62 protein-coding genes (1 of these 62 running past the window's edge) are annotated in these 57,671 nt (G+C 47.1%); 56 read left to right on the top strand and 6 right to left on the bottom strand.

All coding sequences use genetic code 11. The features are described 5' to 3' along the window. The 32 genes from V7126_RS09905 to V7126_RS09750 all read left to right on the top strand — a co-directional run. Positions 1 to 863, top strand: the 3' portion of a protein-coding gene (locus V7126_RS09905; RefSeq protein WP_046130089.1) for a sensor histidine kinase. 295 nt of this gene lie to the left of the window's left edge; the window shows 863 of its 1,158 coding nt (coding positions 296–1,158); its start codon lies beyond the left edge, outside the window; it ends in the stop codon at positions 861 to 863. Between the two features lie 82 nt (positions 864 to 945). Beyond that, the gene (degU, locus tag V7126_RS09900) at positions 946 to 1,635 is read left to right on the top strand and encodes a two-component system response regulator DegU (protein ID WP_046130088.1); all 690 of its coding nucleotides are present in this window, start codon (positions 946 to 948) and stop codon (positions 1,633 to 1,635) included. Between the two features lie 120 nt (positions 1,636 to 1,755). Beyond that, on the top strand, positions 1,756 to 2,598 hold the full coding sequence (locus V7126_RS09895) for a DegV family protein (protein ID WP_175075792.1): 843 nt from the start codon (positions 1,756 to 1,758) through the stop codon (positions 2,596 to 2,598). A 118-nt stretch (positions 2,599 to 2,716) separates the two neighbouring features. Then, positions 2,717 to 4,126 (top strand): DEAD/DEAH box helicase, encoded by a 1,410-nt coding sequence (locus V7126_RS09890; RefSeq protein ID WP_046130086.1) that lies wholly within the window; start codon positions 2,717 to 2,719, stop codon positions 4,124 to 4,126. 55 nt (positions 4,127 to 4,181) lie between these two features. Next, positions 4,182 to 4,484 (top strand): late competence development ComFB family protein, encoded by a 303-nt coding sequence (locus V7126_RS09885; protein WP_046130085.1) that lies wholly within the window; start codon positions 4,182 to 4,184, stop codon positions 4,482 to 4,484. Beyond that, positions 4,436 to 5,161, top strand: coding sequence for a ComF family protein (locus V7126_RS09880; protein WP_254416533.1), 726 nt, complete (start codon positions 4,436 to 4,438; stop codon positions 5,159 to 5,161). Before V7126_RS09885 ends, V7126_RS09880 begins: the two co-directional genes overlap by 49 nt. Before the next feature lie 57 nt (positions 5,162 to 5,218). Next, a complete protein-coding gene (locus V7126_RS09875; protein ID WP_046130084.1) occupies positions 5,219 to 5,638 on the top strand; it encodes a TIGR03826 family flagellar region protein in 420 nt (139 codons plus the stop codon). A gap of 79 nt (positions 5,639 to 5,717) precedes the next feature. After that, on the top strand, positions 5,718 to 5,984 hold the full coding sequence (flgM, locus tag V7126_RS09870) for a flagellar biosynthesis anti-sigma factor FlgM (protein WP_046130083.1): 267 nt from the start codon (positions 5,718 to 5,720) through the stop codon (positions 5,982 to 5,984). Positions 5,985 to 6,005: 21 nt separating this feature from the next. Then, positions 6,006 to 6,482 (top strand): flagellar protein FlgN, encoded by a 477-nt coding sequence (locus V7126_RS09865; RefSeq protein ID WP_046130082.1) that lies wholly within the window; start codon positions 6,006 to 6,008, stop codon positions 6,480 to 6,482. A gap of 17 nt (positions 6,483 to 6,499) precedes the next feature. After that, on the top strand, positions 6,500 to 8,023 hold the full coding sequence (flgK, locus tag V7126_RS09860; protein WP_046130081.1) for a flagellar hook-associated protein FlgK: 1,524 nt from the start codon (positions 6,500 to 6,502) through the stop codon (positions 8,021 to 8,023). A gap of 9 nt (positions 8,024 to 8,032) precedes the next feature. Beyond that, complete coding sequence (gene flgL, locus V7126_RS09855; protein WP_046130164.1) at positions 8,033 to 8,950, top strand: flagellar hook-associated protein FlgL; 918 nt, start codon at positions 8,033 to 8,035, stop codon at positions 8,948 to 8,950. Between the two features lie 44 nt (positions 8,951 to 8,994). Next, positions 8,995 to 9,561 (top strand): DUF6470 family protein, encoded by a 567-nt coding sequence (locus tag V7126_RS09850; protein WP_216899237.1) that lies wholly within the window; start codon positions 8,995 to 8,997, stop codon positions 9,559 to 9,561. A 21-nt stretch (positions 9,562 to 9,582) separates the two neighbouring features. Then, positions 9,583 to 10,014: a flagellar assembly protein FliW gene (gene fliW / locus V7126_RS09845; RefSeq protein ID WP_046130079.1), complete on the top strand. Its 432-nt coding sequence runs from the start codon at positions 9,583 to 9,585 to the stop codon at positions 10,012 to 10,014. Next, positions 10,008 to 10,232: a carbon storage regulator CsrA gene (gene csrA / locus V7126_RS09840; protein ID WP_216899239.1), complete on the top strand. Its 225-nt coding sequence runs from the start codon at positions 10,008 to 10,010 to the stop codon at positions 10,230 to 10,232. The genes fliW and csrA overlap by 7 nt, the downstream gene beginning before the upstream one ends. 130 nt (positions 10,233 to 10,362) lie before the next feature. Then, a complete protein-coding gene (hag, locus tag V7126_RS09835; RefSeq protein WP_046130077.1) occupies positions 10,363 to 11,250 on the top strand; it encodes a flagellin Hag in 888 nt (295 codons plus the stop codon). A 277-nt stretch (positions 11,251 to 11,527) separates the two neighbouring features. Continuing rightward, entirely contained in the window at positions 11,528 to 12,415 is an 888-nt protein-coding gene (hag, locus tag V7126_RS09830) for a flagellin Hag (protein ID WP_065894693.1), read from the top strand. A gap of 186 nt (positions 12,416 to 12,601) precedes the next feature. Then, a complete protein-coding gene (flaG, locus tag V7126_RS09825; RefSeq protein WP_046129455.1) occupies positions 12,602 to 12,940 on the top strand; it encodes a flagellar protein FlaG in 339 nt (112 codons plus the stop codon). 16 nt (positions 12,941 to 12,956) lie between these two features. Further along, on the top strand, positions 12,957 to 14,441 hold the full coding sequence (locus tag V7126_RS09820; protein WP_046129456.1) for a flagellar hook-associated protein 2: 1,485 nt from the start codon (positions 12,957 to 12,959) through the stop codon (positions 14,439 to 14,441). Positions 14,442 to 14,462: 21 nt separating this feature from the next. After that, a complete protein-coding gene (gene fliS, locus V7126_RS09815) occupies positions 14,463 to 14,864 on the top strand; it encodes a flagellar export chaperone FliS (protein ID WP_046129457.1) in 402 nt (133 codons plus the stop codon). Continuing rightward, on the top strand, positions 14,864 to 15,205 hold the full coding sequence (locus tag V7126_RS09810; protein ID WP_046129458.1) for a flagellar protein FliT: 342 nt from the start codon (positions 14,864 to 14,866) through the stop codon (positions 15,203 to 15,205). Before fliS ends, V7126_RS09810 begins: the two co-directional genes overlap by 1 nt. A 9-nt stretch (positions 15,206 to 15,214) precedes the next feature. Continuing rightward, positions 15,215 to 15,592 carry a hypothetical protein gene (locus V7126_RS09805; protein ID WP_046129459.1) on the top strand — a complete coding sequence of 126 codons (378 nt, stop codon included), beginning with the start codon at positions 15,215 to 15,217 and terminating at the stop codon, positions 15,590 to 15,592. A 293-nt stretch (positions 15,593 to 15,885) separates the two neighbouring features. Further along, positions 15,886 to 16,446 carry a ribosome hibernation-promoting factor, HPF/YfiA family gene (gene hpf / locus V7126_RS09800; protein WP_335497560.1) on the top strand — a complete coding sequence of 187 codons (561 nt, stop codon included), beginning with the start codon at positions 15,886 to 15,888 and terminating at the stop codon, positions 16,444 to 16,446. Between the two features lie 167 nt (positions 16,447 to 16,613). Continuing rightward, a complete protein-coding gene (gene secA / locus V7126_RS09795; protein ID WP_046129461.1) occupies positions 16,614 to 19,139 on the top strand; it encodes a preprotein translocase subunit SecA in 2,526 nt (841 codons plus the stop codon). A 61-nt stretch (positions 19,140 to 19,200) separates the two neighbouring features. Next, a protein-coding gene (prfB, locus tag V7126_RS09790; protein WP_099047125.1) for a peptide chain release factor 2 occupies positions 19,201 to 20,302 on the top strand; the annotation gives its coding sequence in 2 pieces (ribosomal slippage) (positions 19,201 to 19,272 and positions 19,274 to 20,302; 1,101 coding nt in all). 213 nt (positions 20,303 to 20,515) lie between these two features. Then, positions 20,516 to 21,370: a YitT family protein gene (locus V7126_RS09785; RefSeq protein WP_046129463.1), complete on the top strand. Its 855-nt coding sequence runs from the start codon at positions 20,516 to 20,518 to the stop codon at positions 21,368 to 21,370. Between the two features lie 46 nt (positions 21,371 to 21,416). Beyond that, the gene (cccB, locus tag V7126_RS09780) at positions 21,417 to 21,740 is read left to right on the top strand and encodes a cytochrome c551 (protein ID WP_046129464.1); all 324 of its coding nucleotides are present in this window, start codon (positions 21,417 to 21,419) and stop codon (positions 21,738 to 21,740) included. A 335-nt stretch (positions 21,741 to 22,075) separates the two neighbouring features. Beyond that, complete coding sequence (gene ftsE / locus V7126_RS09775) at positions 22,076 to 22,762, top strand: cell division ATP-binding protein FtsE (protein WP_046129465.1); 687 nt, start codon at positions 22,076 to 22,078, stop codon at positions 22,760 to 22,762. Continuing rightward, positions 22,755 to 23,645 carry a permease-like cell division protein FtsX gene (gene ftsX, locus V7126_RS09770; RefSeq protein WP_046129466.1) on the top strand — a complete coding sequence of 297 codons (891 nt, stop codon included), beginning with the start codon at positions 22,755 to 22,757 and terminating at the stop codon, positions 23,643 to 23,645. The genes ftsE and ftsX overlap by 8 nt, the downstream gene beginning before the upstream one ends. 87 nt (positions 23,646 to 23,732) lie before the next feature. Next, complete coding sequence (locus tag V7126_RS09765) at positions 23,733 to 25,001, top strand: murein hydrolase activator EnvC family protein (RefSeq protein WP_216899244.1); 1,269 nt, start codon at positions 23,733 to 23,735, stop codon at positions 24,999 to 25,001. A gap of 158 nt (positions 25,002 to 25,159) precedes the next feature. Continuing rightward, the gene (locus tag V7126_RS09760) at positions 25,160 to 26,218 is read left to right on the top strand and encodes a tartrate dehydrogenase (RefSeq protein WP_175075788.1); all 1,059 of its coding nucleotides are present in this window, start codon (positions 25,160 to 25,162) and stop codon (positions 26,216 to 26,218) included. A gap of 128 nt (positions 26,219 to 26,346) precedes the next feature. Next, on the top strand, positions 26,347 to 27,768 hold the full coding sequence (gene ctpB, locus V7126_RS09755) for a carboxy-terminal processing protease CtpB (protein ID WP_216899247.1): 1,422 nt from the start codon (positions 26,347 to 26,349) through the stop codon (positions 27,766 to 27,768). Positions 27,769 to 28,121: 353 nt separating this feature from the next. After that, entirely contained in the window at positions 28,122 to 28,475 is a 354-nt protein-coding gene (locus V7126_RS09750; protein ID WP_046129470.1) for a swarming motility protein SwrAA, read from the top strand. Positions 28,476 to 28,541: 66 nt separating this feature from the next. Here V7126_RS09750 and V7126_RS09745 read toward each other — a convergent pair whose 3' ends face one another. Further along, entirely contained in the window at positions 28,542 to 28,694 is a 153-nt protein-coding gene (locus V7126_RS09745) for a hypothetical protein (RefSeq protein WP_216899249.1), read from the bottom strand. A 117-nt stretch (positions 28,695 to 28,811) separates the two neighbouring features. On the opposite strand from V7126_RS09745, the gene V7126_RS09740 reads away from it, so the two are divergent. The 5 genes from V7126_RS09740 to uvrA all read left to right on the top strand — a co-directional run bounded on the left by V7126_RS09740 (position 28,812) and on the right by uvrA (position 35,771). Beyond that, entirely contained in the window at positions 28,812 to 29,981 is a 1,170-nt protein-coding gene (locus V7126_RS09740) for a PDZ domain-containing protein (RefSeq protein ID WP_046129499.1), read from the top strand. A gap of 88 nt (positions 29,982 to 30,069) precedes the next feature. Next, positions 30,070 to 30,363: a DUF5316 domain-containing protein gene (locus V7126_RS09735; RefSeq protein WP_046129471.1), complete on the top strand. Its 294-nt coding sequence runs from the start codon at positions 30,070 to 30,072 to the stop codon at positions 30,361 to 30,363. A 124-nt stretch (positions 30,364 to 30,487) separates the two neighbouring features. Next, positions 30,488 to 30,721, top strand: coding sequence for a CsbA family protein (locus V7126_RS09730; protein ID WP_046129472.1), 234 nt, complete (start codon positions 30,488 to 30,490; stop codon positions 30,719 to 30,721). Between the two features lie 183 nt (positions 30,722 to 30,904). Next, positions 30,905 to 32,890, top strand: a complete 1,986-nt coding sequence (gene uvrB, locus V7126_RS09725; protein ID WP_046129473.1) for an excinuclease ABC subunit UvrB — start codon at positions 30,905 to 30,907, stop codon at positions 32,888 to 32,890. 7 nt (positions 32,891 to 32,897) lie between these two features. After that, positions 32,898 to 35,771 carry an excinuclease ABC subunit UvrA gene (gene uvrA / locus V7126_RS09720; protein ID WP_046129474.1) on the top strand — a complete coding sequence of 958 codons (2,874 nt, stop codon included), beginning with the start codon at positions 32,898 to 32,900 and terminating at the stop codon, positions 35,769 to 35,771. Between the two features lie 91 nt (positions 35,772 to 35,862). On the opposite strand, the gene V7126_RS09715 is transcribed toward uvrA, so the two are convergent. Further along, on the bottom strand, positions 35,863 to 36,093 hold the full coding sequence (locus tag V7126_RS09715) for a hypothetical protein (RefSeq protein WP_046129475.1): 231 nt from the start codon (positions 36,091 to 36,093) through the stop codon (positions 35,863 to 35,865). 220 nt (positions 36,094 to 36,313) lie between these two features. Here V7126_RS09715 and V7126_RS09710 point away from each other — a divergent pair, with 220 nt between their 5' ends. The 5 genes from V7126_RS09710 (at position 36,314) to V7126_RS09690 (ending at position 42,450) form a co-directional block, all read left to right on the top strand. After that, positions 36,314 to 36,640 (top strand): membrane protein, encoded by a 327-nt coding sequence (locus tag V7126_RS09710; protein WP_046129476.1) that lies wholly within the window; start codon positions 36,314 to 36,316, stop codon positions 36,638 to 36,640. A 24-nt stretch (positions 36,641 to 36,664) separates the two neighbouring features. Continuing rightward, entirely contained in the window at positions 36,665 to 37,759 is a 1,095-nt protein-coding gene (locus V7126_RS09705) for a DUF4097 family beta strand repeat-containing protein (RefSeq protein WP_046129477.1), read from the top strand. 4 nt (positions 37,760 to 37,763) lie between these two features. After that, entirely contained in the window at positions 37,764 to 37,961 is a 198-nt protein-coding gene (locus tag V7126_RS09700; RefSeq protein ID WP_046129478.1) for a PspC domain-containing protein, read from the top strand. Beyond that, entirely contained in the window at positions 37,962 to 38,324 is a 363-nt protein-coding gene (locus V7126_RS09695; protein WP_046129479.1) for a phage holin family protein, read from the top strand. It abuts the gene before it with no gap. A gap of 85 nt (positions 38,325 to 38,409) precedes the next feature. Next, entirely contained in the window at positions 38,410 to 42,450 is a 4,041-nt protein-coding gene (locus V7126_RS09690) for a metallophosphoesterase (RefSeq protein WP_175075785.1), read from the top strand. A gap of 17 nt (positions 42,451 to 42,467) precedes the next feature. Here V7126_RS09690 and V7126_RS09685 read toward each other — a convergent pair whose 3' ends face one another. Together V7126_RS09685 and V7126_RS09680 are read right to left on the bottom strand one after the other, a co-directional pair. Further along, positions 42,468 to 44,039 carry an MFS transporter gene (locus tag V7126_RS09685; protein WP_175075832.1) on the bottom strand — a complete coding sequence of 524 codons (1,572 nt, stop codon included), beginning with the start codon at positions 44,037 to 44,039 and terminating at the stop codon, positions 42,468 to 42,470. Positions 44,040 to 44,179: 140 nt separating this feature from the next. Further along, positions 44,180 to 44,662 (bottom strand): MarR family transcriptional regulator, encoded by a 483-nt coding sequence (locus tag V7126_RS09680; RefSeq protein ID WP_175075784.1) that lies wholly within the window; start codon positions 44,660 to 44,662, stop codon positions 44,180 to 44,182. 196 nt (positions 44,663 to 44,858) lie between these two features. Between V7126_RS09680 and hprK the strand changes: the two genes are divergently transcribed. Genes hprK through V7126_RS09655 form a run of 5 tightly spaced genes read left to right on the top strand, consistent with a single transcriptional unit; the run spans position 44,859 to position 48,740 of the window. Then, on the top strand, positions 44,859 to 45,791 hold the full coding sequence (hprK, locus tag V7126_RS09675; RefSeq protein ID WP_046129483.1) for an HPr(Ser) kinase/phosphatase: 933 nt from the start codon (positions 44,859 to 44,861) through the stop codon (positions 45,789 to 45,791). 11 nt (positions 45,792 to 45,802) lie between these two features. After that, positions 45,803 to 46,615: a prolipoprotein diacylglyceryl transferase gene (gene lgt / locus V7126_RS09670; RefSeq protein ID WP_046129484.1), complete on the top strand. Its 813-nt coding sequence runs from the start codon at positions 45,803 to 45,805 to the stop codon at positions 46,613 to 46,615. A 24-nt stretch (positions 46,616 to 46,639) separates the two neighbouring features. Then, positions 46,640 to 47,581 carry a nucleoside recognition domain-containing protein gene (locus tag V7126_RS09665; RefSeq protein WP_046129485.1) on the top strand — a complete coding sequence of 314 codons (942 nt, stop codon included), beginning with the start codon at positions 46,640 to 46,642 and terminating at the stop codon, positions 47,579 to 47,581. After that, the gene (gene ppaX, locus V7126_RS09660; RefSeq protein ID WP_046129486.1) at positions 47,578 to 48,225 is read left to right on the top strand and encodes a pyrophosphatase PpaX; all 648 of its coding nucleotides are present in this window, start codon (positions 47,578 to 47,580) and stop codon (positions 48,223 to 48,225) included. The genes V7126_RS09665 and ppaX overlap by 4 nt, the downstream gene beginning before the upstream one ends. Further along, the gene (locus V7126_RS09655) at positions 48,222 to 48,740 is read left to right on the top strand and encodes an acyltransferase (protein ID WP_046129487.1); all 519 of its coding nucleotides are present in this window, start codon (positions 48,222 to 48,224) and stop codon (positions 48,738 to 48,740) included. Before ppaX ends, V7126_RS09655 begins: the two co-directional genes overlap by 4 nt. Before the next feature lie 20 nt (positions 48,741 to 48,760). On the opposite strand, the gene V7126_RS09650 is transcribed toward V7126_RS09655, so the two are convergent. Continuing rightward, positions 48,761 to 49,426, bottom strand: a complete 666-nt coding sequence (locus V7126_RS09650) for a pectate lyase (protein WP_046129488.1) — start codon at positions 49,424 to 49,426, stop codon at positions 48,761 to 48,763. A 318-nt stretch (positions 49,427 to 49,744) separates the two neighbouring features. On the opposite strand from V7126_RS09650, the gene V7126_RS09645 reads away from it, so the two are divergent. Further along, positions 49,745 to 49,930 carry a hypothetical protein gene (locus V7126_RS09645; protein WP_157759346.1) on the top strand — a complete coding sequence of 62 codons (186 nt, stop codon included), beginning with the start codon at positions 49,745 to 49,747 and terminating at the stop codon, positions 49,928 to 49,930. 221 nt (positions 49,931 to 50,151) lie between these two features. Here V7126_RS09645 and V7126_RS09640 read toward each other — a convergent pair whose 3' ends face one another. Then, the gene (locus tag V7126_RS09640; RefSeq protein WP_046129490.1) at positions 50,152 to 50,883 is read right to left on the bottom strand and encodes a C39 family peptidase; all 732 of its coding nucleotides are present in this window, start codon (positions 50,881 to 50,883) and stop codon (positions 50,152 to 50,154) included. A 208-nt stretch (positions 50,884 to 51,091) separates the two neighbouring features. On the opposite strand from V7126_RS09640, the gene V7126_RS09635 reads away from it, so the two are divergent. Genes V7126_RS09635 through hisIE form a run of 8 tightly spaced genes read left to right on the top strand, consistent with a single transcriptional unit; the run spans position 51,092 to position 57,516 of the window. Next, complete coding sequence (locus V7126_RS09635) at positions 51,092 to 52,267, top strand: ATP phosphoribosyltransferase regulatory subunit (protein ID WP_046129491.1); 1,176 nt, start codon at positions 51,092 to 51,094, stop codon at positions 52,265 to 52,267. Then, positions 52,260 to 52,892: an ATP phosphoribosyltransferase gene (gene hisG / locus V7126_RS09630; protein WP_046129492.1), complete on the top strand. Its 633-nt coding sequence runs from the start codon at positions 52,260 to 52,262 to the stop codon at positions 52,890 to 52,892. Before V7126_RS09635 ends, hisG begins: the two co-directional genes overlap by 8 nt. 5 nt (positions 52,893 to 52,897) lie before the next feature. Beyond that, complete coding sequence (hisD, locus tag V7126_RS09625) at positions 52,898 to 54,178, top strand: histidinol dehydrogenase (protein ID WP_046129493.1); 1,281 nt, start codon at positions 52,898 to 52,900, stop codon at positions 54,176 to 54,178. Next, positions 54,178 to 54,762: an imidazoleglycerol-phosphate dehydratase HisB gene (hisB, locus tag V7126_RS09620; protein ID WP_046129494.1), complete on the top strand. Its 585-nt coding sequence runs from the start codon at positions 54,178 to 54,180 to the stop codon at positions 54,760 to 54,762. Before hisD ends, hisB begins: the two co-directional genes overlap by 1 nt. Next, positions 54,763 to 55,401, top strand: coding sequence for an imidazole glycerol phosphate synthase subunit HisH (hisH, locus tag V7126_RS09615; RefSeq protein WP_046129495.1), 639 nt, complete (start codon positions 54,763 to 54,765; stop codon positions 55,399 to 55,401). After that, a complete protein-coding gene (gene hisA, locus V7126_RS09610; RefSeq protein ID WP_046129496.1) occupies positions 55,398 to 56,135 on the top strand; it encodes a 1-(5-phosphoribosyl)-5-[(5-phosphoribosylamino)methylideneamino]imidazole-4-carboxamide isomerase in 738 nt (245 codons plus the stop codon). Before hisH ends, hisA begins: the two co-directional genes overlap by 4 nt. Continuing rightward, the gene (gene hisF, locus V7126_RS09605; protein WP_046129497.1) at positions 56,132 to 56,890 is read left to right on the top strand and encodes an imidazole glycerol phosphate synthase subunit HisF; all 759 of its coding nucleotides are present in this window, start codon (positions 56,132 to 56,134) and stop codon (positions 56,888 to 56,890) included. Before hisA ends, hisF begins: the two co-directional genes overlap by 4 nt. Then, complete coding sequence (gene hisIE, locus V7126_RS09600; protein WP_175075782.1) at positions 56,887 to 57,516, top strand: bifunctional phosphoribosyl-AMP cyclohydrolase/phosphoribosyl-ATP diphosphatase HisIE; 630 nt, start codon at positions 56,887 to 56,889, stop codon at positions 57,514 to 57,516. The genes hisF and hisIE overlap by 4 nt, the downstream gene beginning before the upstream one ends. The last annotated feature ends 155 nt before the right edge of the window (positions 57,517 to 57,671 follow it).

Here is a 57,671-nt window from a genome sequence, read left to right as displayed (position 1 = left end):
AACTTCAAGTTGAGCTTACGATGATTCAGCAGCGCGAAAAGCAGCTGAGGGAGAAGCGCGACGATCTGGAAAGGCGTCTCCTCGGTCTTCAGGAAATCATTGAGCGTTCCGAAGGTCTTGTCAGCCAGATAACTGTCGTTTTAAACTATTTAAACCAAGATCTTCGCCAGGTCGGCGTTTTATTGGAAGACGCGCAGGCAAAACAGGATTTCGGCTTGCGGATCATCGAAGCGCAAGAGGAAGAAAGAAAAAGGGTCTCGCGCGAAATTCATGACGGTCCGGCGCAAATGCTGGCAAACGTGATGATGAGATCTGAATTGATCGAACGGATTTTCAGAGACAAGGGGACCGAAGAAGGCTTTCAGGAAATTAAAAACCTCCGGCAAAACGTTCGCAATGCCCTTTATGAAGTCAGACGGATTATTTATGACTTAAGGCCGATGGCTTTAGACGATTTGGGCCTGATTCCGACGCTCAGAAAATACTTGAACACGATCGAAGATTATCATGGCAAAGCGAAAATCCATTTTCATTGCATCGGGGAATCGGAAGACAGGCGGATTGCACCGCGATTTGAAGTGGCGCTTTTCCGGCTGGCTCAGGAAGCTGTCACGAATGCCCTAAAACATTCCGAATCAACCGAAATTCATGTTAAAGTAGAAGTGACGAAAGATTTTGTTACGCTGATTATAAAAGATAACGGAAACGGCTTTGATTTAAAAGAAGCGCAAAAGAAGAAAAACAAATCGTTCGGTCTGCTTGGAATGAAGGAAAGAGTCGATTTGCTTGAAGGTACGATGACGATCGACTCGAAAATAGGTCTCGGGACATTTATTTTAATTAAAGTTCCGCTGTCATTGTAAAGATAATTGTAAAATAGAGACAAAAGACATATTGACCATAAAAGCGCTGTGTAGAACAATGAAAAATGGGGAGGCGTAGCTTGTGACTAAAGTAAATATTGTAATTATTGATGACCATCAGTTATTCCGTGAAGGAGTAAAACGGATTTTGGATTTCGAACCTACCTTTGAGGTAGTGGCTGAAGGAGACGACGGTGACGAAGCGGCTCGCATTGTCGAGCACTATCATCCGGATGTAGTCATCATGGACATCAATATGCCGAATGTAAACGGAGTTGAAGCGACAAAACAACTTGTCGATATGTATCCGGAATCAAAGGTCATAATTTTATCGATCCATGATGATGAAAACTATGTGACACATGCGTTAAAAACCGGAGCACGCGGCTATCTGCTTAAAGAGATGGATGCCGATACACTGATTGAAGCCGTAAAGGTAGTGGCTGAAGGCGGTTCTTACCTTCACCCTAAGGTTACGCACAATCTTGTCAACGAATTTCGCCGTCTGGCAACAAGCGGCGTGTCATCTCACGCTCAGCACGAAGTGTATCCAGAAATCCGCAGACCTTTGCACATTCTCACAAGGCGGGAATGCGAAGTATTGCAAATGCTCGCGGACGGAAAGAGCAACCGCGGCATAGGAGAATCTTTATTTATCAGTGAAAAAACGGTTAAAAACCACGTCAGCAACATCCTGCAGAAAATGAACGTAAACGACAGAACTCAAGCAGTCGTTGTGGCCATCAAAAATGGCTGGGTAGAAATGAGATAAAAGTGGACTTGCCATCGGCAGGTCTTTTCTTTTTTTAGAAAATCAAACTTTATAATGAAAAACAACTGTTTTTCTTTTAAAATAGGAAAAAAAGTATCTTTCATAAGGAAGGTTTATTTTATGAGAACAGCAGTAGTAACTGACAGTACAGCCTACATACCGAAAGAACTGCGGGATAATCACAATATACACATGATACCGCTCAATGTGATTTTCGGAGAGGCTTCATACAAGGAAGAGGTCGACATGAGCTGGAAGGATTATTATAAAGAAGTTAAAGCTCATGAAGATCTCCCGACGACTTCCCAGCCGGCCTACGGCGAATTGATCGCACTGTATGAAAAGCTTGGCGAAACATATGATGCGGTAATCAGCATCCATCTTTCCAGCGGAATCAGCGGCACGTACAACAGCGCCGTGTCGGCGGATGGAATGCTGGAAAACGTCAAAGTGTATCCGTTTGATTCGGAAATCAGCTGCATGGCTCAAGGTTTTTATGCGATCGAAGCGGCTGAGATGGCGGAAAAAGGAGCACCGCCTGAAGAAATCCTCAGTCATTTGGATCATATGAAAACCTCGATGAGGGCTTACTTCATGGTTGACGACCTATCCCATCTGCAAAGAGGGGGCAGGCTGAGCGGAGCCCAGGCTTTTATCGGAAGCCTTTTAAAAGTGAAGCCGATTTTACACTTTGAGAATAAGCTGATCGTTCCATTTGAAAAAATCCGGACGAGAAAAAAAGCCTTAAACCGCCTGTTTGAACTCTTTGATGAGGATGCCGGAAAAGGCAAGCCTATGAGGGCGGTCGTCATCCATGCGAACCGGGAGAAAGAAGCCGATCAGATTATTGAAGAGCTGTCTCAAAAATATCCGCACGTCGAATTATACAAAAGCTATTTTGGTCCTGTGGTCGGCACGCATCTCGGCGAGGGGGCAATGGGCATTGCCTGGTATATAGTATAAACGCCAATCTCCGTTTGACAAAACGGAGATTTTTTGATTTTCCAAGGTGAAAACTCTGCAACTTTTTGATTTTGCCAGTTTTACAAAAAAACGGGCATGCAAGATACTAAATGTTAGATTGGAGGTGATCGTTATCGCTGGAAAGCAGCCCGCATCTGAATACTCCCGCAATTTACAGTCTTTGCTTGAATCCCGCCATCTTCTCAAAAGTGAACTTCCCTTTCCCGATGATGTGATTGATTGGCACATCCAAAAAGGCTTGATCAAAGCAGAAAAACCGATTGAAGAAACGACCAAAGGCTTTGTCTGCAAGCGGTGCGGCCAGGATCATCAGGCGCTTTTCGCCCGGTACCCTTGTTATGCATGCAATCAACAATGTGTCTACTGCCGTTCGTGCGTCATGATGGGCAGAGTAAGCGAATGTACACCCCTATTGACTTGGAAAGGCGGTGATCAATCTAAATGGCCGCCCGTCCGCATGGTTTGGGAGGGAATTCTTTCGGCGGGCCAGGAAAAAGCGGCAAGATCGATTATTGAAGCGATTCGAAAAAAAGAAGAGCTTTTAATTTGGGCGGTTTGCGGATCAGGCAAAACGGAAATTTTGTTTCAGGGAATCGAATTTGCTTTAAACCATGGCTTGAGAGTATGTATAGCCACTCCGAGAACGGATGTGGTGCTGGAGCTTGCCCCGCGCGTAAAGAAAGCTTTTGAAGGCGCAGAAATTGCCGCTTTATACGGAGGGAGTCCCGATAGAGGGATGCTTTCGCCTCTTATGATATCGACCACCCATCAGCTTTTCCGATATAAAGAAGCGTTCGATGTGATGGTCGTTGATGAGGTTGATGCGTTCCCGTACAGTTATGATCAAACATTGCAGTACGCCGTAGAAAAAGCAGGGAAACGGCAAAGCGCCCGAATTTATTTAACAGCCACCCCTTCCCGGGAAATGAAAAAACGAGCTGAAAGCGGGCGGCTCAAGGCCGCTCACATCCCGGCCCGGTATCATCGGAGTCCAATGCCTGAACCGTCATTTACGTGGTGCGGAAACTGGAAAAAGAGTCTCAAATGCCACATTATTCCTTTAGCCGTCAAAAGATGGCTTTTCAAACATAAAGAGCAAAAACAGCCGGTCTTTTTATTTGTTCCGTCTATTCCGGCGCTCAAATCTGTGGTTACCCTGTTAAAGAAGGAACATTTTCAAATCGAAGGCGTTTATGCCGATGACCCGGATAGAAATGAAAAGGTAAAACGGTTTAGGGATGGGACGCTTGATATCCTCGTCACGACGACCATTTTGGAAAGAGGCGTGACGGTCCAAAAAGCACAAGTCGGAGTGCTGGGCGCTGAATCGGCCGTTTTTGACGAAAGCGCGCTTGTCCAAATATCGGGAAGAGCCGGGAGGCACCCTCAATATACAACGGGTGACGTCCGTTTTTTTCACTTCGGCAAGACGGCGAACATGGTCGCAGCTCGCCGTCATATTCGCCGAATGAATAAAATGGCTTTACTGGAAAATTTGGTTGACTAGTCCGATAATCATGGTACAGTATACTCATAAGATGTGTATAAGGAGCGGTGCCTGAATGTTAGTCAATGCAAAGGAATCTGTTTTGGAAGAATTGTTTGATCAATATATTGATCAGCTCAATATGAGCTGCTTGTGTCAGAGATGCAGAGAAGATGTGCTCGCACTAGCCTTGAATGCGGTCAAACCGCAATATGTCACAGATCGTACGAAACTGGCATACATAAAGGCAGAGCTCGTTGACAAACAAAAAAATACATCGATGCTAGTCACTCTCGCAGAAGCGGCAAGAAGAGTCAATGAAAATCCGCATTGCGAACACAGAAAGAAAGGAAGGAAGGGTGTAAGCTGCTTTGTTTAATTTGTGAAGCTCCTCTTTCACATTCTCTTTCATGGCGTTCTTTTTTCTTTGCTCATGATGAGGAAAAAATATGCGGAGAATGTAAAGAGGGCTTTATCAAAATAAAAGGGACCGTTTGCCGTAAATGCGGGCGTCTGCAAGACGGCGAAAAGCTGTGCACCGACTGTCTGAAATGGGAAGCAAATCCGAAAACCCGCGGCCTCCTTGAGCAAAACCGCTCTGTATATCTTTACAATCCTTTCATGAAAGAAGTGCTCGCCCGTTTTAAGTTTAGAGGCGACGCTGAAATCGTCCACGCTTTTGCCCCTTCTTTCATCCGCACCTTTCAAGCGTGCTGCCGACATTCAGATGCCGTTATTGTCCCGATACCTCTCAGCGAAGAACGTAAAAAGGAAAGAGGCTTTAATCAGGCGGAAAGGCTTGCTTCCTTATTAAAAAGGCCTGTCATACATCCGTTGATCAGAACAGAAAATGAGAAACAGTCAAAAAAAAGCAGGACAGAGCGCCTTAAACAAAAAAACGTTTTTAAAACGGACAAGGGTTTTGTAAAAGGAATGAAAATTCTCCTGATCGATGACCTGTATACGACAGGGGCTACCATTCATCAAGCTGCCCAATGTCTGAAAGCGGACGGGGGAGCAGATTCGGTATCATCTTTCACTTTGATTCGAAGCTAAATCATTTATTTTCCCTGCCGATATAAATGATAGAATTTAAGGATAGGAGTCAAAATTATGAATCAATTGGCGAATTGTCCAAAGTGCAACGCATTGTTTATGAAAAACAGCTTTCAAACCATATGTAACTCTTGTCTGAAAGAAGAAGAACGTTCATTTGAGACAGTATACAAATTCCTGAAAAAGCAGGAAAACCGGCAGGCTACGATGATTCAAATCGTGGAAAAAACGGGAGTAGAGGAAGAGCTCATTCTGAAATTTATCAGACAGAAGCGAATCCACATCTCTAATTTTCCGAACCTGGGCTACCCGTGCGACAGATGCGGAACGATGATTCGGGAAGGCCGGTACTGTGCCGCCTGTGAACAAGACATAGAATCGCAGATGAGCCAATTAGACCAGATGGAGCGCCTCGAAAAAGAAAAGCAGAATAGTTCCAAAGGCACATACTATACCTTTCAGCCTAAAAACAACTGATTCCCTAAACTAACTCGAAGCTCAGACGATAAAATGAGTATGATCATAGACGACTATGACGGAAAGTGAGAGGAATCCCATGAAGATCAACCAATACGGAACACAATCTGTTAATCCTTACCATAAATCTTTTGATAAAAAAGCAACGCCTTCTCAAATAAATCCTCAGCAGGAGGATAAAGTTGAAATTTCGGCAAAAGCCAAAGAGCTGCAAAAAGGACCTGATTTAATGATGGAACGCCAGGAAAAAATCGCCCGGCTAAAAGCGGCAGTCGAAAATGGCACATACCAAATCGACCGTACGGGAATAGCCGAAAAAATGGTTAATTTCTATAAACAGCAATAAAGTAAGGAGGAAGACGAATCGGTGAAACGGGTGATACAAGAGCTTGAACGCCTTTGTGTTCTGCATGAACATTTACTGACGCTGTCCGAACGAAAAACGGAGGCACTGAAGAAGAACGAAATAAAAGAACTTTCTGAGATTTTGACAAAGGAACAAAAATACGTGCAGGCGATCGAACAAACCGAAGAGGCGCGGATTGAAGCAACAAAAGAATGCCTCGGAAGGGCGGACACCACGATCAGCACATGCATCAGCGAGGCTGAAGGCAGCGACAAAACGGTGTTGGAGCAGCTGTTTGAAAGGCTGTTACAGCTCGTCACCCGTTTAAAAGATGTGAACGGTTTGAATAAACAGCTGACCATTCAGTCGCTTCAATTCATAACGCTCACATTGGACATGCTTCTTCCGAAAGAAGGAAACGCAAACTACGGAAAAACGCAGGAGCCGAGCCAACCCAGGGGCTCAAGCAGGCTGTCCCTATTTGATTCAAAGGCTTAGAACGGAGGGAAAGAAAGATGACGATACCAACTTTTATGGGACTTGAAACCGCAAGACGAGGGCTGGCCGCCCAGCAGGCGGCTTTAAGCGTAACATCAAACAACATATCAAACGCCAATACCGAAGGATACACAAGGCAGCGTGTCGCTTTTCAAGAGACCACTCCTTATCCGGTCGTATCAAGAAACGCTGTCGGACTTGCCGGACAAATGGGGACAGGCGTTGAAGTCGGCGCGGTTGAAAGGGTCAGAGACAGTTTTCTCGACTACCAATATCGGACGCAAAACACCAGTTACGGCTATTACGATTCAAAGGCCGGCGCTTTAGCGCAAATGGAAAGCATCATGAACGAATTAAAAGACAGCGGTTTAAACAACGTGCTCAATTCTTTTTGGAAATCGATCCAGGAATTGACGAGCAATGCGAACGAGTCGAGCGCGCGTTCTGTCGTTGCTCAAAAGGGCCAAGCTGTGGCAGATACGTTTAACGAATTATACAAATCGCTGACAACCGTTCAAAAGGACTTGGGGGATCAGATCGAACAAAGCACGATCACCATTAATTCGCTCCTTTCCCAGCTGAACAGCCTGAACGAGCAAATCGCCAATGTCGAACCGAACGGCTATCTTCCGAATGATTTGTACGATAAGCGGGATCTGCTGCTCGATCAGCTTTCTTCAATGGCAAATATCAAAGTCAGCTACAATAAATCAGGCGGCAATTCGCTTGCGACCGCAGAGGGAACCGTTTCCGTCGACATTATCGGCAGCGACGGACAGTCTCTCGGCAAGGTTCTTGACGGAACAACCTTTACAACCAAGGAAGTGAAAGTCAATTATGACAATGATACAGGTCTGGTGACAAGCGTATCAATCGGCGGAACGGACATTAATGCAGACGCTTTTACAAGCAAAGGATCGCTGTTAGGCTTAATTGAATCCTTCGGCTACATGTCCGGCGGCAAAGAAAAAGGGACCTACCCTGAAATGCTCGCGAACCTGGATGAAATGGCGCTGGCCCTTGCAAAGGCGTTCAATGAAGTCCATCAAAACGGAGTGACATCCTCCGGTCAACCGGGCGGCCTTTTCTTTGAATTTACCGGTGGTGAGGCTGAGCCTGCAAAAGGAGCGGCAGCGAAAATAAAAGTAGCCGATGATATCATGAATTCCAATGGCCAAAATATTGCCTCATCGCTTAACGGAGAAACGAGCGATAACTCAAACGCGACAAATCTGGCAGCGGTTTTCACGAAAAAAATCGACATCGGCGGAAAGTCGACAACCGTTTTGGATTACTATGCGGGCATTATCGGCGAAATGGGCGTGAAAGCCCAGGAAGCGAACAGGCTTCTTTCCAATTCGGAGACGCAGCTCAATTCAGCAGAATTGAACCGGCAGTCGACGAGCGCCGTTTCGTTAGACGAAGAAATGTCCAACATGATTCAATTCCAGCATGCTTATAATGCTGCGGCAAGAATGATCACAGTGCAGGACGAAATCCTTGATAAGATCATCAACGGCATGGGTGTCGTAGGAAGGTAGGGATAAATGATGCGTGTAACCCAAGGTATGATCGCAAAAAATTCATTGCGTTATATCAATTCAAGCTACGGGAAACTGGATAAATTGCAATCGCAGATTTCATCGGGAAAAAAGATCACAAAAGCGTCGGACGATCCGATTGTCGCGATGAAAAGCCTGAAATACAATACGCAGCTCTCACAGGTGGAGCAATATAAAAGCAACGTTTCACAGGCTTACACATGGCTTGAGAATTCAGAAGATAACATCACAGAAGGTATAGACGTGATGGGGAAAGTTAGAGATTTGGTCGTTCAAGTGAAAAATGGTACGAATGGCGGAGCAGAGCTGGAGGCAACAGGGGTCGAAATCGGCCAATTAAAAGAACAGCTGATTCAAATCGCCAATACGCAGGTCAATGGACGCTACATTTTTAGCGGATCGAACTCAGATGTCGCACCGATCGTCAAAAATCCTGATGGTTCGTACACGTATAATTTTGAAAACTACACAAGCTCTTCCGACGTGAACTTTAACGTTTCCAGCAATGCGACATTGAAGGTGAACGCAAATCCGATTTCAGCCTTTGGCGGAACGTCAGGCAGCGGGCAAAATGTCTTTGAAATGCTGAATTCTCTTGAAACGGCTTTGAAATCGGGTTCACTTGACGGCATTGACTCTGACGCTGTTTTATCCGATATTGACCAGTTCACCAACACGATGAGCTCAGAACGGTCAGATATTGGAGCGCGCTACAATCGGCTTGAATTGATCGACTCCCGGTTAAAGTTGCAGGAAGAGACAGCCACAAAAGTGTTATCAGACAACGAAGATGTCGAGCTTGAAGAAGTGATCACCGATTTTATTACACAGCAGAGCGTTCACAGAGCTGCGCTTTCTGTCAACGCAAAAATCGTACAGCCGACATTGATTGACTTTTTAAACTAAAAGCGACTCTTTAAGAGTTGCTTTTTTTCAAGGAGGTAACCGTTATGCAGATGCCAAGGCTGATTATGGAAAGCGTCCAAGGAAGAATCGGTTTGACTACAACGCCGGCGGTCCAGAGCATCGAACAGCCGCACGCCGATTTGGAAATCGAGCAGCCCCCCGCTGACCTTGAGATTTCAGTGACGCCTTCAAAGCTAACGATTGACCAGACGAAAGCATGGGAAGACTTGGATCGGAAGCATATTTTTAAAAGGATAGAAGAGGCTGCACAGCAAGGCTATCAGGACTGGCTTGACGGGATGGCGCGAACCGCTGAAGAAGGCGATGAAATGATGAGGATCGAAAACAAAGGCGATCCAATCGCCGAACAGTCAAGAAGAAACTATGAGCCTGAGCAGGTTCAGATCGGTGTCCATTTTACTCCTTCGTTTGATAGAGTGAAAATCGCATATGAGCCGTCCCAACTCAATATTGAAATAACGCCGCATAAGGCGATCATCAATGCGACGCCTCACAAACCGGTCGTTGATTATACGCCTGGCAAAGTGAAGGTTGACATGCTGCAATATCCGGAGTTAAAAATAGATGTGGAATATCCAAACCAAAAGTAAATCAGCAAAGGATCGTGACCAATGATCATTAAAACAAAATACCATGGAGAAACGCAAATTCAAGAAGAGCAAATCATTATGTTTGCAAACGGCCTGCCGGGATTTTCTGATGAGAAGAAGTTCGTCATCCTGCCGCTTTCGGAAGACTCCCCGTTCGTCGTTCTCCAGTCGGCGGAAACGGCCGAACTTGCTTTCATCGTGGCAAGTCCGTTTGTGTTCTTCAAGGACTACGGCTTTGATCTTGATGAAACGACGGTTGAATTTCTTGAAATTGAAGCGGCCGAAGATGTTGAAGTGATGGCGATTTTAACGATAGAAGAGCCATTTGAAAAATCAACGGCAAATTTGATGGCGCCAATCGTCGTAAACCGCAAAAAAATGCTCGGCAAACAAGTGATTTTGCACGACTCCTCTTATCAAACAAAGCATCTGATAGGAGGGGAATCATGCTAGTCTTATCTCGCAAACTCAATGAAGCGATTCAGATCGGCGATGATATTGAAGTGAAAATCATCGCGATTGACGGAGACCAAGTGAAAATCGGCATCGACGCGCCAAGGCATATCGATATCCACCGCAAGGAAATTTATTTGTCGATTCAGGAAGAAAACAGCCGGGCGGCTTCACTTTCGAACGATCTTCTGGCGAAACTATCCTCACAAAAAAAGTGAGGATTTTTTTATTTTTGTTATAAACAATTTCAGGGTTTCTCCGATATAAAGTATGTAGCAGGAAGGACAGCCTGAATGCTTCAAAACATGCACATGGACGTGCAATCAAATTTCAAGGAGGAAATACAAAATGAGAATCAACCACAACATTGCGGCGCTTAACACGCTGAACCGCCTGTCTTCAAACAACAGCGCAAGCCAAAAGAACATGGAGAAACTTTCTTCAGGTCTTCGCATCAACCGTGCCGGAGATGACGCAGCAGGTCTAGCAATCTCCGAAAAAATGAGAGGACAAATCCGCGGATTAGAAATGGCTTCTAAAAACGCACAAGACGGTATCTCTCTTATCCAAACAGCTGAAGGTGCATTGACTGAAACCCATGCGATCCTTCAACGTATGCGCGAGCTTGTTGTACAAGCTGGAAACACTGGTACTCAGGACAAAGCAACAGATTTGCAGGCTATTCAAGATGAAATTACAGCTTTGACAGAAGAAGTAAATGGCATTTCTGATCGTACAGAATTCAACGGAAAGAAACTGCTGAATGGTGACTTCAAAAGTGGCACAGCAGATTTAGTCTTCCAAATTGGAGCGAACGCAGGTCAACAAATCAAAGTAAATATTAACGATATGGGTGCTGATGCACTTGGTGCAGTAGATGCTACTAATACTCTAGTGACTGGTCAAGCGGTTACAAATATTAATGTAACGGAATTCGCTAACGCTACTCCTGCTTTAACTTTTGACCAACAGCTTAAAATCGTTGATGATGCAATTAATACTGTTTCATCACAACGTGCAAAACTCGGTGCGGTTCAAAACCGTCTAGAGCACACAATCAACAACCTTGGTGCTTCTTCTGAGAACTTGACAGCTGCTGAGTCTCGTATCCGCGACGTAGACATGGCGAAAGAAATGAGCGAATTCACGAAGAACAACATTCTTTCTCAAGCTTCTCAAGCGATGCTTGCTCAAGCGAACCAACAGCCGCAAAACGTGCTTCAATTGCTTCGCTAATTGCATAAAAAAACTTAAGCTTGTCGGAAAAACCGTTTATTTGGTTTTCGACAGGCTTTTTTTGTTATATAAATCGGTTTTAAAGAAAAAAATTTATAAATCCTAATTAGATTTACTTGCCTGAAAATTTCGGATATAGAAAAATGTGCATTTTCATCTAAACAATCCCTCTTCGAGTCCGATATTAAAAATGTAACAGGCTGGAAGGACACCCGGCTTGTTTCAATAAAAAGCACATAGACGTGCGCTCAAACATATTTCAAGGAGGAAATACAAAATGAGAATTAACCACAACATTGCAGCGCTTAACACGCTGAACCGCCTGTCTTCAAACAACAGTGCAAGCCAAAAAAACATGGAGAAGCTTTCTTCTGGTCTTCGCATCAACCGTGCCGGAGATGACGCAGCAGGTCTAGCAATCTCTGAAAAAATGAGAGGACAAATCCGCGGTTTAGAAATGGCTTCTAAAAACGCACAAGACGGCATTTCTCTTATCCAAACAGCTGAGGGTGCATTGACTGAAACTCATGCGATCCTTCAACGTATGCGTGAACTTACTGTTCAAGCAGGAAACACTGGTACTCAGGACAAAGCAACAGATTTGCAGGCTATTCAAGATGAAATTTCTGCATTGACAGAAGAAATTGACGGCATTTCTAATCGTACTGAGTTCAACGGCAAGAAATTGCTGGACGGCACTTTCAAAGATACCGGTGATGCAGCAACTACAAAAAGCTTAGTCTTCCAAATTGGAGCTAATGCTACTCAACAAATCTCTGTAAATATTGGAAATATGTCAGCTGACGCATTAGGTACTAGTGATACTTTAAACATTTCATCATTAGATGTAACTAAGTTTGCTGACACTGCATCTGACGCAGCTGGTGGTTTTAATGAACAATTAAAAATCGTTGACGATGCGATTAACCAAGTATCTACTCAACGTGCTAAGCTCGGTGCAGTTCAAAACCGTCTAGAGCACACAATCAACAACCTAAGCGCTTCTGGTGAAAACCTAACAGCTGCTGAGTCTCGTATCCGTGACGTAGACATGGCGAAAGAAATGAGCGAGTTCACGAAGAACAACATTCTTTCCCAAGCTTCTCAAGCGATGCTTGCTCAAGCGAACCAACAGCCGCAAAACGTGCTTCAATTGCTTCGCTAATTGCATAAAAAGATCCTGGCTTTTGCTAGGGTCTTTTTTATTTATAATGTCATGACAGGAATCCGATCAGTGGATTGCTGTTTTTTTATTTTGAATTTAAAAAGAGTTTTTTCCATAAATTTATTAAAATCTATCACTCGCTTAGCCGATATAAATTTTAGATCATAGCATAGGGGATGGTAAAAATTGTCGATCGGAAGACTGACATCTTTGGAACCTATTATTGATGCTTACAAGACGCAGATGATGAGCAAACAGCCGGAAGTTGGGGAAAAGGTGCAGCAGCATTCTTCAGAATTTTCATTTCCTCAGCTTGAAAAAACGGTACAGGGCGCCAATAAGCTTTTGGAGCCGTCGCAAGTTCATCTTCAGTTTGAGCTTCACGAAAAGCTGGGCGAGTACTATGTGAAGGTTGTGGACGATAAGACGGATGAAGTGGTTCGGGAAATCCCGCCTAAGCAGTGGCTCGATTTTTATGCGGACATGGCTGAATTTATGGGGTTAATAGTCGATAAATCAACATAGAAGAGGAGTGTTTCATATGGTAACGAGAATTTCAGGTTTGGCTTCTGGTATGGATATTGACGAGATCGTCAGCAAGTTGATGAAAACGGAGCAAGCTCCGCTTGATAAGCTGAAGCAAAAGAAACAGACGCTCGAGTGGCAGCGGGACAGCTATCGTGAAATCAATACGAAAATTAAAGACTTGCAGGAATTAACTTATACCATGCTTCGTCCGAGTACATACGGGGCGAAGAAAGTGACGAGTTCTGATGAGTCGGCAGTTACGGCGACAGGCACCACCAATGCAGCTTCAAGTACGATCCAGGTAAACAGACTTGCGACAGCCGCTACCTATAAATCTTCCAATCTTTCCGGCTACACCGGCAGCGATCAAACGCTGGCCTTTCAGGTGACAGCCCCTGGAGCAGCAGAAGCGAAAAAGATTGAAATCAAGGTGGCAAGCACGGACACATTAGATGACATCGTTTCAAAAATTAACAGCTCCGGTTTAGGTGTAACAGCGATTAAAGACAAGATTTACAACGGGTCGGAATATGTGGAAACGATCGCATTGACATCAAAAGCCACCGGTGCAGGCGGCAGCATTCAAGCTGCTGATGCAGCGACAGCAAGCTTCATGACAGATCAGCTCGGTTTTGCGCTTGACAGCGGCAACAAGCTGGTCGCCAGCCAGGAAGGGCAAAATGCAGAAGTTGTCATCAACGGATTGCAAATGGAGAAAACGTCCAACAATTTTACCGTCAATAATGTGACGTATACGCTAAAAAATACGACAAAAAGTGCAGTCTCATTAGACGTTTCTACTGACGTTGACACTATATTTAATCAAATCAAAGATTTTGTCACAAAGTACAATGATCTCGTCGATACGATCAACGGCAAGCTGACTGAGGAGAAATACCGCGATTATACACCGCTGACAGATGAACAAAGGGAAGCGATGTCAGATAAGCAAGTTGAGCTTTGGGAAGAAAAAGCGAAAAGCGGTCTGTTAAGAAACGATACTATTCTAAGCGGCGCAGCAAACCAAATGCGGACTGATTTTTATTCAAACGTTTCCGTAAATGGAGAATCGCTGCAGCTTACCCAGTTCGGCATTAAGACTTCAAGTTCATACAATCAGCGCGGTCATTTAGAGATAGATGAAGCTAAGCTGAAAGCGAAAATCAAAGAAGATCCTGATGCTGTGGCAAACCTCTTTATGGCGGGAACAAGCAGCAAGGATGAAAGCTATAACGAAAAAGGCATCGTGAGACGACTTCAGTCTGTATTGACAGATACGAAAAAAAAGATTGAAGACAAAGCCGGAAACGCTAACATGTCAACCAACGATTACTCGATCGGGAAAAATTTAAAACAAGTCGCAACCGATATTTCCACGTGGACGGATCGTCTGGCGCAAATTGAAAACCGCTACTATGCGAAATTCACCGCGATGGATAAAGCGATTCAAAAATTGAACGAACAAGCGACGTACATTACGCAAATGCTTGGACAATAATCGGAATCTGGAGGATCAAGAATGGCTTTAAACAATCCGTATGCAGCTTATCAGCAAAATTCGATTAACATGAAAAGCCCCGGGGAATTGACGCTCATGTTATACGACGGCTGCCTGAAGTTTATGAAGCTGGCCAAACAGGCGATCGAACAAGGGGATATGGAAATGAAAAATACGAACCTTGTGAAAGCGCAAAACATCATCCAGGAGCTGAATGTAACGCTAAATCGGGAAGTGGAGCTGGCCGGATCAATGGGTGCGATGTATGAGTATATCTACCGCCGTTTAATCGAAGCGAATATTAACAATGACAAAGACATTGTGACAGAAGTCGAAGGGTATGTGAAAGACTTCCGCGATGCGTGGAAGCAGGCGATTCAAATCGAGCGGCAAGGCCGGTTCGGAACAGGCGGGCACGTATAATGGGCAAAGCAGAGCTGTTGTATAACGAAACGAAAAACATGCTCGCGAAGGTGAAGGATGCCCCTGAAAGCGATGAGCTGCTTCAGGCAATTGAAGATTTTCTCCAGAAACGCGATGGCTTGATCAAAGAGATCAAGCCGCCGCTTTCTCATGAAGAAAAGCTTGAAATGAAGAAGGTGCTTGAGCTGGAACCGCTGGTTGCCGCCGAATTGAAAAGGCTGCAGCAGGATATCAAAAAAGAGCTGCTTCAGGCGAAGAAAAAACGGACCCTTCATCAGACGTACAGAAATCCGTACAACAATATAACGATTGACGGCACGTACTACGACAAGCGCAAATAGGTGATAGCTTTGACGAGCACCTCTGATTATATGCTTTTATCAACTTATTATCAGCTGCTTTTTACAGTTGAGGAAGGGCTTTGCTACCTGATCGAGGCGGACCGGAATTTTGAAAAAACAGAAGGCGAACGGATTTTTAACGACCTCATCTATGCGTTTTTTCACATCGACTCGTCGCACGCTCTTCTTCTTTCCATTATGAAGACGAGCTGTGCCGAGTCTTCGATCCGTTCCTTTGACAAAGTCTTCCGCGGGTTTGACAGCCTGATTTATTATACTTTTCCTTCTGCTGAATTTCAGGACTACTTGCAAAACCGGTTTCTGCCTCTTTATCGACATTGGATGGCCGGGATTCATCGATGTATGGAGCCGTTTGTCATTCATTAATTTCGGAAATCGAAAAAGATAAATTTGAAACAATTTTAAGGGCATGTTCATCATGCCCTGTTTTCTCAATAAATCATGCAAGCTTTCCTTAAGCAAACCCGTTCTGATTTCTTCAGGTCATGAATATATTTAGGATTTAATAAAGGGATTTCGGCTGCCCATCTATACATAAATGGACAAACTTCGTCAAAATTCACGGATTTTTCACATAATTTTTACGTTTCGGCAGGAATGAAGAAGGGAAAAGGCGAAATATATTTACATATCCTTAATATAAAGGAGGCGTTCTTTTGATGGAGTTCAACGTCAGAGGAGAAAACATTGAGGTGACAGCAGCATTAAGGGAACACGTCGAGAAGAAAATTGGAAAGCTGAGACGTCATTTTGAAAATGATGTCGATGCGATCGTCAACGTCAATCTGAAGTTCTACAATGATCAGGAATCAAAGGTTGAAGTGACCATTCCAATGACAGACCTCTCCCTCCGTGCCGAGGTTCATCACGAAGATATGTACAATGCAATCGATCTCGCAGCAAACAAACTCGAACGTCAAATTCGCAAGCATAAAACGAAAGTGAACCGGAAGTTTCGCGAAAAAGGTTTACCGAAGGATTTGTTTGCGGAAGGGAACGGCATCGGCACAGCTTTGCAGGAAGAAATCGACGAAGAACAGCCTCAGGTTGTCCGTCAAAAACGGTTTAATTTAAAGCCGATGGATAACGAAGAAGCGATTTTACAGATGAATATGCTTGGGCACAGCTTCTTTGTATTCACGAACGCCGAAACCAATCTGACCAATGTGGTTTATCGCAGGAATGACGGAAAGTACGGTTTGATCGAACCCACTGAATAATAAAAGAATGCATGCATCCCCCTCGGATTTTCCGAAGAGGGGGTTTTTTCCGTCTCCGGGCGGTAAATTGTTTGGAAATGACAAAAGGTGTGATATGATATTGCATATATGAAAATTACTGTTTGCCTGGCTAATAAACAAGGAAATTTACAGAGGAGCGTTATTCTATGCTTGGAATTTTAAATAAAGTATTTGATCCGAATAAACGCACGCTCAGCCGCTATGAAAAGAAAGCGAATGAGATTGATGCGCTCAAGGCTGAGATGGAAAAGCTTTCAGATGAAGCATTGAGAAATAAAACGATCGAGTTTAAAGAGCGTCTTGAAAAAGGCGAAACGCTTGATGATCTGCTGGCAGAAGCGTTTGCCGTCGTCAGGGAAGCATCGCGGCGGGTTACCGGCATGTTTCCGTTCAAAGTTCAGCTGATGGGGGGCATGGCCCTGCACGATGGAAATATCGCTGAAATGAAAACGGGGGAAGGTAAAACATTGACATCCACGATGCCCGTTTATTTAAACGCGCTTTCCGGAAAAGGCGTTCACGTCGTGACTGTCAACGAATACCTGGCAAGCCGCGATGCCGAAGAAATGGGTCAGATCTTTCAATTTCTCGGTTTGACTGTCGGCTTGAATTTGAACAGCCTGTCAAAAGACGAGAAGCGTGAGGCGTATGCGGCCGATATTACGTATTCTACGAACAATGAGCTTGGTTTCGACTATTTAAGGGACAACATGGTTCTTTATAAAGAGGAAATGGTGCAGCGTCCGCTTCACTTTGCGGTTATCGATGAGGTGGACTCCATCTTAATCGATGAAGCAAGAACGCCGCTGATCATTTCCGGACAAGCCGCGAAGTCGACGAAGCTTTACGTCCAGGCCAACGCGTTTGTGCGTACGTTAAAAGTCGAGAAGGATTACACATACGATATTAAAACGAAAAGCGTTCAGCTTACTGAAGAAGGCATGACAAAAGCAGAGAAAGCGTTCGGCATTGAAAACTTATTCGATGTCCGTCACGTGGCCTTAAACCACCATATCGCCCAGGCTCTTAAAGCGCATGCGGCGATGCATAAAGACGTTGACTACGTCGTTGAAGACGGACAGGTTATCATCGTCGATTCGTTTACGGGCCGTCTGATGAAGGGGCGCCGCTACAGCGACGGGCTTCACCAGGCCATCGAAGCGAAGGAAGGACTTGAAATTCAGAACGAGAGCATGACGCTCGCTACGATTACCTTCCAAAACTATTTCCGGATGTACGAAAAGCTGGCCGGTATGACGGGTACGGCGAAAACGGAAGAAGAAGAATTCCGCAACATCTACAACATGCAGGTTGTAACGATTCCGACGAATAAGCCGGTGATCCGCGACGACCGTCCTGATTTGATTTACCGCACAATGGAAGGGAAATTTAAAGCGGTCGCCGAGGATGTCGCCCAGCGTTATATGGTCGGCCAGCCAGTCCTTGTCGGGACTGTTGCGGTCGAAACGTCTGAATTGATTTCCAAGCTGCTTAAAAATAAGGGGATCCCGCATCAGGTGCTGAATGCGAAAAACCACGAACGCGAAGCCCAGATCATTGAAAATGCCGGGCAAAAAGGCGCGGTGACGATCGCGACAAACATGGCGGGACGCGGTACGGACATCAAGCTTGGCGAAGGCGTAAAAGAGCTTGGCGGGTTGGCTGTCATCGGTACGGAACGCCACGAATCCCGCAGGATCGATAATCAGCTGCGCGGACGTTCAGGCCGTCAGGGAGATCCCGGCATTACCCAATTCTATCTTTCAATGGAAGACGAATTAATGAAGCGGTTCGGAGCCGAGCGGACGATGGCGATGCTTGACCGCTTCGGAATGGATGATTCAACGCCGATCCAGAGCAAAATGGTTTCGAGAGCCGTTGAGTCTTCACAAAAACGCGTTGAAGGAAACAACTTTGATGCCCGTAAACAGCTTCTTCAATACGATGACGTCCTCCGCCAGCAGCGGGAAGTCATCTATAAACAGCGTTTTGAAGTCATCGATTCCGACAATCTTCGTTCGATCGTGGAGAATATGATCAAGTCTTCGCTTGAACGAATCGTCGACTCATACACTCCGAAAGAAGAATTGCCTGAGGATTGGAACCTTGAGGCACTTGCCGAACATATCAATGCGAACTTCCTTGATGAGGGCGCACTTGAAAAGAGCGACATTTTCGGAAAAGAGCCTGAAGAAATCACAGAGCTTGTCTTCGACCGGATCAAAACGAAATACGATCAAAAAGAAGAAAGATACGGCGCCGAGCAAATGCGCGAATTCGAGAAAGTGATCGTGCTCCGCGAAGTGGATACGAAATGGATGGATCATATCGATGCAATGGATCAGCTTCGCCAAGGCATTCACTTGCGGGCATACGCCCAGACGAACCCGCTGCGCGAATATCAGATGGAGGGCTTTACAATGTTTGAAAACATGATCGCCGCCATCGAAGATGACGTGGCAAAATTCGTCATGAAAGCTGAAATCGAAAACAACCTTGAGCGCGAAGAGGTCGTTCAGGGACAGACGACAGCGCATCAGCCGAAAGAAGGCGATGATGCAAAACAAGCCAAGAAAAAGCCGGTCCGCAAAGTGGTCGACATCGGACGAAACGCTCCTTGCCATTGCGGAAGCGGAAAAAAATATAAAAATTGCTGCGGTCGAACAGAATAAAAAGAGGGATTCATCCTCTTTTTATTTTGACCTGGCGGAAATACTCGATGAGGTGAAGGAAATGGAATTAACTGAAATCAGACAGGAACTCGAAAATATGGCTTCTCGTTTAGCGGACTTCAGGGGGTCTCTTTGACCTCGAAACGAAGGAAGCAAAAATCGCTGAATTAGAGGAACAGATGGCCGACCCGGACTTTTGGGGAGACCAGCAAAAGGCGCAGTCGATCATTAATGAAGCAAATGCTTTAAAGGACTACGTCAACACGTATAAAGAATTAAGCGAATCGCATGAAGAGCTGCAGATGACGCACGATCTTTTAAAAGAAGATCCCGATTCTGATCTGCAAAACGAACTGGAAAACGAGCTGAAAGGCTTGACTAAGAAATTCAACGAGTTCGAATTGCAGCTTCTTTTGAGCGAGCCTTACGACAAAAACAACGCGATCCTGGAACTGCATCCGGGAGCCGGCGGAACGGAATCGCAGGATTGGGGTTCAATGCTTCTCAGAATGTACACGAGATGGGCTGAACGCCGCGGTTTTAAAGTGGAAACCCTCGACTATCTTCCGGGGGATGAAGCGGGGATTAAATCTGTTACACTGCTGATTAAAGGCCATAATGCATACGGCTATTTAAAAGCTGAAAAGGGCGTCCACCGTCTTGTCCGCATTTCTCCGTTTGACTCGTCCGGACGCAGGCATACGTCGTTTGTTTCTTGTGATGTCATGCCTGAATTCAATGAAGAAATCGACATCGAGATCCGGACGGAAGACATCAAGGTCGATACGTACCGGGCAAGCGGGGCCGGCGGTCAGCACGTCAATACGACAGACTCCGCTGTCCGGATTACCCACCTGCCGACCGGCGTAATCGTGACATGCCAAACGGAACGGTCGCAAATCAAAAACCGCGAGCGCGCCATGAAAATGCTGAAGTCGAAGCTGTATCAGCGCCGGATTGAAGAGCAGCAGGCACAGCTTGACGAAATTCGCGGCGAGCAAAAAGAAATCGGCTGGGGAAGCCAAATCCGCTCTTACGTTTTCCACCCGTATTCTCTCGTCAAGGACCACAGAACCAATACGGAAATGGGGAACGTACAGGCCGTCATGGACGGAGATATTGACAGCTTTATCGACGCTTACTTGCGTTCCAAACTTTCTTAAACACCTGGCACATCCATTAAGGATGTGTCTTTTTTTGCGGCTAAACCCGCCGGCAATTGATCATCCTAACGTCATAAGAGTGTGCACGCAGGCAGACGGGCTTTGTTTCTCTGCCGCTTTATCCCATTAGCACGTTATTTGACTGTTATTTACTTACAGTAGGCAACATGCTATACTCTCGATTGGTATCAGACTTGGCGGGGGATGACATATATGACACTAGACAGAACAAGAAGCCGTTTTTTTGCCGTCATGCGCGATTACGGCTATATTCTTTTAGGTTCGGCGATCGTCGGTGTGACGTTTAACATGTTTCTGCTGCCGAACCGGATCGCAGCGGGCGGAGTCAGCGGGATCAGCACCATTTTACAGTCGTTCGGTTTTGAGGCGGCCTATGTACAATGGGCTTTTAATATTCCTTTATTTATAGCGGGCGTGCTCATCCTTGGAGGAAAATTCGGGGTTAAGACGCTCGTGGGCTCAGTCTTTCTTCCGCTTGTCGTCTATCTTACGCGGGACATCAGCCCGGCGACTCATAATGCGCTTTTGGCGGCGATCTTCGGCGGAGTCGGAATCGGAGCGGGCATCGGGATGGTCTTCCTCGGAAGGGGATCGACCGGCGGAACAGCGCTGGCCGCGCAAATTATCCATAAATTCACCGGGCTGTCCCATGGCAAATGTTTGGCATTGATCGACGGAACGATCGTGCTGTCGGCGATGCTCGTGTTTACTATCGAGCAGGGGCTCTATGCGATGCTCGGCGTTTATATTTCAAGCAAAACGATCGATGTCATTCAGGTTGGGCTTACCCGTTCCAAAATGGCGATGATCATCACGAACCGCGAAGAGGAAATTCGCAAAGCGGTGCTCGTAAAGATCGACAGAGGCGTTACGAAGATCTCGGCGGTCGGAGGCTATACGGACGATGAACGCCCCATCCTGATGTGCGTCGTCGGGCAAACCGAATTCACAAAGCTGAAACAACTGGTGAAACATATTGATGAGTCCGCATTTGTCATTGCAATGGACGCTTCCGAGGTTCTCGGAGAGGGTTTTAAACGCGCGTAATCGAGGTTATAATAGGAATTGATTTCTAAAAGGAGCTGACCTCAGGATGAAAACGAAGCTGTTTACACTGTTTTTGGCTGTTTCTTTTGTACTCGCTGCCTGCGGGGGAAATAATGAAAGCAAAGACAAAAATACAAGCGGACAGACGACTGCAAATGATGGCGAGGAAATTTATCAGCAAAACTGCACAGGCTGCCACGGAAAGGATTTGGCCGGCGGTTCTGCTCCGAGCCTGAAAGAAGTCGGCGGCAAGCTTAAAGAGAGCGAAATTAAAGACATCGTTGTCAACGGCCGCGGCGGCATGCCTGGCGGACTCGTGAAGGAAGATCAGGCTGAAGCTGTAGCAAAATGGCTTTCAAAGAAAAAATAACAGTTTGCCGTGCACGACAAAAGAACCTTGTTCAACTTCGTTCGAACAAGGTTCTTTTTCATGTGTAAAGAGCCTTATTACCTATTAATAAAAGAAAATTGCAGATAATTTTGTCCTGAAAAAGGTCGAAAGTCCACATTTTTTGTCTGATATTGCGTTTTTCCTACAACTTATGTCTGGATTGAAACAAAACTGTAATATCATTTTGTCTAATCTTGACGTATAATGGGTGTTGTTGAAAAAGCGCAAAAATTTTCACGATGTACATAAGGACACAAAGCGACATGCTTTTTCGAAAAGTATGACCGTATAAACATAAAAGATTAGGTGATTACATGATCGAAATGAAAGATGTGTATAAGACTTATTCCAACGGGGTGTCGGCGCTGAACGGAATAAGCATCTCGATACATCCCGGGGAATTTGTTTATGTCGTCGGCCCGAGCGGCGCGGGAAAATCAACTTTTATCAAAATGATCTACCGCGAGGAAAAGCCGTCCAAAGGGAAGGTTGTCATAAGCAATAAAAACCTGGCACAGCTAAAAGAAAAAGAAATACCTTACATCAGAAGAAAAATCGGCGTCGTGTTCCAGGACTTCAAACTGCTGCCGAAGCTGACGGTGTTTGAAAACGTCGCCTTCGCTTTGGAAGTCATCGGCGAGCGTCCCGAAGTGATCAGAAAAAAAGTGCTTGAGGTGCTCGATCTCGTTCAGCTGAAGCATAAAGCGAGACAGTTTCCGGATCAGCTGTCAGGCGGGGAGCAGCAAAGGGTCTCAATCGCAAGATCGATTGTCAACGCGCCTGACGTTGTCATCGCTGACGAACCGACGGGAAACCTTGATCCAGAAACATCCTGGGAAATCATGAAGACGCTTGAAGAAATCAACAACCGCGGAACAACGGTTGTCATGGCGACTCATAACAAAGAAATCGTTAACACCATGAAGAAACGGGTCATCGCAATCGAAGACGGAGTTATTGTGCGTGATGAAGCTAGAGGGGAGTATGGTTCTTATGATTAGAACTCTCGGACGGCATTTGCGCGAGAGCTTAAAATCTCTCGGAAGAAACACGTGGATGACCTTCGCATCCATCAGTGCTGTAACAGTTACACTTATCCTGGTCGGCGTATTTTTGATGATCATGTTCAATTTGCTGCATATGACATCAAACATCGAAAAACAAGTAGAAATCAAAGTTTTAGTCGATTTAACCGCTAAACAGGATCAGAAAGATAAGCTGGAAAAAGAAATTAAACAAATTCCTGAAGTCAGCAGTATCAAATACTCTTCAAAAGATGAAGAGCTTAAAAACTTGAGAGACAGCTTTGGAGACGACGGGAAAGTCTTTTCAATGTTTGATCAGGAGAATCCGTTAAACGATGCGTTTGTCGTTAAAACATCCAACCCTCAAGATACTCCTAAAGTTGCCAAAAAAATAGCGAAACTGGACAATGCCTATAAGGTGAATTATGGACAGGAGAAAGTTGACCGCCTGTTTAAAATCAGCAATATTACGAAAGTAATAGGAGCTGCATTGGTCATCGGGCTGCTGTTTACGGCCATGTTCTTAATCTCGAATACGATTAAAATTACGATTTTTGCAAGACGCAAAGAAATTGAGATTATGAAACTGGTAGGCGCTACAAACTGGTTTATCCGCTGGCCATTCTTCATTGAGGGTCTGCTCTTGGGCATATTCGGTTCTGTGATTCCGATCGCATTACTGCTTGGAACCTATGACTATGTTGTTCAATGGATTGCTCCAAGAGTTCAAGGAACCTTTATCGAGATGCTGCCGTACAATCCGTTTGTGTTCCAGATTTCTCTTATTTTGCTGTTGATCGGCGCACTAATCGGTGTATGGGGAAGCTTGATGTCAATCCGTAAATTCCTGAAAGTATAGCCGGCACTTTTCCTGTCGGCCTGGTTTTCGCGCTGGGACCTGGAAAAAGCCGGCTCCCTTGATTCTGAAAGCAAGGAGGAGCCAAGGTTGAAAAGAAGATTAATGACGCTGAGCTTAACTGCTTTACTCGGAACATCGGCCGTTTTGATTCCTTTAAAAAGCAACGATGCGTTAGCATACGGGGACTTAGATAAAAAGAAGAGCGACGTTCGGAGCAAGCAGTCGAAAAACGAGACAAAGCGGGAAAAAAAGAAGCAGGAGCTTTCCGAGCTTGAATCAAAGGAGTCAAGCCTGAAAAGCGACATCGAGAAAATAGACCGTCAGATGACCGACACGAATAAAAAGCTGGAAAAGAAAAACGGAGAGATCGACCAGACAAAGGAAAGCATCGAAGAGTTAAAAGCGCAGATCAAAGAACTTAAAGAAAAAATTGAAAAGCGCAATGAAATTTTAAAGGACAGAGCTCGTACAATCCAGGAAAATGGCGGTTCAAACCGATACATAGACGTCCTTCTCGGGGCAAAAAGCTTCGGCGACTTCATCAGCCGGGCGGGAGCCGTTTCAACGATCGTTGAAGCGGACAAGGATTTGATAGAAGAGCAGGAAAAGGACCTTCAGCTTGTTGAGGACAAGGAAACGAAGCTGAACGAGAAGCTGCAAAGCCTCGAAAAAGCGCTGAAAGAGCTGGAAGAATTAAAAAAGGCGCTGGAAGGCCAGCAGAAGGAAAAGTCGAACGTCATGAAACAGGTGAAGCATGATAAAGATCATGTACACGCAGAACTTGGCGCACTTGAAAATGAAGCTGAGGTTTTGAAGCGCCAGGATGAGGCGATTAAAGCCGAAGAAGCTTACAGAAAAAAGCAGGAGGCAGAGGAGAAGCGCAAAGCTGAAGCTGCTAAACAGCAGGATACAGGCGACAGGACAGCCTCCTCGTCCAAACCGTCTGCACCGGGCAGTTCAGGCTTTATCCGTCCCGCTTCAGGCAAGTTTTCTTCCGGATTCGGAAATCGTTCTCTCGGAAATCATTTCGGAGTAGATATTGCCAACCGCGGTTCCGGCGTTCCGATTTATGCGGCTGCCGCCGGTACGGTTTACAATGCCCATTACTCGTCAAGTTATGGAAACGTCGTGTTTATTACCCATAATATCAATGGACAGACATACCAAACGGTTTACGCCCACATGTCTTCCATAAAGGTGCGCACAGGCCAGCGCGTCGAGCAGGGACAAGTCATCGGAACGATGGGTAATACAGGCCAGTCCTACGGCCAGCATTTGCATTTTGAAATTCATAAAGGCCTTTGGAACAACGCGAAGTCGAACGCTGTTGATCCGGCAAACTATATACCGCTTTAAAGGTTTCATGCCGGCCCGGTCACAACTGACCAGGCCGGCTTTTTGTATTGGCTGCAGGCTTTATCAAAAACACCTTGTCAGTTCAAGGCGCGGGGTATAGAATGAAATTATAGTCGACGGTCGACCGTCGACAATTGAAAAAGCGAGGGGATGATCTGATGAAGGCCTTCAGCATTGCGAGCATACCGGGAGACGGCGTTGGAAAGGAAGTGGTTCCTGCTGCACAGCGTGTTTTGAAAACGATTTCGGATATTCACGGCGGGCTGTCGTTTGAGTTTACGGAATTTCCTTATAGCTGCGAGTATTATTTGGAGCACGGGGAAATGATGCCTGACGACGGATTGGAGCGGCTGAAGGGGTTTGACGCTATTTTCTTGGGTGCAGTCGGAAATAGGAGTCTTGTTCCCGACCATATTTCGTTATGGGGGCTGTTAATTAAAATAAGACGCGAGTTTGAACAGGTGATCAACATTAGGCCCGCAAAGTTTTTGAAAGGGATCAGGTCTCCCTTGGCCAATCCAAAGGATTTTGATCTGCTTGTCGTACGGGAGAACAGTGAAGGCGAATACAGCACGATCGGCGGGAAAATCTACCGTGGCGAAGAGGAGATCGCGATTCAAAATAACGTGTTTTCCAGAAAGGGAACGGAGAGGGCGATGCGCTTCGCCTTTGAAATGGCGGCCAAGCGGAAAAAGCATGTTACAAGTGCGACAAAATCGAATGGCATCGTTCATTCTATGCCTTTCTGGGACGAAGTATTCGAGCTTACGGCAAAAGATTACCCGGAAATTACAACGGACTCGCAGCATATCGACGCGCTTGCCGCCTTTTTTGTCACACAGCCTGAGAGGTTTGACGTGATCGTTGCAAGCAATTTGTTCGGCGACATTTTGACTGATATCGGTGCTGCGATCATGGGTAGTGTGGGAATTGCCCCGGCAGCCAACATTAATGTCAACGGCAAATACCCTTCCATGTTTGAACCCGTTCACGGTTCAGCCCCGGATATTATTGGAAAAGGGATCGCCAATCCGATTGGCCAAATCTGGACAGCTAAGATGATGCTCGATCATTTTGGCGAAGAAGAGCTGGGAAATCGGCTGCTCGACGTGATCGAAGATGTCTTGAAAAGCGGCTGGCTGACGCCGGATATCGGCGGGGCGTGCACGACGAAAGAAGTGACGGATGAAATCATCAGCCGATTGAAAAACGTATAAAGAACGTAATGAAAACTGCCGGAATCATTGAGGCAGTTTTTTCGTTCATTGGAAAAACAATTTACATGAACTGAATCATTTTGACGCATACTACATCAAGCAACAAAACATAGTGCAGGAGGTATAGGATGAATCAGAAAATTGCGCGGCTCATCATTGCCGTCAGTCTCCTATGCGGCGGTTTATCAGCGGGAGCCGATCTGATGCCGAAAGCTGCAGCGGCCGGTAAAGACGGAGATACAGCTAGAAACGAGGCGATGGAGAAGATCGAAAAGGCATACGATCTGATCTCAAATGAATACGTGGAGCAGGTGAACAGGGAAAAGCTGCTGGAAGGAGCCATACAGGGCATGCTTTCCACATTAAACGACCCGTACTCGGTTTATATGGATAAACAGACTGCAAAACGTTTTTCCGATTCTCTTGATTCCTCCTTTGAAGGAATCGGAGCAGAAATCGGAATGGAAGACAGAAAGATCATCATCGTCTCTCCTTTCAAACAATCGCCGGCTGAAAAAGCCGGATTAAAGCCGAACGATGAAATTATCAGCATTGACGGCGAATCGATGGCTGGAATGGATCTGAATGATGCCGTATTAAAGATCAGGGGAAGAGAAGGGTCGACGGTTACCCTGAAGGTTCACCGCCCCGGCATGAAGGATCAGCTTACATTTACGATCAAACGCGACGAAATACCGCTCGAGACCGTTTTTGCCTCGGTGAAAAGAGTAAAGGGCAAGCCTGTCGGCTATATTGCGATTTCTTCCTTTTCCGAACATACGGCTAAAGATTTTGCTGCTGAATTGAAAAAGCTCGAGAAAAAGGGAATTGATGGTCTTGTATTAGACGTCAGGGGCAATCCTGGCGGATATTTACAAAGTGTCGAAAACATTTTAAAACATTTTGTGACAAAAGATCAGCCGTATATTCAAATTGCTGAGAGAAACGGCAATAAAAAACAATACTTCTCAAAGCTGAAAGAGAAAAAGCCTTATCCTATAAGCGTCATTACGGATAAAGGAAGTGCATCCGCGTCGGAAATCCTCGCCGGGGCCTTAAAAGAAGCGGGCGGATACCCTGTGGTCGGAGATCCTTCCTTTGGAAAAGGCACCGTTCAGCAGGCCGTTCCGATGGGCGATGGAAGCAATATCAAATTGACGCTGTATAAATGGCTGACGCCAAAAGGAAATTGGATCCATAAAAAAGGCATTCAGCCGACGGTTCCCGTCACACAGCCGGCTTATTTTTCAGCAGGTCCGATTCAGCTTAAAGAACCTCTTAAACCGGATATGAACAACCGCGATATTAAGAGGGCGCAGCTTCTGCTCAAAAGTCTCGGCTTTGATTGCGGGCGATATGACGGATATTACAGCGAAGGCACTAAAAAAGCCGTGATGGCGTTTCAGGCGCAAAACAAACTGAAACGGTCCGGAGCAATTGACCAAAAAACGGCAAATACAATAAATCTCAGGATTGAGGAAAAAAAGCTGGATGAAAAGAATGATCTGCAGCTTCAGGCCGCATTAAACGTGTTGTTCTCAAAAAAGTGAGGAGGAAAGACACCCTCACTTTTTTTTATTCTCAGAAAGTAATTTCTCAATCTTTTTACCTAAAATTTTTGTTTTTTCATAAAAAAAACATTCAGAATGAATAGAAATGACCCGATAAGAAAGTATATGGGAGACTTTATTAGGATGTAAAGATGCAGTGAAAATGTAACTTTTGCAAGTTGTATAAATAATGAAAAGTTCTTAAAATAAGAAAGGAACCTATCATAAATTATAATGCGTGCATTTTTTTTGCGGAGAATGTCAGCGCTAATTTGCGTTCTTCGTCTCTGTTTGGTGGAGTCGTCTGACGCTTGCGCTTTTCTTATATATAAATAATAAATGGGGGTACACGATTGAAAAGGGCAAGTATTGTGAGAGAGAAAAAATACTATGAATTAGTGGAGCAATTAAAAGTTCGATCACAAGACGTTACGTTTTCCGCTACAAAGGCCGTAGGACTGCTTATGCTGTTCAGCAGATACCTCGTCAATTATACATCAGTGGAAAGTGTCGATGACATCACCGAGGATTGCGCAGAACTTTATTTTAATTATTTAATGGACAACCATAAGCGTCTAGGCATTAATTTAACAGATATCAAACGTTCCATGCAGCTGATTGGGGACATCCTGGATGTCGAGGTGAATCACTATTTAAAGGACTTTTCTTTGTCGAATGTGACGCTTTGGATGAGTCAGGAAAAATAAACCCGCGTTTACCATACCCAAGCATTTTATTATTTGTTAGAATAGTAATAAAATGCACCAGCTTGCCTAAAGATGCGCGCATTCGCTGCCGTGAACGCGCGCATGACAGGCGCCGGCGGTTTGCAATATACGAAATGCGCGGCGGCTCGGCCAATAGGCGCTGCCTAAAATGCCGCCCGCCGTCTTTTTCTGCAAAAGCTGGACAAGCTGGGGTTTCAAAATTATGCCAGCGTAAAAGGCTGCCGGTTAACAGGCGGTTTTAAAATGCTTGGATAGGCGGTGAACGTTTCCTTGTCAGCTGAAGATACTTTAATTGAACTTTTAAAAGGAGCAGGTATGTTCTTTTTGCATCCGCTCTTCTATTTAATGATGATCATGAGTCTTGCCTACGGCTATGCCCGTATCAAACGTGAAAGAAAGACATTTCAGACGCGCATTGAAGATATACATGATGAATTCAAGTTTACATATTCTAAAGGGCTTTTGGCGGGAATCCTCTTGTCCATTGCCACTTTTGGCTTAGGCATCTCGCTTCCGCTCGGAATGCTCATTTTGATAGCGGCTGCGACTGCGATCTTTGCTTTGACATTCAGACAGAGCCTGCTGTCTTCGGCTTATACGCTTGGGGTGAGCATCGTCATCGGCTGCTGTGTCGTTTATTTCTATCCGGAAGCGGCGGATGCCGTTCTTCCGCAGCTGTCCCTTGCAAATTGGTCAGCGGCGGCGGTATTGCTCGGTCTTCTTTTAATAACAGAAGGCATACTGGCATACAAAACGGCTCATGTCCGGACGTCTCCGTCGATCGTAATGAGCAAGAGGGGGCTGCCGATCGGACAGCAAATCGCCGGCCGGACATGGCTTCTGCCATTGTTTATTCTGATTCCGGGCGACGCGATCCAATCCTCTGTTCCCTGGTGGCCCGTTTTGACGTTCAACGGAGACGCCTTTCAGTTATTGTGGATTCCGTATATCATCGGTTTCGGCCAGCGGGTGCAGGGATCGCTTCCAAGCGAAAGCATCAAGATTACGGCGAAGCGCGTCAGCATTCTCGGGGTCATCACATTGCTGATTGCAGCCGGGAGTATATGGTGGCCGCCGCTTGCCGTCGCAGCAGCGGGAGCCGCTATAGCAGGAAGGGCTTTTTTAACATGGAAACAGCGGGTGAACGACAATTCCGCGCCTTTCTATTTTTCAAAAAGGGATCAGGGACTGATGGTCCTCGGCATCATTCCAAACACGCCGGCGGCCGATCTGGGCCTTCAGATTGGCGAGATTATTACGAAGGTCAACGGTGTAGAAGTGAAAAATGTGGCGGAGTTTTATGAAGCTTTGCAAAAAAACCGCGCCTTTTTCAAGCTTGAGGTGGTCGGTTTGAACAATGAAGTTCGTTTTGAGCAAAGGGCTTCATACGAAGGTGAGCATCATGAACTCGGGATTATCTTCGTGAAAGAGGAGGGGCTGCCTTCCGAACATTCCGAGGCTGCAGCATCTGCTGAAACCTTTTAGCATATTCTTTTGAAGAAAGCGTCATCGTCCGGCGCTTTTTCTTTTGTTTAAAGGATTTGTATATCGTGAGAAAAGGAGAATGAGAAAGATGAAGACGGCTTTTCTAACCGGTGTTGCTGTTTGCCTTGTTTCAATCGTGATTTCGTTTGCGGCGGAGGACTGGACATTGGTTTTCAAAATTTCGGGCACGGCCGGCCTCGGCGCGGGTCTTCTTTCCGCTTTATTTTCAGGCGCATTCGTCAGCGGGGACCGCTTCAGGGGAAATCACCACTCGGAAACAGAGGAGCACAGAAGGGCAAATCGCAAGATGACGAACGCCCTTGCGTTTTTCGCGATTCCGAATCTGCTGGCGGCCGGTGTTTCGTTCTTTTTTGCGTTTTAACGGGCTTTGTTTCGAATAGCGCCGCATGAAGGTGGGTATGATAATGAAGTGAGTGTCTTGGTTTGTCCGTTTCTTTGTTCTTTAATATAATCAAATAAGATCAAGAAACGTGAGGAGGGTTTTTGTGTTTACAAAAGCCGTTTTTGCACTAATTTTTCCTTTCTTGCTTGTCTTGTTTTTTACAAGGGTGACGTATAACCATTATGTAGGCATCGCCCTTACAGCCGCTTTATTGTTCGCCTCATATCTGAAAGGCTACACGGAAACCTTTTTTATCGTTGGACTCGATATTGTCTCCCTCGTGGCCGGAGCGCTGTATGCCGCCAAAAAAGCGGCCGAAAAGAAGGAAGAATCATAGAACCCGTTTGGATGATTGCCGTTTGAACCCTGCTTTTGAAGATAAAAGGAGGGGTTTTTTGATAGATGGGAAACGGCGGAAGACGCAGAAAAATACGAAAACCGAACTTTAGTTCGTATTTTTTTGTTGGATGTGTTAAAATAATATAACAGGAAGATTTCGTAAGGAAACGGAGGCTTTTTTGTGAAAGACCGCTTTGAATTAGTCTCAAATTATCAGCCCCAGGGAGATCAGCCGAAGGCGATCGAACAGCTTGTGGGAGGCATACGGGAAGGCAAAAAGCATCAGACGCTTCTGGGTGCGACAGGTACAGGGAAGACGTTCACCATTTCAAATGTGATTCAAGAGGTCAATAAACCGACCCTCGTCATCGCCCACAACAAAACGCTTGCCGGACAGCTGTACAGCGAGTTTAAGGAGTTTTTCCCCAACAACGCAGTCGAGTATTTTGTGAGCTATTACGATTACTATCAGCCTGAGGCGTATGTTCCGCAGACTGATACGTTTATAGAAAAAGACGCCAGCATTAATGATGAAATAGATAAATTAAGGCACTCGGCCACATCGGCGCTTTTCGAACGCAAAGATGTCATCATCGTGGCGAGTGTTTCTTGTATTTACGGTTTGGGTTCGCCTGAGGAATACAGAGAACTCGTGCTCTCGCTGAGAACGGAAATGGAAATCGAGCGAAACGAGCTTCTCAGAAAGCTCGTCGATATCCAGTATGCGCGCAATGACATCGATTTCCAGCGCGGAACGTTCAGGGTGCGCGGGGATGTCGTCGAAATCTTTCCGGCTTCAAGGGATGAGCACTGCATCCGGGTCGAATTTTTCGGCGACGAAATCGAGAGGATCAGGGAAGTTGACGCACTGACGGGCGAAATTTTGGGTGAGCGCGAACATATCGCAATTTTTCCGGCTTCCCACTTCGTCACCCGTGAAGAAAAAATGAAAAAAGCGATTTTGAACATTGAGGCGGAGCTTGAAGAGCGGCTCAAGGTTCTGCGCGGCGAAGGCAAGCTTCTCGAGGCTCAGCGCCTGGAGCAGCGCACAAAATACGATCTGGAAATGATGCGGGAAATGGGCTTCTGCTCGGGGATCGAGAACTATTCGCGGCATTTGACGCTCCGTCCGGCGGGCTCCACCCCGTATACGCTCCTCGATTATTTTCCGGATGACTTTCTGATGGTCATCGATGAGTCGCATGTCACCATTCCGCAGGTCAGGGGAATGTATAACGGCGACCAGGCGAGAAAACAGGTGCTCGTCGACCACGGGTTCCGGCTTCCGTCGGCTTTGGACAACAGGCCGCTGAAGTTTGAGGAGTTTGAAAAACACATTCATAACATCGTGTATGTATCAGCGACACCGGGCCCTTATGAGATTGAGCATACCCCTGAAATGGTCGAGCAGATCATCAGGCCGACCGGGCTGCTTGATCCGATCATCGATGTAAGGCCGATCGAAGGGCAGATCGATGATCTCATCGGCGAAATCAGACAGAGAATCGACCGGAACGAGCGCGTTCTCGTCACAACGCTGACGAAAAAAATGTCAGAGGATTTGACGGATTATCTGAAGGAGATCGGAATAAAGGTTACATACCTGCATTCCGAGATCAAAACGCTTGAACGGATCGAAATCATCCGCGATCTCCGTCTCGGCAAGCATGATGTCCTTGTCGGCATCAACCTGTTAAGGGAAGGTTTGGACATTCCGGAGGTTTCGCTCGTTGCGATACTGGATGCCGATAAAGAAGGCTTCCTCCGCTCTGAGCGCTCCCTGATCCAAACGATCGGCCGGGCGGCAAGGAACGCCGACGGGCGGGTCATTATGTACGCGGATAAAATCACGAATTCCATGGAGATCGCGATCAATGAGACGAAGCGCCGCCGCGAGCAGCAGGAAGCATTTAACCGGAAACACGGCATTACGCCGAAAACGATCAACAAAAAAATCCGCGACGTCATCCGCGCAACCTATGCGGCTGAGGAGCAGGAAGAATATAAAGTAAAAGAGGAACCGAAGCTTTCGAAATTGACGAAGAAAGAGCGGGAAAAAGTGATCGCGCAGATGGAGCACGATATGAAGGAAGCCGCAAAAGCGCTTGACTTCGAACGCGCCGCCGAGCTTCGGGACTTACTTCTAGAGCTAAAATCGGAAGGGTGAATAGAGTATGGCAATGGAACGAATAGAGGTGAAAGGAGCAAGGGCCCATAACCTGAAAAACATCGACGTCTCCATCCCCCGGGATAAGCTTGTCGTTCTGACGGGCCTGTCAGGGTCAGGGAAGTCCTCTCTTGCGTTTGACACGATTTATGCTGAGGGGCAAAGACGCTATGTCGAGTCTCTTTCCGCATATGCCCGCCAGTTTTTAGGGCAGATGGACAAACCGGATGTGGATGCGATCGAGGGCCTGTCACCGGCTATCAGCATCGACCAGAAAACGACGAGCCGCAACCCCCGCTCAACGGTCGGAACGGTAACGGAAATCTATGATTATCTGCGCCTCTTGTATGCCAGAATCGGAAAGCCGGTCTGTCCGGTCCACGGCATCGAAATTACGTCACAGACGATTGAACAGATGACAGACCGGATTTTGGAATATCCGGAGCGCACGAAGATTCAAGTGCTTGCACCGGTCGTATCAGGACGAAAGGGAGCGCACGTCAAAGTCCTCGATCAGATCAGAAAGCAGGGCTATGTGAGAGTCCGGATCGACGGGGAGATGAACGACCTTTCAGAAGATATCGAGCTTGAAAAAAACAAAAAGCATTCGATTGAAGTCGTTGTCGATCGTATCGTCGTCAAAGAAGGTGTGACAGCGCGTCTTTCTGATTCGCTTGAAACAGCGCTCCGCCTCGGCGAAGGACGGGTTATTATCGATGTCATCGGCCAGGAGGAGCTGCTTTTCAGCGAGCACCACGCCTGCCCGCACTGCGGATTTTCGATCGGTGAGCTTGAGCCGAGAATGTTTTCCTTTAACAGTCCGTTCGGCGCCTGCCCAAGCTGCGACGGTCTCGGGGCCAAGCTTGAGGTCGACGTCGATCTCGTCATTCCGAACCATGAGCTGACGCTTAAAGACCACGCGATCGCACCTTGGGAGCCGACGAGTTCGCAATACTATCCAAAGCTTTTGGAAGCGGTGTGCAGCCATTACGGAATCGATATGGACGTGCCGGTTAAAGAGCTGCCGAAGCACCATCTTGACAAAATCCTTTACGGCAGCGACGGCGAGCAGATATATTTCAGATATGAAAATGATTTCGGCCAGATTCGCGAAAATTACATTGAGTTTGAAGGCGTCATCCGCAATGTCGAAAGGCGCTATAAAGAAACGGGTTCCGACTACATCCGTGAACAGATGGAAAAATACATGGCCAATCAGCCTTGTCCTACATGCAAAGGATACCGCCTGAAAAAAGAAGCCCTGGCAGTGCTGATTGACGGCCTTCACATCGGAAAGATCACGGACATGTCCGTGGCAAACGGACTTGAGTTTTTCCGCAGTTTGCAGCTTTCCGAAAAAGATATGCAGATTGCCAATCTGATTTTGCGGGAAATTGAGGAAAGGCTCGGATTTTTAAATAATGTCGGCCTTGATTATTTGACGCTCAGCCGGGCGGCAGGCACGCTTTCCGGCGGAGAAGCGCAGCGGATCCGACTTGCCACGCAGATCGGCTCAAGGCTGACCGGTGTGCTTTATATCCTTGATGAACCGTCAATCGGCCTTCATCAACGGGACAACGACCGCCTGATTGACACGATGAAAAACATGAGGGATATCGGCAACACGCTGATTGTCGTCGAACACGATGAAGATACGATGCTTGCCGCCGACTATTTAATCGATATCGGGCCGGGAGCGGGCGTCCACGGAGGCGAAGTGATTTCAGCGGGAACCCCTGAAGAAGTCATGAATGATGACAAGTCATTGACAGGGCAGTACCTCTCAGGGAAAAAGTTCATTCCTCTGCCTGCTGAACGGAGAAAGCCGGACGGCCGTTTCATCGAAGTGAAAGGGGCAAAGGAAAACAACCTGAAAAACGTTTCCGTGAAGTTTCCGCTTGGCGTGTTCACCGCCGTCACGGGTGTTTCCGGATCGGGCAAAAGTACGCTCGTCAATGAAATTCTCCACAAAACGCTTGCCCAAAAGCTGCATCGTGCAAAGACAAAGCCTGGAGAAGTCAAGGAAATCAAAGGAGTCGAGCATCTTGATAAGGTGATTGACATCGATCAGTCGCCGATCGGCCGGACGCCCCGGTCAAACCCCGCCACATATACAGGCGTGTTTGACGATATACGAGATGTGTTTGCCCAGACGAACGAAGCCAAAGTCAGAGGGTACAAAAAAGGCCGCTTCAGCTTCAACGTGAAAGGCGGACGCTGTGAAGCATGCAAAGGCGACGGCATCATTAAAATTGAAATGCATTTTCTGCCGGATGTGTATGTGCCATGCGAAGTCTGCCACGGCAAACGGTACAACCGGGAGACGCTGCAGGTGACGTACAAAGGAAAAAATATCGCCGATGTGCTTGAAATGACGGTCGAAAATGCAGTTCAGTTTTTTGAAAACATACCGAAGATTAAGCGCAAGCTTCAAACCCTCTATGATGTCGGCCTCGGCTACATCACGCTGGGCCAGCCTGCGACGACGCTTTCCGGCGGAGAGGCGCAGCGCGTCAAGCTGGCATCTGAGCTGCACCGCCGGTCAACAGGAAGATCCCTTTACATTTTGGACGAGCCGACTACCGGTCTGCATGTCGATGATATCGCAAGGCTTTTGACCGTCCTTCAGCGCCTGGTTGATAACGGTGATACCGTGCTTGTCATCGAGCACAATCTCGATGTGATCAAGGCGGCCGATTACTTGATTGATTTAGGGCCTGAAGGAGGGGAAGGCGGCGGAAACATTGTTGCCTCCGGACCGCCTGAAGACGTGATCAAGGTCGAAGCTTCCTATACAGGACGTTATTTAAAGCCGGTGATTGAACGCGACAAAAACAGAATGAAAAAACGGCTTCAGGAAAAAGAAGCCGTCAGACCATAGCAATCGAGGCTGCCGACGCAACGTCGGCAGCTTTTTAGAATATAGAAAAAGCCGCGGCTTGGCGGGAAAACGGTCCGTCAGCCGGGATGACCTACTCTTTTTTCTGCCCGAGGATTTGTTTCACCGCTTCCATCAGACTGTTGGTGATATGTGTGCTGCTGCTGAGCAACACTTTCAGATAGCGGATATCATTCGAAAGCGGAGTCGCGAAGTTAACCGATTCCAAGTGATTAATGATACCTTGGTTGATCCTTTTTTGTTCCTGAATCAGTTCAAAAAGCTTCGGGGTGTATGGCCCATGTTCCTCCGGTCTTTGTTTCATGACGCCGCCTCCTTTTCTTTACTGGGCTTTCCCCATATTGTAAAGGGTTATAAAAAAAGAATCTATTCATAAAATCTAAAAAAATCATTTTGCGAAGATTGACGCATGCCCATCGAATGAAATTGAAACGAAACGGCCAAGATACACGTAGACTTGAGTATAATGACATTGTACATTGGACTTAAGAAGAGGATCTGTTTAGGTCAGGAGAGTGATGTGAGTGACACGAAACAACGCGCTGATTGCTGCAATTTGTTATTTTAGCGTTTTTTTTGCCCCGCTTATTTTGCCTATCGCCGCGTATTTTATAACAGATGATCAAGAAACGAAAAAGCATGCGATGCGCTCGCTTATTTCGCATATCATTCCGTTTATCAGCGTGGTGATATTGGCTGCAGGCGCAATAAGCGGAACGGTTATATTTAATGATGGCGGATTTTTAGCGTTTTTTTCTGTTTTTGGAGGCATCATTTTTTTCGTGGTCATCAGCTTGATAATTGCGATTTGGAACGTGGTCCAAGGGATTAAGATGCTGACGCGGGTTTAAAAAGAAGGAGAACGGGGGATTTTCATGAAAAATGAAAAAGAACGGATTTTACAATTGGTTGAAGAAGGGAAGCTTTCCGCAAAAGAAGCGCTGATCCTGATCGAAAAACTTGAGGAAGACTATAAGGAAAAAGAAAGCAAGATCACGGCATTATCCGAGAATGTCATCGATTCAGACCAATTTTTTAACGAAAAGAAAAAAGATCCGAAGCCTTCGATCGGTTCCAAGCTGTTTGAATGGATCGATACCGCCGTTAAGAAAGTAAAAGAAGTCGATCTTGATTTGAATTTTGGGCAATCATTCGAAGTCCAGCATATTTTTCAGTTTAAAGATACGGATTTTTCAACGCTGGACGTTCAGCTCGCCAACGGCAGCGTCAATCTCGTCCCGTGGACAGACCCTGACGTGCGCGTTGAGTGCCAGGCGAAAGTGTACCGTGCCGAAGATCAGGATGAAGCGAGACGGGCTTTTCTCGAGCATATAGAATGCGGCGTCGAAGGCGAGAGATTTTCGGTCCGTACGGAGAAAAAAACGATGAAGACCAATCTGACCGTCTATATTCCAGACAAGGAATACGGTAAAATCCGTTTCAAGCTGTTTAATGGTCCGATCAGGGGGGAACATTTAAACGTAAAAGAGCTTTCGGCGAAAACGACAAACGGTATTTTGTCGTTTTCCGGGCTGACTGCAGGCAAAGCTGCACTGGAAACAGCCAACGGGCAGATCAAACTGGCAGATCATGAATGCGGCGAGATTGAAGCGGAAACGATTAACGGGTTGATCGATGTGAAAGGATCGTGCGAGGCTCTTGATTTGCAGAGCTTTAACGGCAATATTGCCGCGACAGTCAGGAGTCCGCACTGCCGCTCGGTTTATGTGAAAACAACCACAGGCAGCATCGAATTGAATGTGCCCCGCGACTGCGCCGTGACAGCCGAGCTGAAAAGCAATCTCGGTTCCCTGTCAAACGCCCTGTCCGACGCGGAAATCCTTAAAGAAAAAAATGAAACGATACAGAAGGAAATGCATATTAAAGCCAATCAAAATCATGATCACAGCATGACGGTATTTTTAGAATCAAAAACTGGATCGATTCATCTAAATCATACACAGGAGTGATACAATGAAAAGGCTATTTCGATCCGAAAAAGACAGAAAGATTGCCGGAGTCGTCGGGGGTCTGGCTGAGTATTTTAACATGGACGCCGCACTGCTGCGAATCATCACGGTCTTATTGTTTATTTTTTCGACGGGAATTCCCGTGCTGCTGATTTATATCGTCTGGGTGTTTGTAGTTCCGAATGAAGGAGACGTTAAGTAGATGATAAGATGGATTATAAGCGTTCTTGTCAACGCTTTGCTGCTAATTGTAATTGCCGGTTATTTTGACTCGGTTCACGTTGGAAGCGTCGGCGCCGCCATTATGGCGAGTTTGGTTTTATCGATTTTGAATGTCATTGTGAAGCCGGTGCTGATTATTCTCACGCTGCCTGTCACGGTTGTTACGCTCGGTTTATTTTTATTTGTGATTAATGCCGTTACATTGTATATGACGGCAGCGATTATGGGGGACAGCTTTAACCTGGACGGCTTTGGAACAGCTATATTTGCATCGATTGTCCTGTCGGTTTTCCACCTGCTGATCCAAAAAGCGATCATCGAACCGATGATGACAAGAAAATAAAAACGAAGAGCCTGACATGTTCAGGCTTCTTTTTTTGCTTCATAAAAAAGGCGTGACAAGGCAAAATACGAAAGGGAGGTAGACGATGAAAAAGAACAGAAACCGCCAAACCCTTTTGTTGATTGTCACAGCGTGTCTTTTGGTTTTGCCGGTGTCAGCCGCTGATGCAGGTGAAGCACTGCCGGCAAATGCCTCAAACTCTCCTGTTATAAGGCATACGCCCGTAGAAAAAGGGAAGAAGGGGGAGGATCTGCTTTTTACCGCAAAGGCGGCTGCCGACACCGTTATCCTTTATTACAAGCAAAATGAAGAATTGCCGTTTCGGGCGGTGCCGATGGAGATAATCCCGGGCAAAAAGGAAAGCTACATTGCTAAAATTAACAGCACCATGTTAACGTCCGACAAGGTCGTTTATTATATTGAAGCACAAGCTGGCGATCATTATGCCAGAACGGATTTGTACACGATCGATGTGAACGGGTTTCTGGCCGACATACAAAAGCTGCCTGAGCTTTTGATTACCGAAATGGTCGTCGATTCGGCCAATGTCGGCGGCAAGGACGGATACGAATTTATCGAGGTTTATAACAATACAACAAAGCCTATTCATTTGAACGGCTACAACATCAGATACAGACATCCTGAAAAGGGAAAGGAGTCTGATGCGCTCTGGCCTTTTGAACAGGAAGATATCAGGATTCCTTCCGGTAAAACGCATGTGTTTTGGTTGAAAAACGAAGCGAACGCACATCTAACCGCGGCCGATTTTAACCGCTATTACGGTGTTCATCTTCAAGAAGGCAGAACGCTTTCCGGATTGAAAGGCGGCATGGCCAACATGGCATCAAGGGATCTGGTTATCACAACGGACAGCGGGGATGAGATTGCTGCCGCACATTACCGCCATGAACCAGGCCGGACTGACGTGGTTAAAAACAAGGCGATTCTTTATAAGTACCCGATTGACGGATCGAAGCAAATGGCGAAAATATCGAGCGGGGAGACGAAACCCTCTCCAGGTTCGCTTTTAAGGGAGCAGACGCCGTCGGAAATGGTTACCGTCCTCCCAGATAGAGAAAAGCCCCGAATCAGGGATCTGACCGTCCATCAGCCTGTAAAGCCCGGGGAGGCAATACAGCTCCTCGCCGAGATAAAGGACAATAAACGGGTCAAAAAAGCGCAGTTTTTTTACAGAATGAACGATGATGAGCCTTTTACAGAAGTAAGCGTCGAAAAAAGCCAAACAGACGGCCTTTATCGGCATAACATTTTTTTTGCAGAATTTATCGGCAAGGAAAAGCTTGAGTATTATATAAAAGCCAGTGATGGGTCTAACGCGGTTACCGGGGAAAAGAAAACGATCTCTCTCGAGCAAAGCTTTTTAAAAGGGCTCAGGTTGAATGTAGAGGAGCGCGGCACGGTTTCAGGGAACGTGCTGCTGAAAGCTACATCAGAAAGGCCGCCTGAGGAGACGGTCATCCGGATTGACGGGAAAGAGCAGAAACCGGCGGGTACAGCCCTTGAAAAGACGGCTTACTTCGCCTTTGACGCTAACAAAACCAACCTTTATTTTAAAAATGCGGTGACGATCGGAAAGCGGGTTCACAAAATATTTGACGATACACACCAACGATATACGACGATCACCGTACCGATTGCGTCTGAGGAATTTTCAAAGGGCAAACCCTTTTCGATTAAAGTCCGTTCAGGTACTAAATCGTCTCCGTTTCAACAATCCTCCGCTGAAAACCGGGACGATTTTTTGTTGAAAAACCCGCGTCTGGTCTTGGGGGACGGTACGGTCATCCGCGATGAGCGCTATCGTGATCCGAAAACTGAGCTCCGTGTCGGAGACAATCGCGATGCACGGGAATGGTACGAATTTCGTTTTTCCCTTGAGGACGGCTGTTTTAAGGCACTTGCCTTTCAGTGGAATACAAAAGCCTGGAAAGAGGGCTGGCATACGGTTGAAGCGGAGAACAGGGAGGAAAAAGTAAAACGGAAGGTCATGGTCGACAACAGCGGCCCTCTCATAAAAGCTTCCGTGAAAGACGGCAAAACGTATAAAGGTGCTTTTACGCTTGACGCGGATATTCATGATAAGCGAAGCGGCATCAAAGAAATCAAAGCGTTTCTCGACGGTAAAGCGATTTCTTTGCCTCATGGTGCAACATCCGCAGAGCTTGCCCCAGGCAAGCATGTTTTTAAAATAAAGGCAGCCGATGGAGCGGGCAATGCGTCCGTTACAAAAAAGGTGTTTCACGTTAAAAAAGAACAGCCGGAAAAACCCGAAAAAGTAAAGGCTCCGACCGGCAGTACACAGGCTGACCTGGCCGTTCGCGTCAAAGATCCGACAAAAGACAGAATGAAGGTTTCTTTTTATCGTGGTTATCAATATACAGTAAAAGACGATGAACATGTAAACGTATCTACGTACGGTAGCGAGACGGAGCCGCCAAGGGGCTTTGCCCCCGGCGGGGAAAAACCGCTGTCAAAAAAGGAGAAAAGCAGCATGGCCGCAGTTGACGGACGAGGCTTTGAAACCGTCTCAACAACCCGGTTCCCGTATCACCGCTTCGATGTGAAAATCGATGAACAAGTCGATGAGAACGATCAAGCGGAAGTGACATGGCGTGGAAGCTCCCTCCCGGGGAGAAGGGTGTCCATGTTTGCCTGGAACTATAACAAACACCGATGGGATGCGCTTGTTTATCATATCGCAAAAGACAGCAGGAACTTTACGCTCAAAGGAAGCATAAAGATGGCCGACCATGTCCGCAAATCCAGGGCAAGCATCATCATCCAGGATCAGATCCAGCTTTCCCACGACGACTATACGTTTATCTGGATGTCTGACACTCAATATTACGCGGAAAGCTATCCGCACATTTTTGAAAAGCAGGTGAACTGGATCGCCGAGCAGAAGGACAGGCTGAACATTCAATATGTCTTTCATACAGGGGATATTGTCGATGAAGCGGACCAGCCCGCTCAATGGAAGCGGGCCGACCAATTTATGAAGGTGCTCGATGACCGCCGGGTGCCGTACGGAGTTCTCGCCGGCAATCACGATGTCAGCCATAAAAGCCGCTCCTATCTGCGGTACGGCAAATACTTCGGCGAACGGCGCTTTAAAAACAAGCCGTTTTACGGGGGCTCCTATTTGAATAATAAAGGGCATTACGATTTAATTTCGTGCGGGGGCAATGACTATATCATGATCTTCATGGGCTGGGGAATCGGAGCGAAAGAACTGCGGTGGATGGATGAGGTGCTGAAAATGCATCCGGACCGAAAAGCGATCTTGTCGTTTCACGAATATTTGCTCGTCAGCGGCAATAGGAGCCCGATCGGCGACAGGATCTTTGAGCATGTCATCAAGCCGAACAAAAACGTAATCGCTGTATTAAGCGGCCATTATCACAGCTCGAATTTGAAAGTCGACAAGCTTGATGATGACGGTGACGGACACACTGACCGGAACGTATATCAAATGCTCGCGGATTATCAAGGCGGGCCGGAAGGCGGGCAAGGCTATTTAAGGATTTTTCATGTCGATCCGAAACGGGACACGATTCATGTCAAAACATATTCGCCATACCTTGATGATTATCATTTTTATAATCCGGAGCAATACGGAGCAAAAGACGAATTCAGCATTAAAACCGATCTAAAGCCGCGCCGGAAAAAAGTAAAAACCGACTACTTTGAGCTGAATGTTTTTTCTGATCAGCAAATCGGCCAGACGAAGAAGATCAGAAGCGGAAAAACGGCATCGGTAACATGGGATCAATTAAAGCCGAACACCAGCTATTTCTGGTATGCTGAGGCTTTTGACAAATACGGCGGAAAAAGCCGGTCTGACATTTGGAAATTCACGACGAAACAAGAAGATATGAAGCCGTTTTCAAGTGGTAAAGGGTCAGAGTGGCCTGCTTCCGCACACCATAGAAACATGTCGGACAGTTCTGCAACAAAACCACCACCGGGAGCCGCCCGCGCGGTATGCGAAGCGGGACTCCCTTCCTTGATCAATGTCTTAAAAAACCGGCTTCCGATTGCCGAAATTGGATTTTTGCTGGCTGTATACACGATTTTTGGCCGTAAAAAGCACTTGTTTTCCTAGCGGAAGGCAGGTGTTTTTTATTTTTTCATGCCGCGGATGGGGGCCTGTTTGTTTCTATAGACCGATAATATGGTGATCGCGCCAATTACAATAATGGAGATGATGGCAGCGGCTAAGTAAAGTTTTCCAAATCCCGTACCAATGCTCTCTTGAATCGCATCTGTAATGATTTGTTTTATATTAGGATCCGGAATTTGGCTGAGCTTTTCTTTCAGCTGCAGCGCATTTGTTTCGCCTCCTGCAAATGAATTCGCGGAAATGCCGCTGTCCTTTAGTTTTTCGGTGATACGGCCGGCGATATTTTCGTAGCCGGCCGTAATAAATCCGGCATAAATCGCGGGCGCCAGTGTCAGTCCCATTTGCCTGACGAGCGACAATGTTCCGAGCGCGGTTCCGTAATGCTGTCTTGCGGACTCTGATACGAGCATATTTAAAGGCGCGCCCAACAGAAAGCCAAAACCGATCCCGGCAATCACGCTCGCTAAAACAAATTCCCATTTTTCCGTCACCCAGACCGACAACAGCAAAAAGCCCAAAAATGAAACGGCTCCTGAGAGCAAAGTTGTTTTGACCGGCCCTTTTTTGTCAGCCATCATTCCGCCGAGTCCCGCTCCTGCGCCTGAAGCAAGCGCAAGCGGTGTCATCCAGTAGCCTGCTTTTTCCGGGGCGACATGCAAATACTGCTCCGCATATGAAGGAATAAAAATGACGGCAGCCAACAGCCCCCCGGATAAGAAACCGATAAAAAGCGTCCATTGAAACACTTTGTTTTTCAATAAGCTGCAGGCGAGGATCGGATCTCCGCCTTTTTGCTCGACCCGTTTTTCATAAAAAAACAGTCCCGCAAACAAAACGAGGCCGGCCGCGGCAAAAAAGAAAAAGCTTGGATCGGCCAGGCCGGTCAATACATCTTGGCCATTAAGATTTGTTATGCCGTACATAACAGACAAAATGGCCAAAGATAAAATGACGGTTCCCGTCAGATCGAGAGGCTTGATTTGATCCGCTTTTGTTTCGCCGATAAACGGAAAGCTCAACAGGACGAGTCCGGCGGCAATCGGCAAATTAATCAAAAACAGCCAATGCCAGCTTCCGGCGATATCAAGAATGAAGCTGCCGATATTCGGACCGAGCACAGCGGCGATCCCGTTCATCGCACCTAACAGTCCAAGCGTAGTCCCCTGTTTTTCTTTCGGGAGCGCCGTGAGAACATGGGAGCTTCCGATGATGAAAATGCCGCCCCCGCCAAGCGATTGAATGAGACGCGCCGCTAAAAACACCGGAAAGTTTTGGCTGATGGCAACCAATAAAGACCCTATGCCAAAAAGCGTGACCTCTGCAATAAACAGTTTTTTTCTTCCGTAACGGTCTGACAGCTTTCCGACAATCGGAACACTGACGGACAAGCCTAGTGTATAAAGCGTAATTCCCCATGCTCCCCACGAAGGGGACACTTGAAAAGACTCATTGATGGTCGTAAGTGCTGCTGAAATAATCCCATTGTCCAAGGCTGCCATAAACACGCCGACCGTAAACAGAACAATTGCCCATTTCTGGTTCGGTTCGTCTACCGGAAGAGTGGCTGGCATCATGATTCCCCCCTTATATCATTAACTCCAAACTAATAATTCACTTTAAGTGAACTATTTTCATCATCCTTCAAAATCCTTGTTTTGTCAAAAGAAATTTTTCATCAAAAAAAGCCGCGCTTGTACCGGCCGCGGCTTTATTAGTCTGATTCATTTGATTTCAGCGCTTTTTCAAGGATGCTGAGCCCTTCATTCACTTTTTTCTTTTCTTCTTCATTCATCATTTCGAGGGCTTTCTTCAGCTTCCCATGCCCTTTTTTATACAAGCCTCGGAAAATACCTTTTGCTCTCTCCGTCAATTCGACGACGATCGTTCTTCGATCTGTCTCAGAATGCGTTCTTTTTATAAAATCGGCCTGTTCAAGACGGCCGAGAAGCCCGGTCATATTAGGCAGGGAGGCGCCCATTTTTTCGGCGATCTCCGAGACTTTCAGTTTTCCGTGGTTGTTCAAAAGCATTAATACTTTCATTTGCGGCATACTGATATCAAGCTTCATCCATTCAGAGACATCCCCGAGTCCAGCCGCTGTCAGCACTTTCATATAAAGAACCCATGTTTCCTTTTCCTCGGGAGAAAGGATGTCCTCGTTCAGCACGGTTGTATCGTGAATGTTGTATTCCACGCTCTGTTCACTTCCTTTAAACGTTCCTCTCTTCATACTACTGATTTTTCGGGATGAAAGAAAGTCTTTCGCCGGGTAGCTCTGGGGAATCGTCATGAAGCTTTATCAAAAATTGTTTTAGGTTTATTTTGAAAGTGATAGAATAAAGCTGAATGTCTAGTTTTTCTTCACCTGAGAAGAGGAGGGTGCATCAATCGTGCCGAAAGTTCGAACAAAAGATGTGATGGATAAATTTAAGCTGGAACTGATCAGCGGAGAAGAAGGAATCAACCGTCCGATTACGATGAGTGATTTGTCAAGGCCGGGTCTTGAAATGGCGGGATATTTTACATATTATCCGAAAGAACGGGTCCAGCTGCTTGGGAAAACGGAAATTACCTTTTTTGAGAAACTCCCTGAGGAAGAAAAAAAACAGCGGATGCTTTCTTTGTGTACTGAGATTACGCCGGCGATCATCCTTTCGCGGGATTTGCCGATTCCCCCGGAACTGATCGAAGCTTCTGAACAAAACGGCGTCCCTGTACTGCGTTCGCCGTTGAAGACGACGCGTCTGTCAAGCCGTCTGACGAATTTCCTCGAAAGCCAGCTCGCGCCGACGACGGCGATCCACGGCGTGCTCGTCGATGTGTACGGTGTAGGTGTGTTGATTATTGGAAAGAGCGGGGTCGGAAAAAGCGAAACTGCATTGGAGCTTGTCAAAAGAGGCCATCGTCTTGTAGCCGACGACTGCGTGGAAATCAGGCAGGAAGATCAGGACACGCTGATCGGGAGTGCGCCTGAATTAATTGAGCATCTCCTTGAGATCAGAGGCCTCGGCATCATCAACGTAATGACGCTTTTCGGCGCGGGAGCCGTCAGGAGTTTTAAACGGATTACCCTTGTGATGAGCCTTGAGCTTTGGGAGCAGGGAAAACAGTATGACCGTTTAGGGCTTGATGAAGAAAAAATGAGAATCATTGATACCGAAATTCCAAAGCTGACCATTCCGGTCCGTCCGGGGCGAAACCTCGCCGTTATTATCGAAGTGGCTGCCATGAACTTCAGGTTGAAGCGAATGGGCCTGAACGCTGCTGAGCAATTCACCAATAAGCTTGCGGACGTGATCGAAGACGGTGAGCTTGAAGAATAGGAGTTGACAATATGAATGAAACGATTGAACCTTTAAATCCGATTGCCTTTCACTTAGGCCCGATTGCCGTCCACTGGTACGGGATCATTATCGGCTGCGGAGCGCTGCTCGGATTGTGGCTGGCGGTCAGGGAAGGCGAACGAAGGGGGCTTCATAAAGACACTTTTGTGGACCTCGTTCTTTTTGCGATACCGATTGCGATTATTTGCGCGAGAACGTACTATGTCATTTTTCAATGGGACTATTACAGCAAACATCCCGATCAGATCGTTCAAATATGGAACGGCGGCCTGGCGATCCACGGCGGCCTTATCGGAGCCGTGCTGACGGGGATCGTCTATTCAAAGGTAAAGGGCATTTCCTTTTGGAAACTCGCCGATATTGCGGCGCCGAGCATCCTTTTAGGCCAGGCGGTCGGCCGCTGGGGAAACTTTATGAACCAGGAAGCGCACGGTGACGCCGTATCAAGGGCGTTTTTGGAAAATCTGCACTTGCCTGATTTCATCATCAACCAAATGTATATTAACGGGCAATATTATCAGCCTACTTTTTTATACGAATCATTATGGAGCTTTACGGGAGTCATCATTTTACTTCTTTTGAGAAAAGCGAATTTAAAAAGGGGCGAGCTGTTTTTACTCTATATCATCTGGTATTCGATCGGACGCTGCTATATCGAAGGCCTGCGCACGGACAGCCTGATGCTGACGCAATCGCTCAGAATCGCCCAAGTCATTTCGATTGTTCTGATCGTTTGCGCGGTCGCGCTCATTCTGTACAGACGGTTTAAAGGCGATCAAATTAAACGATATCAAGAGATGTAGACTGCATGTAAAGGGGAGACAGCAATGAAGGGAACCTTAAAGGCCGGGGCGAAAGCGGGGCTGAAAACGACGTGGACGCTCGGAAAAGTGATTTTTCCGGTTACGCTGATCGTCAGCCTGCTCCAGCATACCCCGGTGATGGGCTGGCTGATCAAGATCATCACGCCGGCGATGGGAGTTTTCGGTCTTTCGGGGGAAGCGGCGATACCGCTCGTGTTAGGCAACATGCTCAACCTGTATGCCGGGATTGCAGGAATATTAACGCTCGATTTGTCTGTTAAGGAAGTGTTTATTCTGGCGGTCATGCTGTCATTTTGCCATAACCTGATTATCGAGTCGACGGTCGCTTCAAGGGTCGGAATCAAAATATGGCTCATTTTGCTTGTCCGCATCGGCCTTGCCGCCTTTTCAGCCATCTTTATCAACCTCTTGTGGCACGGCGGAGGAGAGGCTGCAAAATACGGTTTGATTTCTGCAAAAGGCGCGGCTCCGACGGGCTGGTTTGACATTGCGCTTGAAGCCTTCACAAAAGCCGGTCTGGGAATCCTTCAGCTTGCCGCGATCGTCATCCCGCTGATGATCGTCATTCAATATATGAGAGACCTCGGCTGGCTGAACGTTTTCTCAAAGTGGTTTGCACCGGTAACGAGAATGCTCGGGATGAAAGAAAATACATCGATGACAATGGTTGCAGGACTCGTGATCGGGCTCGCATACGGAGCCGGGGTCATGATCAAAGCTGTCGAAGAAGACGGCGTCAGCAACAGTGATGTGACGCTCGCGTTCATTTTTCTCGTCGCCTGCCATGCCGTCGTTGAAGATACATTGGTATTTATCCCGCTCGGCATTCCGGTCTGGCCGCTTCTTGTGATCAGGCTTGCCACCGCGGTCCTCCTGACGATCGCGATTTCTCGCCTCTGGAGGAAGCCGGACTATTCCGTTCAAGAGAAAGGAAGCTTTATATGAAAATAAATACTGTTCTGTTTGATTTGGATGGAACGCTCATCAATACAAATGAGCTGATCATTGCATCTTTTTTGCATACGCTTGAACATTACGCCCCAGGGCGTTATCAAAGGGAGGATGTGCTTGCGTTCATCGGTCCGTCCCTTTACGAAACCTTCAGCGGCATACATAAAGATAAGGCGGAAGAAATGATCAGCATGTACCGAGAGTTCAATCATAAAATGCACGATCAGCTCGTAACGGAATATGATACGGTTTACGAAACGCTCGACCGCTTGGCCGAAGAAGGGTATAAGCTCGGAATCGTGACGACAAAACTGCGCGATACCGTCAACATGGGCCTCAAGCTGACAGGGCTTGACCGATTCTTCGAGACGGTTGTAACGCTTGACGACGTCACGCGCGCCAAACCTGATCCGGAGCCTGTTCTGCTTGCGCTTTCCAAGCTCGAAAGCCGCCCTGAAGAAGCGATCATGGTCGGCGACAATTACCACGATATTTTAGCCGGGAAACATGCGGGCACAAAAACGGCGGGCGTCGCCTGGACGATTAAAGGGGAAGCAAGCCTTGCCAAGCATCAGCCCGACTATATGCTCGGCAAAATGAGCGATCTCCTTGCGATCCTCGGAGTGGAACCGGCTTGAGAAACACGAAGCGCTATCCGGTGTCAGGAGCCAACTCCTTATGGCATGTCTATCAAACGGTTCCGTTTTTCAAAGTGGTCAAAAACTTCATCGTCATTCAGACGGCCCGCTATACACCGTTTCTCGGGATGAAAAACTGGATGTACAGAACGTTTTTGCGGATGAAGATCGGAGAGCAAAGCTCATTTGCCTTGATGGTTATGCTTGATGTGATGTTTCCCGAAAAAATTTCCGTCGGCCGCAATACCGTGATCGGCTACAATACAACGATTTTAGCCCATGAGTATTTAATTAAAGAATACCGTCTCGGCGAGGTCACAATCGGCGACGAAGTGATGATCGGGGCCAATTCGACGATCCTTCCCGGCGTGACCATCGGAGACGGCGCCGTCGTATCCGCCGGAACGCTCGTCCATAAGGACGTCCCGCCGGGCGCTTTTGTCGGCGGCAATCCGATGCGGCTCATTTATACAAAAGAAGAAATGGAGAAACGGATGGAACCCCCCGCTGAGTAAACAGAGGGGGTTTTTCATGGCTAGAATTCCTGATTGTTTTTTTCCGTAACATGTTTTACTCCGATCCATTTTTTGCCGACATTCGAGTATCTTGTGTTTGTCATCGTGACAGTGCTTGTTGAGCTGTCCGTTCTGAAAATGGCTTCCTTCATGTTGGTGATGGTGCAGTTGTCAATTATGACGGAAGTTTTAAAGGTTGAACCGCCGAGCTGACGGATGAACTTGCCGCCTTGATCAGCTGTGAAGTTTTTCACCGCAAAGGTGCCCGCTTTGTTGATTTGAAAAATCTTATCTGAGGCCAGACGCGCAGATCCTCCGTTGATGGTGACATTCCCTTCTTGTTTCACGGTCAGGGCGTCCTCACCGACATCCTCCCAAACGACATTGCTGATAGAAGCGTTTCCATAAGTGTGAACGCCATCAGCAGCCGGTGCGCCAAGCACGACATTTTTCAGCGTCGCCCCATTCTCCACCTTGAAAATCGGTTTTTGGCCTTCTTTCTGACTGCCGTCGCCAAGCTCCGGACCAGCCGTAAAACGCTGTCCTTTTCCATCATAAGTCTTCCCTTTTTCAACGACAATCGTTTGATGGACGATCTCTGCGGCAGAGGCTTTTTCAGGAAAAGCCTGTCCACTCAAACCGGCAACCAAGCCAGACAGCACGACCAAACCTGCTAATTTTTTCATAACCGAAACCCTCCTAAAGATTTAGTATTGGCTGATATAAAGCCATGTCTCCCGCCTTTGTCTCCGCCTGCCATTTTCGTTCTGGTTCTTTTGCAATGAAAGGGAGGTATTCAACTTCCGTATTATCATAAAAGGAGATTCAACGATTGTAAATAAATAAATTGGAAATTTAGAAAATACGGTAAATTAAAAACGGATTAAAAATCGGTATATTCATTTTTAATTATTTAGCCAGTGAAAATAGAGCTATTTTCGAACGTGATCAAAGAATCAATAGAAAAAGTTTTGGGGTATGACGATGAAAAAGAGTTTGTGGGTATGCATGGCAGCTGGAGCAAGCCGGGATCTGTTCCAAGCATGGGCTGGGTGAAAGGCTCCCTCAGGATTGCCGTTCAAGAAATAAGCGCTGATAAGGAAATCATGGGAATCCCTTCTTGCGGATACGATTGGGATGTAACAAATCCGGATCAAAATGCAATGAAGCAGCGGGATGAAATTCAATGAGGCAAAAGCAAGTCCGTCATACGATCAACAGACAGCTTCGATGACGTTTCCCTATACGGATCAGAATCATCAGCAGCATGTCGTCTTAGAAACATGAAGATCCCCGTCGGCGTTTCTGTATATTCTTTATTGTCATGAATCAGAGTTCATTTGGCAGGCTGTTCAAAAAGGAATCAAATAATATGAAAAAGAGGCCGGAATGATTCATTCCAGCCTCTTTGTTATGAAGCGATGACAACCGCCTGGCTGCCCATTTGTTTCCATGCCTTTTCAAAATTGCTTCTGTCGACTTTCCTGTTTTTGTAGCCGTAAGGATCGTTCAAATAAACGTATTTATCATTATAGCCGGTAATCGCGACGCTATGGACGCTGTAGGTGACATCAACCTTGCCTGACGGCGTATTCCACGTTTGCATATCATTGACCGGGGCAAATCTTACGGTGGTAATGACCCAGACCGGTCTTCCTTTGTTGAGCTGTTTATAGATGGCCGCCGGCTTTTTTCCCGTCAGGTCGATAGCTTTCGTGCCCGCATAAGAAGCGGCCAGCTTGTAAATCGGACCGTGGTAGACACTTAGGCCAGGGCCGTTTTCCATATCGCCGACAAATCCGTCGTTAGGGTTTCCTTTTAAGCCGTTTTGATAGGTGAGCGGCACTCTATTGATTTTTTGAGCCAGTTCATTTTTCGACACATCATATCCGCTGTAGTTTAAGATCATCGCCAGGCTGGCGACTTCGCATCCGTTATAAAGCTTCGGAGCATCCATTTGTTTGATTAACGGCACGTCCAGCGTATTGTCCGCTTCTTTGCTTTTGACTTCTTCTCCCCCCGTTTTCGCTTGGCTGTTTTCGTGAATTAACGGGCCGATCATATCTTTGGAAAACAGTATGAAAATGGCTAAGGCAAAAGCTGTTAAGAAAAAAATAGAAAATAGCGCTTTGATGAATTTCATATCAGTCTCCCGTCCTGTTTTAGAGAATAAAAATTTGTTCTTTATACGATTATATCATCAAGGCATTCTTAAAATAAAAGAAATCATTTTAACAAAAGTGGGACAGTCTGTTATTGATTTTGACTCTTTCATCTGTTAGCATATTATCATATTAGCGAACTAAAGGATTCGGAATTTTTCTTCAAACGTATACGGGGGTGCAAGTCAGATGTTTATGTTCGAAAAGCCTCACGGCATGAGAGACACGCTGCCCGGTCTCTATGAAACGAAGAAAAGGGTGCGTTCTGCACTTCTTGATGTGATCGGCCTGTGGGGATACCGATTTGTGGAAACTCCGACGCTCGAGTTTTATGAGACGGTCGGCGTGCAGTCAGCTATTTTAGAACAGCAGCTTTTTAAGCTGCTTGATCAGGAAGGGAAGACGCTTGTGCTGCGCCCTGATATGACAGGGCCCATTGCAAGGGTGGCGGCTTCACAGCTTTTGAAACAACATCATCCGATCCGCGTCGGGTATGCGGCGAACGTTTTCAGAGCGCAGGAACGCGAAGGCGGCCGTCCCGCAGAATTTGAACAGGTCGGGGTCGAGCTAATTGGAGACGGATCATCAAGCGCCGATGCCGAGGTGATTGCCCTTGTCGTTAGTGCGCTTAAAAACGCGGGGCTTACGTCTTTTAAAATTTCGATCGGCCATATCGGAATCGCAGATGCGTTATTTATGGACGTTTTGGGAAATGAAGAAAGGGCTCAAGTGCTGCGGCGCTTTTTATATGAAAAAAATTACGTCGGCTACCGCGAACACGTGAAATCGCTGAATTTATCGTCAATCGATAAAAACAGGCTGCTTGAGCTTCTGAAGCTGAGGGGCGGTATTGAAACGTGCGGCTCGGCTAAAGCGATCATCGATTGCGAACAAGGAAAGAGTGCGATTACACAGCTTGAAGCTCTTTGGCAGACACTCGGCGATTACGGATGCGCAGAAGACGTCAGGCTCGACTTAAGCATGGTCAGTCATATGAGCTACTATACCGGTATTTTATTTGAAATATACGCTGAAAACGTCGGCTTTCCGATCGGGAACGGAGGACGCTATGACCAGCTGCTCGGCCGCTTCGACTCCCCGGCTCCGGCGACGGGCTTCGGAATCCGTATCGACAGGCTGCTTGAAGCTTTGAACGCGGAAGATGCACAAGAAAAAATGGATATCGTCATTTTCAGCACGGAGCAAAGGATAGAGGCCATTCAATTCGCAGAGGAAGAACGGCGGAGGGGCAAAAAAGTCGTTCTCCAAGATTTAGCCGGGATCGAAAACATCGATCAAATGACGAAATCTTTTCAAAACGTGACCTATTTTATCGGTTCCGGAAAGGAAGAGCAGCATGGGTAAACGATTGACGATTGCAATGCCGAAAGGACGGATTTTTGATGAAGCCGCCGGACTGCTCCGAAAAGCCGGCTATCAGCTTCCCGAAGAATTCGAAGATTCAAGAAAATTGATTATCGATGTACCGGAAGAAAGCCTTCGATTTATCCTGGCTAAACCGATGGATGTCACAACATATGTGGAGCATGGAGTGGCGGATGCCGGAATCGCTGGCAAAGACGTCATGCTTGAAGAAGAGCGTGATGTCTACGAGGTTCTCGATTTGAAGATCAGCAAATGCCGCCTGGCAGTAGCCGGTCTGCCGCAGGCTGCTGCAGGCGGTGTTGCACCGAGAGTGGCGACGAAATATCCGAATGTCGCGTCAAGCTATTTCAGGGAACAGGGAGAGCAGGTCGAAATCATTAAGCTGAACGGGTCGATCGAGCTTGCCCCGCTCATCGGTCTCGCCGACCGGATCGTAGATATTGTGTCAACCGGACAAACGCTCTTGGAAAACGGCCTTGTGGAAACCGAGAAAATTTGCGACATTACGTCACGGTTTATCGTGAATCCCGTGAGCTACCGGATGAAAGACGATGTCATCGATGAAATGGCTTCAAGGCTTGCGCTTATCGTGGAAGGGGAATAGATAATATGAAGATCAAATCCATCGGCGGGAATACCGCTGTTTCGCTGAAAAGGTCGATCAGCGCCGGAACGGAAGAACAAAGAAAAGCTGTACGCACGATCATTGACGAGGTGATCAAACGCGGGGATGCGGCTGTTGCCGATTTTACGAAGCGGTTTGACGGAGCCGTTGTATCCGATCCGCGCGTTTCCGAACAGGAAATCAAGGAAGCCTACAGCATGCTGAAACAGGAAGATGTGGATACGCTGAAAGCGGCGATTTCCAATATAAAAGAATATCATGAACGGCAGCTGGCATCTTCCTGGTTTTACCACAGAGAAGACGGAACGATGCTCGGGCAAAAAATCACGCCGCTTGATTCGGCTGGCGTTTACGTTCCCGGAGGAACCGCGGCTTACCCGTCATCGGTTCTGATGAATGTCATTCCTGCAATTGTTGCGGGCGTCGGCCGGATTGTGCTTGCATCTCCGCCGGGAAAGGACGGGAAGCTGTCTCCGGGGGTTCTCGTCGCGGCGGCTGAGCTCGGCATAAAAGAAATGTACAAAATCGGAGGGGCTCAGGCGATAGCGGCTCTGGCCCACGGAACGGAAACGATATACCCTGTCGATAAAATCACGGGGCCCGGCAATATTTATGTCGCCTTGGCGAAACGCGAGGTATTCGGCCAGGTTGACATCGACATGATTGCAGGGCCGAGCGAAATCGCCGTTCTTGCCGATCAGACGGCAAACCCGCGTGAAATCGCCGCAGACCTGCTTTCGCAGGCTGAACATGATGCGATGGCGTCAAGCGTTCTGGTCACCGATTCCCATTCACTCGCTGAAGCCGTTCAGAAAGAAGTGAACCGCCAGCTTGAAGAGCTGCCGAGAAAAGACATTGCCCGGCAGTCCATTGAAGATCACGGCTGTATTTATGTAGCAGAAACCATTGATGACGCCGTCACTGCCGTTAACGAGCTTGCTCCGGAGCACCTTGAAATCGTAACGGAAAATCCTGAGGCGCTGCTTGGAAAAATCAAGCACGCCGGCGCGATTTTCTTGGGGCGCTACAGTTCTGAGCCTGTCGGGGATTATTTTGCAGGTCCGAATCACGTGCTGCCTACCAACGGAACGGCGAGATTTTCAAGCCCGCTCAGCGTCGAAGACTTTCAAAAACGATCTAGCATCATCTCATACAGCAAGGAAGCTTTCCGCGAAAACGCTGAAAGGATAGCCGCTTTTGCCAGAATGGAAGGGCTTGAAGCACATGCTAGAGCCATCGAATCAAGAAACGGGGAGGAAGACTGATGAGAAAAGCCGAACGGGCAAGAAAAACGAATGAAACGGATATTAAGCTGTCTTTCAATATTGACGGCCAAGGAGAAGCGGATATTCAAACAGCTGTGCCGTTTATGACGCACATGCTCGACTTATTTACAAAGCACGGCCAGTTCGACCTTTCCGTCAAGGCCGAAGGCGATGTGGACATCGATGACCATCATACGACAGAAGATATCGGCATTTGTCTCGGGCAGGCGCTTTTGGAAGCGCTCGGCGATAAAAAAGGCATTAAACGCTACGGATCAAGCCTTGTGCCGATGGACGAAGCGCTCGCCCAGGTAGCGGTCGATTTGAGCAACAGGCCGCATCTTGAGTTCAGGGCGCAGCTTCCGAGCCGGAAAGTCGGAACATTTGATACTGAGCTCGTCCACGAATTTTTATGGAAGCTCGCCCTGGAAGCGCGCATGAATCTTCACGTCATCGTCCACTACGGGACGAATACGCATCACATCATTGAGGCGATTTTTAAAGCGCTTGGCCGCGCGCTTGACGAAGCCACGATGATTGACCCTCGCGTGAAAGGAATTCCATCAACGAAAGGAATGCTGTAAATGATCGGTGTCATTGACTATGGAATGGGGAACCTGTACAGCGTATCAAAAGCATTGGAGCGGATCGGAGCGGATTATATTGTATCAGAGCGGATCAGCGAGCTGCAGAAAGCGGACAGCTACATCCTGCCGGGAGTCGGCGCGTTTCGCGATGCGATGGAGATTTTAAACAAAACGGATTTAAAGACCTTTATACGGGATGCGGTCGGTGAAGGGAAGCCTCTTCTCGGGATTTGCCTCGGCATGCAGCTGTTGTTCGAGGAAAGCGAAGAACGGGGCATTACCGGCGGACTCGGTCTTTTAAAAGGGAAGGCCGTCAAGCTTGAAGCCCGAGATGAAGCGGGAAACCGCTTAAAGGTACCGCACATGGGCTGGAACCGCCTCGCGATTCACCGCGATTCACCGCTTTTGACGAAGGCTGACGAAGGCTACGCTTATTTTGTCCATTCCTATTATGTCAGCGGGATGGATGAGGAAGCTCTCTTGGCAAGCGCTGATTACGGCGTGCGCGTACCGGCCGTCGTCGGGCTTGATCATGTATACGGGGCCCAGTTCCACCCTGAAAAAAGCAGCACCGTCGGAATGTCGATTTTAAAACGATTCAAACAATTGACAGAAGAACAGAAGGTGACAGCATGAGCGGGTTTACAATATATCCGGCCATCGATATGAGAAATGGAAAATGCGTCAGGCTTGTGCAGGGAGACTATGCAAGGGAAACGGTATACGGGGATTCCCCGCTTGAGATGGCGGCATTGTTTGCAGATCAGGGGGCCGAATGGATCCACCTCGTCGATTTGGATGGCGCGAGAGAAGGCAAAACAGTCAACGATGTTCATGTGAAAGCCATCGCGGATCGATTGAATGTCAAAGTGCAGGTCGGCGGGGGCATCAGGACCGAAAAAGACGTTGATGACTATCTCTCAAATGGCGTAGAAAGAGTGATTTTAGGTAGCTCGGCCGTGTCTGATCCGGCGTTTGTCAAAAAGATGCTGAAGACGTACCAGCATCATATTGCAATTGGACTTGACGCAAGAGACGGTTTTGTCTCGACGGAAGGCTGGCTCGAAACGTCATCCGTGACGGCGGTGGAGCTTGGCAGAAAGCTGGCCGCGGAAGGCGCGGAGGTTTTTATTTTCACCGATATTGCGACAGACGGAATGCTGTCCGGACCGAACATTGACAGTACGGTAGAGCTTGCCGGAGCCACCGGAAAACAGGTTATTGCCTCAGGCGGCGTCAGCTCTCTTAGCGATTTGGAAGCTTTGGCGGCTCATGGCTCTGAAGGCGTCAGCGGCGCAATCGTCGGCAAAGCTTTATACACGAATCAATTCACCGTGCCTGAAGCGCTTGAAAGGGTGGGGACCAGGTGATTACAAAACGCATTATACCGTGTTTGGATGTAAAGGACGGCCGTGTCGTCAAAGGGATCCAGTTTCTTGAACTGAAGGACGCCGGCGATCCGGTAGAACTTGCAGAGGTGTACGACAAAGAAGGCGCAGATGAACTCGTCTTTCTCGATATTTCCGCATCGCATGAAGGAAGAAAAACGATGGTCGACGTTGTGGAAAGAGTGGCGGCAAAGCTTGCGATTCCCTTCACCGTCGGCGGCGGTATCAACCGTCTGGAAGACATGAAGACGATTTTAAGAGCGGGTGCGGACAAAGTTTCCGTCAATACGGCCGCTGTCCTTCGCCCCGAGCTGATTGCCGAAGGCGCCGGCTTTTTCGGTTCCCAATGCATCGTCGTCGCCATTGACGCCAAATACGATGAAGCTGAAGACGAATATTTCGTTTACACACACGGCGGCCGGAAAAAGACGGATCGTGACGCAGTGTCATGGGCGAAGGAAGCCGTTCAGCGGGGAGCGGGCGAGATTTTGCTGACGAGCATGGACTCCGACGGGGAGAAGAACGGATTTGACCACAAGCTGACAAAGCTCGTGTCAGAAGCGGTCCCGGTTCCGGTGATTGCCTCAGGCGGCGCCGGAAACGCCGAGCATATGAGAGCCGTGTTTGAAGAAGGCAAAGCAGATGCAGCACTCGCCGCCTCCATCTTCCACTACAAAGAAACGTCGGTTAAAGAGGTAAAAGCTTATCTAAAAGAGCGCGGGGTGAATGTAAGATGATAAAGGCAGACGAATTGAAGTTTAATGAAGCGGGTTTAATCCCGGCGATCGTCCAGGATGCAGCAAGCAAAGAAGTGCTGACACTGGCCTATATGAACAAAGAATCGTTTGAAAAAACGATCGAGACAAAGGAAACGTGGTTTTTCAGCCGTTCCCGCGGAGAACTGTGGCATAAAGGCGAGACTTCAGGCAATGTTCAGCATGTGAGAGACATCCGCCTCGATTGCGACCGCGACGCTCTGGTCGTGCTTGTCGAGCCGCAGGGCCCGGCCTGTCATACGGGAAGCTACAGCTGCTTCTCATCCTTGAATGACGGCAAGGAAGCAAGCGGCGGCCGTTTCTCTATTATCAATGAGCTCGAAGCCGTCATCGCCAGCCGGCAGGCTGAAATGCCTGAAGGCGCCTATACGACGTATTTATTTCGGGAAGGCATTGATAAAATCCTGAAAAAAGTCGGCGAAGAAGCCGCCGAGGTGATCATTGCTTCGAAAAACCGCGATCATGAAGAATTGAAATGGGAGGCAGCAGATCTCCTCTATCATTTGCTCGTCCTTTTAAGAGAGCAGGCCCTTCCGCTTGATGACGTATTGAGCGTGCTGAAAAAACGCCACGAAGGATCCAAATAACGCGCGATAAAAAAATCCAGACCTTTCATGATATGCTCCCCTAAAGGTAGACAGATGAAATAAAAAAATCTGTTTGCCTTGGGGGAGTTTTTTCATGGCTGGAAAATGGTTTTCAAAAGAAGAAAAATTGAATATTCTATCAGAATGTGATCAGG

The organism is Bacillus sp. JJ675 (assembly GCF_036963165.1).
GTDB classification, from domain to species: domain Bacteria; phylum Bacillota; class Bacilli; order Bacillales; family Bacillaceae; genus Bacillus; species Bacillus glycinifermentans.
The sequence above is the reverse complement of the archived record's forward strand: the minus strand, read 5'-3'. Positions and strand labels throughout refer to the sequence as shown.

Coding starts and splice junctions, on each gene's coding strand:
- V7126_RS09895 (WP_175075792.1), top strand. CDS start 1,756: ATGAGAACAGCAGTAGTAACTGACAGTACAGCCTACATACCGAAAGAA.
- V7126_RS09885 (WP_046130085.1), top strand. CDS start 4,182: ATGTTAGTCAATGCAAAGGAATCTGTTTTGGAAGAATTGTTTGATCAA.
- V7126_RS09875 (WP_046130084.1), top strand. CDS start 5,219: ATGAATCAATTGGCGAATTGTCCAAAGTGCAACGCATTGTTTATGAAA.
- flgM (WP_046130083.1), top strand. CDS start 5,718: ATGAAGATCAACCAATACGGAACACAATCTGTTAATCCTTACCATAAA.
- flgK (WP_046130081.1), top strand. CDS start 6,500: ATGACGATACCAACTTTTATGGGACTTGAAACCGCAAGACGAGGGCTG.
- flgL (WP_046130164.1), top strand. CDS start 8,033: ATGCGTGTAACCCAAGGTATGATCGCAAAAAATTCATTGCGTTATATC.
- V7126_RS09850 (WP_216899237.1), top strand. CDS start 8,995: ATGCAGATGCCAAGGCTGATTATGGAAAGCGTCCAAGGAAGAATCGGT.
- fliW (WP_046130079.1), top strand. CDS start 9,583: ATGATCATTAAAACAAAATACCATGGAGAAACGCAAATTCAAGAAGAG.
- csrA (WP_216899239.1), top strand. CDS start 10,008: ATGCTAGTCTTATCTCGCAAACTCAATGAAGCGATTCAGATCGGCGAT.
- hag (WP_046130077.1), top strand. CDS start 10,363: ATGAGAATCAACCACAACATTGCGGCGCTTAACACGCTGAACCGCCTG.
- hag (WP_065894693.1), top strand. CDS start 11,528: ATGAGAATTAACCACAACATTGCAGCGCTTAACACGCTGAACCGCCTG.
- V7126_RS09820 (WP_046129456.1), top strand. CDS start 12,957: ATGGTAACGAGAATTTCAGGTTTGGCTTCTGGTATGGATATTGACGAG.
- fliS (WP_046129457.1), top strand. CDS start 14,463: ATGGCTTTAAACAATCCGTATGCAGCTTATCAGCAAAATTCGATTAAC.
- V7126_RS09810 (WP_046129458.1), top strand. CDS start 14,864: ATGGGCAAAGCAGAGCTGTTGTATAACGAAACGAAAAACATGCTCGCG.
- hpf (WP_335497560.1), top strand. CDS start 15,886: ATGGAGTTCAACGTCAGAGGAGAAAACATTGAGGTGACAGCAGCATTA.
- secA (WP_046129461.1), top strand. CDS start 16,614: ATGCTTGGAATTTTAAATAAAGTATTTGATCCGAATAAACGCACGCTC.
- V7126_RS09785 (WP_046129463.1), top strand. CDS start 20,516: ATGACACTAGACAGAACAAGAAGCCGTTTTTTTGCCGTCATGCGCGAT.
- cccB (WP_046129464.1), top strand. CDS start 21,417: ATGAAAACGAAGCTGTTTACACTGTTTTTGGCTGTTTCTTTTGTACTC.
- ftsE (WP_046129465.1), top strand. CDS start 22,076: ATGATCGAAATGAAAGATGTGTATAAGACTTATTCCAACGGGGTGTCG.
- ftsX (WP_046129466.1), top strand. CDS start 22,755: ATGATTAGAACTCTCGGACGGCATTTGCGCGAGAGCTTAAAATCTCTC.
- V7126_RS09760 (WP_175075788.1), top strand. CDS start 25,160: ATGAAGGCCTTCAGCATTGCGAGCATACCGGGAGACGGCGTTGGAAAG.
- ctpB (WP_216899247.1), top strand. CDS start 26,347: ATGAATCAGAAAATTGCGCGGCTCATCATTGCCGTCAGTCTCCTATGC.
- V7126_RS09740 (WP_046129499.1), top strand. CDS start 28,812: ATGTTCTTTTTGCATCCGCTCTTCTATTTAATGATGATCATGAGTCTT.
- V7126_RS09735 (WP_046129471.1), top strand. CDS start 30,070: ATGAAGACGGCTTTTCTAACCGGTGTTGCTGTTTGCCTTGTTTCAATC.
- uvrA (WP_046129474.1), top strand. CDS start 32,898: ATGGCAATGGAACGAATAGAGGTGAAAGGAGCAAGGGCCCATAACCTG.
- V7126_RS09715 (WP_046129475.1), bottom strand. CDS start 36,093: ATGAAACAAAGACCGGAGGAACATGGGCCATACACCCCGAAGCTTTTT.
- V7126_RS09705 (WP_046129477.1), top strand. CDS start 36,665: ATGAAAAATGAAAAAGAACGGATTTTACAATTGGTTGAAGAAGGGAAG.
- V7126_RS09700 (WP_046129478.1), top strand. CDS start 37,764: ATGAAAAGGCTATTTCGATCCGAAAAAGACAGAAAGATTGCCGGAGTC.
- V7126_RS09695 (WP_046129479.1), top strand. CDS start 37,962: ATGATAAGATGGATTATAAGCGTTCTTGTCAACGCTTTGCTGCTAATT.
- V7126_RS09690 (WP_175075785.1), top strand. CDS start 38,410: ATGAAAAAGAACAGAAACCGCCAAACCCTTTTGTTGATTGTCACAGCG.
- V7126_RS09685 (WP_175075832.1), bottom strand. CDS start 44,039: ATGCCAGCCACTCTTCCGGTAGACGAACCGAACCAGAAATGGGCAATT.
- lgt (WP_046129484.1), top strand. CDS start 45,803: ATGAATGAAACGATTGAACCTTTAAATCCGATTGCCTTTCACTTAGGC.
- V7126_RS09665 (WP_046129485.1), top strand. CDS start 46,640: ATGAAGGGAACCTTAAAGGCCGGGGCGAAAGCGGGGCTGAAAACGACG.
- ppaX (WP_046129486.1), top strand. CDS start 47,578: ATGAAAATAAATACTGTTCTGTTTGATTTGGATGGAACGCTCATCAAT.
- V7126_RS09650 (WP_046129488.1), bottom strand. CDS start 49,426: ATGAAAAAATTAGCAGGTTTGGTCGTGCTGTCTGGCTTGGTTGCCGGT.
- V7126_RS09645 (WP_157759346.1), top strand. CDS start 49,745: ATGCATGGCAGCTGGAGCAAGCCGGGATCTGTTCCAAGCATGGGCTGG.
- V7126_RS09640 (WP_046129490.1), bottom strand. CDS start 50,883: ATGAAATTCATCAAAGCGCTATTTTCTATTTTTTTCTTAACAGCTTTT.
- V7126_RS09635 (WP_046129491.1), top strand. CDS start 51,092: ATGTTTATGTTCGAAAAGCCTCACGGCATGAGAGACACGCTGCCCGGT.
- hisG (WP_046129492.1), top strand. CDS start 52,260: ATGGGTAAACGATTGACGATTGCAATGCCGAAAGGACGGATTTTTGAT.
- hisD (WP_046129493.1), top strand. CDS start 52,898: ATGAAGATCAAATCCATCGGCGGGAATACCGCTGTTTCGCTGAAAAGG.
- hisB (WP_046129494.1), top strand. CDS start 54,178: ATGAGAAAAGCCGAACGGGCAAGAAAAACGAATGAAACGGATATTAAG.
- hisH (WP_046129495.1), top strand. CDS start 54,763: ATGATCGGTGTCATTGACTATGGAATGGGGAACCTGTACAGCGTATCA.
- hisA (WP_046129496.1), top strand. CDS start 55,398: ATGAGCGGGTTTACAATATATCCGGCCATCGATATGAGAAATGGAAAA.
- hisIE (WP_175075782.1), top strand. CDS start 56,887: ATGATAAAGGCAGACGAATTGAAGTTTAATGAAGCGGGTTTAATCCCG.